Source organism: Clostridioides sp. ES-S-0108-01 (genome assembly GCF_020662285.1).
GTDB lineage: Bacteria > Bacillota > Clostridia > Peptostreptococcales > Peptostreptococcaceae > Clostridioides.
Genome location: NZ_JADGMN010000016.1, coordinates 1 through 57,671, shown reverse-complemented (window position 1 = coordinate 57,671; position 57,671 = coordinate 1). Strand labels below are relative to the sequence as shown.

Annotated in this window: 53 protein-coding genes and 1 rRNA gene (1 of these 54 running past the window's edge); 43 read left to right on the top strand and 11 right to left on the bottom strand. The window is 28.0% G+C overall.

The window, feature by feature from the left end; genetic code table 11:
• Positions 1-238: the end of an HAD family hydrolase gene (locus IR152_RS14420; RefSeq protein WP_227452636.1), read on the top strand. 551 nt of this gene lie to the left of the window's left edge; the window shows 238 of its 789 coding nt (coding positions 552-789); its start codon lies off the left edge, out of view; its stop codon occupies positions 236-238.
• A gap of 238 nt (positions 239-476) precedes the next feature.
• Here the strand turns inward: IR152_RS14420 and IR152_RS14415 are convergent, their stop codons facing one another.
• Together IR152_RS14415 and IR152_RS14410 are read right to left on the bottom strand one after the other, a co-directional pair.
• The gene (locus tag IR152_RS14415; RefSeq protein ID WP_227452635.1) at positions 477-1,682 is read right to left on the bottom strand and encodes an IS256 family transposase; all 1,206 of its coding nucleotides are present in this window, start codon (positions 1,680-1,682) and stop codon (positions 477-479) included.
• Positions 1,683-1,854: 172 nt separating this feature from the next.
• Entirely contained in the window at positions 1,855-2,325 is a 471-nt protein-coding gene (locus IR152_RS14410; protein WP_227452634.1) for a DUF4358 domain-containing protein, read from the bottom strand.
• A gap of 144 nt (positions 2,326-2,469) precedes the next feature.
• On the opposite strand from IR152_RS14410, the gene tnpA reads away from it, so the two are divergent.
• The 13 genes from tnpA (at position 2,470) to ptsP (ending at position 14,033) form a co-directional block, all read left to right on the top strand.
• Positions 2,470-2,871 carry an IS200/IS605 family transposase gene (gene tnpA, locus IR152_RS14405; RefSeq protein ID WP_227452633.1) on the top strand — a complete coding sequence of 134 codons (402 nt, stop codon included), beginning with the start codon at positions 2,470-2,472 and terminating at the stop codon, positions 2,869-2,871.
• 17 nt (positions 2,872-2,888) lie between these two features.
• Positions 2,889-3,242 carry a hypothetical protein gene (locus tag IR152_RS14400; protein ID WP_227452632.1) on the top strand — a complete coding sequence of 118 codons (354 nt, stop codon included), beginning with the start codon at positions 2,889-2,891 and terminating at the stop codon, positions 3,240-3,242.
• Positions 3,208-3,525 (top strand): hypothetical protein, encoded by a 318-nt coding sequence (locus IR152_RS14395; RefSeq protein ID WP_227452631.1) that lies wholly within the window; start codon positions 3,208-3,210, stop codon positions 3,523-3,525. The genes IR152_RS14400 and IR152_RS14395 overlap by 35 nt, the downstream gene beginning before the upstream one ends.
• Positions 3,526-3,554: 29 nt before the next feature.
• Positions 3,555-3,725, top strand: a complete 171-nt coding sequence (locus IR152_RS14390) for a hypothetical protein (protein ID WP_227452630.1) — start codon at positions 3,555-3,557, stop codon at positions 3,723-3,725.
• Positions 3,719-4,219 carry a hypothetical protein gene (locus tag IR152_RS14385; protein WP_227452629.1) on the top strand — a complete coding sequence of 167 codons (501 nt, stop codon included), beginning with the start codon at positions 3,719-3,721 and terminating at the stop codon, positions 4,217-4,219. Before IR152_RS14390 ends, IR152_RS14385 begins: the two co-directional genes overlap by 7 nt.
• A 283-nt stretch (positions 4,220-4,502) precedes the next feature.
• Positions 4,503-5,147 (top strand): undecaprenyl diphosphate synthase family protein, encoded by a 645-nt coding sequence (locus tag IR152_RS14380; RefSeq protein ID WP_227452628.1) that lies wholly within the window; start codon positions 4,503-4,505, stop codon positions 5,145-5,147.
• A gap of 123 nt (positions 5,148-5,270) precedes the next feature.
• Positions 5,271-6,095 (top strand): N-acetylmuramoyl-L-alanine amidase, encoded by an 825-nt coding sequence (locus IR152_RS14375; protein WP_227452627.1) that lies wholly within the window; start codon positions 5,271-5,273, stop codon positions 6,093-6,095.
• Positions 6,096-6,355: 260 nt separating this feature from the next.
• The gene (locus tag IR152_RS14370; protein WP_227452626.1) at positions 6,356-7,903 is read left to right on the top strand and encodes a putative bifunctional diguanylate cyclase/phosphodiesterase; all 1,548 of its coding nucleotides are present in this window, start codon (positions 6,356-6,358) and stop codon (positions 7,901-7,903) included.
• Positions 7,904-7,905: 2 nt separating this feature from the next.
• Complete coding sequence (locus IR152_RS14365; RefSeq protein WP_227452625.1) at positions 7,906-8,304, top strand: RrF2 family transcriptional regulator; 399 nt, start codon at positions 7,906-7,908, stop codon at positions 8,302-8,304.
• A 39-nt stretch (positions 8,305-8,343) separates the two neighbouring features.
• Positions 8,344-10,077, top strand: a complete 1,734-nt coding sequence (locus IR152_RS14360; RefSeq protein ID WP_227452624.1) for an Eco57I restriction-modification methylase domain-containing protein — start codon at positions 8,344-8,346, stop codon at positions 10,075-10,077.
• Positions 10,078-10,308: 231 nt separating this feature from the next.
• Complete coding sequence (locus IR152_RS14355; protein WP_227452623.1) at positions 10,309-11,520, top strand: patatin-like phospholipase family protein; 1,212 nt, start codon at positions 10,309-10,311, stop codon at positions 11,518-11,520.
• A 190-nt stretch (positions 11,521-11,710) separates the two neighbouring features.
• Positions 11,711-11,971: an HPr family phosphocarrier protein gene (locus tag IR152_RS14350; RefSeq protein WP_003422895.1), complete on the top strand. Its 261-nt coding sequence runs from the start codon at positions 11,711-11,713 to the stop codon at positions 11,969-11,971.
• A gap of 349 nt (positions 11,972-12,320) precedes the next feature.
• Entirely contained in the window at positions 12,321-14,033 is a 1,713-nt protein-coding gene (ptsP, locus tag IR152_RS14345) for a phosphoenolpyruvate--protein phosphotransferase (protein WP_227452622.1), read from the top strand.
• A 792-nt stretch (positions 14,034-14,825) separates the two neighbouring features.
• On the opposite strand, the gene IR152_RS14340 is transcribed toward ptsP, so the two are convergent.
• Complete coding sequence (locus IR152_RS14340; RefSeq protein WP_227452621.1) at positions 14,826-15,491, bottom strand: hypothetical protein; 666 nt, start codon at positions 15,489-15,491, stop codon at positions 14,826-14,828.
• Positions 15,492-15,834: 343 nt separating this feature from the next.
• Here IR152_RS14340 and IR152_RS14335 point away from each other — a divergent pair, with 343 nt between their 5' ends.
• The 16 genes from IR152_RS14335 (at position 15,835) to IR152_RS14260 (ending at position 36,149) form a co-directional block, all read left to right on the top strand.
• Positions 15,835-17,265 (top strand): DUF4116 domain-containing protein, encoded by a 1,431-nt coding sequence (locus IR152_RS14335; protein ID WP_227452620.1) that lies wholly within the window; start codon positions 15,835-15,837, stop codon positions 17,263-17,265.
• Between the two features lie 284 nt (positions 17,266-17,549).
• The gene (locus tag IR152_RS14330) at positions 17,550-18,155 is read left to right on the top strand and encodes an accessory gene regulator ArgB-like protein (RefSeq protein WP_227452619.1); all 606 of its coding nucleotides are present in this window, start codon (positions 17,550-17,552) and stop codon (positions 18,153-18,155) included.
• A gap of 3 nt (positions 18,156-18,158) precedes the next feature.
• A complete protein-coding gene (locus IR152_RS14325; protein ID WP_227452618.1) occupies positions 18,159-18,305 on the top strand; it encodes a cyclic lactone autoinducer peptide in 147 nt (48 codons plus the stop codon).
• A gap of 303 nt (positions 18,306-18,608) precedes the next feature.
• Complete coding sequence (gene scfB, locus IR152_RS14320; RefSeq protein WP_227452617.1) at positions 18,609-19,988, top strand: thioether cross-link-forming SCIFF peptide maturase; 1,380 nt, start codon at positions 18,609-18,611, stop codon at positions 19,986-19,988.
• Between the two features lie 26 nt (positions 19,989-20,014).
• Positions 20,015-20,512 carry a gamma carbonic anhydrase family protein gene (locus IR152_RS14315; RefSeq protein WP_227452616.1) on the top strand — a complete coding sequence of 166 codons (498 nt, stop codon included), beginning with the start codon at positions 20,015-20,017 and terminating at the stop codon, positions 20,510-20,512.
• Positions 20,513-20,809: 297 nt separating this feature from the next.
• The gene (locus IR152_RS14310; protein ID WP_227452615.1) at positions 20,810-22,474 is read left to right on the top strand and encodes an ABC1 kinase family protein; all 1,665 of its coding nucleotides are present in this window, start codon (positions 20,810-20,812) and stop codon (positions 22,472-22,474) included.
• A gap of 12 nt (positions 22,475-22,486) precedes the next feature.
• On the top strand, positions 22,487-24,937 hold the full coding sequence (gene recJ / locus IR152_RS14305; RefSeq protein WP_227452614.1) for a single-stranded-DNA-specific exonuclease RecJ: 2,451 nt from the start codon (positions 22,487-22,489) through the stop codon (positions 24,935-24,937).
• A gap of 12 nt (positions 24,938-24,949) precedes the next feature.
• The gene (locus IR152_RS14300) at positions 24,950-25,462 is read left to right on the top strand and encodes an adenine phosphoribosyltransferase (protein ID WP_227452613.1); all 513 of its coding nucleotides are present in this window, start codon (positions 24,950-24,952) and stop codon (positions 25,460-25,462) included.
• A 73-nt stretch (positions 25,463-25,535) separates the two neighbouring features.
• A complete protein-coding gene (locus IR152_RS14295) occupies positions 25,536-27,743 on the top strand; it encodes a RelA/SpoT family protein (protein ID WP_227452612.1) in 2,208 nt (735 codons plus the stop codon).
• Between the two features lie 24 nt (positions 27,744-27,767).
• Complete coding sequence (dtd, locus tag IR152_RS14290; RefSeq protein ID WP_022617351.1) at positions 27,768-28,217, top strand: D-aminoacyl-tRNA deacylase; 450 nt, start codon at positions 27,768-27,770, stop codon at positions 28,215-28,217.
• Between the two features lie 14 nt (positions 28,218-28,231).
• Positions 28,232-28,846, top strand: a complete 615-nt coding sequence (locus IR152_RS14285) for an MBL fold metallo-hydrolase (protein ID WP_227452611.1) — start codon at positions 28,232-28,234, stop codon at positions 28,844-28,846.
• A gap of 90 nt (positions 28,847-28,936) precedes the next feature.
• The gene (locus IR152_RS14280) at positions 28,937-30,496 is read left to right on the top strand and encodes a coproporphyrinogen III oxidase (protein ID WP_227452610.1); all 1,560 of its coding nucleotides are present in this window, start codon (positions 28,937-28,939) and stop codon (positions 30,494-30,496) included.
• Positions 30,486-31,748 carry a histidine--tRNA ligase gene (hisS, locus tag IR152_RS14275; protein ID WP_227452609.1) on the top strand — a complete coding sequence of 421 codons (1,263 nt, stop codon included), beginning with the start codon at positions 30,486-30,488 and terminating at the stop codon, positions 31,746-31,748. The genes IR152_RS14280 and hisS overlap by 11 nt, the downstream gene beginning before the upstream one ends.
• A 73-nt stretch (positions 31,749-31,821) precedes the next feature.
• Positions 31,822-33,609 carry an aspartate--tRNA ligase gene (gene aspS / locus IR152_RS14270; RefSeq protein ID WP_227452608.1) on the top strand — a complete coding sequence of 596 codons (1,788 nt, stop codon included), beginning with the start codon at positions 31,822-31,824 and terminating at the stop codon, positions 33,607-33,609.
• A gap of 487 nt (positions 33,610-34,096) precedes the next feature.
• Positions 34,097-35,329 (top strand): cytosine permease, encoded by a 1,233-nt coding sequence (locus IR152_RS14265; RefSeq protein WP_227452607.1) that lies wholly within the window; start codon positions 34,097-34,099, stop codon positions 35,327-35,329.
• 13 nt (positions 35,330-35,342) lie between these two features.
• A complete protein-coding gene (locus tag IR152_RS14260; protein WP_227452606.1) occupies positions 35,343-36,149 on the top strand; it encodes a nitrilase-related carbon-nitrogen hydrolase in 807 nt (268 codons plus the stop codon).
• 110 nt (positions 36,150-36,259) lie between these two features.
• Here the strand turns inward: IR152_RS14260 and IR152_RS14255 are convergent, their stop codons facing one another.
• The gene (locus IR152_RS14255) at positions 36,260-37,129 is read right to left on the bottom strand and encodes a LysR family transcriptional regulator (protein ID WP_227452605.1); all 870 of its coding nucleotides are present in this window, start codon (positions 37,127-37,129) and stop codon (positions 36,260-36,262) included.
• Positions 37,130-37,302: 173 nt separating this feature from the next.
• Here IR152_RS14255 and IR152_RS14250 point away from each other — a divergent pair, with 173 nt between their 5' ends.
• Together IR152_RS14250 and IR152_RS14245 are read left to right on the top strand one after the other, a co-directional pair.
• Positions 37,303-38,364 carry a DUF917 domain-containing protein gene (locus IR152_RS14250; RefSeq protein ID WP_227452604.1) on the top strand — a complete coding sequence of 354 codons (1,062 nt, stop codon included), beginning with the start codon at positions 37,303-37,305 and terminating at the stop codon, positions 38,362-38,364.
• 188 nt (positions 38,365-38,552) lie between these two features.
• Positions 38,553-39,488, top strand: a complete 936-nt coding sequence (locus IR152_RS14245; RefSeq protein WP_227452603.1) for a DUF1177 domain-containing protein — start codon at positions 38,553-38,555, stop codon at positions 39,486-39,488.
• A 136-nt stretch (positions 39,489-39,624) separates the two neighbouring features.
• Here IR152_RS14245 and IR152_RS14240 read toward each other — a convergent pair whose 3' ends face one another.
• The 4 genes from IR152_RS14240 to IR152_RS14225 all read right to left on the bottom strand — a co-directional run bounded on the left by IR152_RS14240 (position 39,625) and on the right by IR152_RS14225 (position 44,876).
• The gene (locus tag IR152_RS14240) at positions 39,625-39,894 is read right to left on the bottom strand and encodes a hypothetical protein (RefSeq protein ID WP_227452602.1); all 270 of its coding nucleotides are present in this window, start codon (positions 39,892-39,894) and stop codon (positions 39,625-39,627) included.
• A 2-nt stretch (positions 39,895-39,896) separates the two neighbouring features.
• Complete coding sequence (nhaC, locus tag IR152_RS14235; RefSeq protein ID WP_227452601.1) at positions 39,897-41,339, bottom strand: Na+/H+ antiporter NhaC; 1,443 nt, start codon at positions 41,337-41,339, stop codon at positions 39,897-39,899.
• A gap of 24 nt (positions 41,340-41,363) precedes the next feature.
• Positions 41,364-42,530 (bottom strand): MalY/PatB family protein, encoded by a 1,167-nt coding sequence (locus tag IR152_RS14230; RefSeq protein WP_227452600.1) that lies wholly within the window; start codon positions 42,528-42,530, stop codon positions 41,364-41,366.
• A gap of 225 nt (positions 42,531-42,755) precedes the next feature.
• Positions 42,756-44,876, bottom strand: a complete 2,121-nt coding sequence (locus IR152_RS14225; RefSeq protein WP_227452599.1) for a sigma-54 interaction domain-containing protein — start codon at positions 44,874-44,876, stop codon at positions 42,756-42,758.
• A gap of 266 nt (positions 44,877-45,142) precedes the next feature.
• On the opposite strand from IR152_RS14225, the gene IR152_RS14220 reads away from it, so the two are divergent.
• Together IR152_RS14220 and IR152_RS14215 are read left to right on the top strand one after the other, a co-directional pair.
• On the top strand, positions 45,143-45,436 hold the full coding sequence (locus IR152_RS14220; RefSeq protein ID WP_227452598.1) for a metal-sensitive transcriptional regulator: 294 nt from the start codon (positions 45,143-45,145) through the stop codon (positions 45,434-45,436).
• A 14-nt stretch (positions 45,437-45,450) separates the two neighbouring features.
• Positions 45,451-45,891 carry a SoxR reducing system RseC family protein gene (locus IR152_RS14215; RefSeq protein WP_227452597.1) on the top strand — a complete coding sequence of 147 codons (441 nt, stop codon included), beginning with the start codon at positions 45,451-45,453 and terminating at the stop codon, positions 45,889-45,891.
• An 84-nt stretch (positions 45,892-45,975) separates the two neighbouring features.
• Here IR152_RS14215 and IR152_RS14210 read toward each other — a convergent pair whose 3' ends face one another.
• Positions 45,976-46,449, bottom strand: a complete 474-nt coding sequence (locus tag IR152_RS14210; protein ID WP_227452596.1) for a threonine/serine exporter family protein — start codon at positions 46,447-46,449, stop codon at positions 45,976-45,978.
• Positions 46,449-47,237: a threonine/serine exporter family protein gene (locus tag IR152_RS14205; RefSeq protein ID WP_227452595.1), complete on the bottom strand. Its 789-nt coding sequence runs from the start codon at positions 47,235-47,237 to the stop codon at positions 46,449-46,451. Before IR152_RS14205 ends, IR152_RS14210 begins: the two co-directional genes overlap by 1 nt.
• 327 nt (positions 47,238-47,564) lie before the next feature.
• On the opposite strand from IR152_RS14205, the gene glyA reads away from it, so the two are divergent.
• The 8 genes from glyA (at position 47,565) to IR152_RS14170 (ending at position 55,668) form a co-directional block, all read left to right on the top strand.
• Positions 47,565-48,809, top strand: coding sequence for a serine hydroxymethyltransferase (glyA, locus tag IR152_RS14200; RefSeq protein WP_227452594.1), 1,245 nt, complete (start codon positions 47,565-47,567; stop codon positions 48,807-48,809).
• Between the two features lie 318 nt (positions 48,810-49,127).
• Positions 49,128-50,225, top strand: coding sequence for an MGDG synthase family glycosyltransferase (locus tag IR152_RS14195; protein ID WP_227452593.1), 1,098 nt, complete (start codon positions 49,128-49,130; stop codon positions 50,223-50,225).
• Positions 50,216-50,914, top strand: a complete 699-nt coding sequence (locus IR152_RS14190; RefSeq protein ID WP_227452592.1) for a polysaccharide deacetylase family protein — start codon at positions 50,216-50,218, stop codon at positions 50,912-50,914. The genes IR152_RS14195 and IR152_RS14190 overlap by 10 nt, the downstream gene beginning before the upstream one ends.
• 2 nt (positions 50,915-50,916) lie before the next feature.
• Positions 50,917-51,981 carry a lysylphosphatidylglycerol synthase transmembrane domain-containing protein gene (locus IR152_RS14185; RefSeq protein WP_227452591.1) on the top strand — a complete coding sequence of 355 codons (1,065 nt, stop codon included), beginning with the start codon at positions 50,917-50,919 and terminating at the stop codon, positions 51,979-51,981.
• Between the two features lie 182 nt (positions 51,982-52,163).
• A complete protein-coding gene (locus IR152_RS14180) occupies positions 52,164-52,742 on the top strand; it encodes a response regulator transcription factor (protein ID WP_413927507.1) in 579 nt (192 codons plus the stop codon).
• 27 nt (positions 52,743-52,769) lie between these two features.
• Positions 52,770-52,868: a winged helix-turn-helix domain-containing protein gene (locus IR152_RS20495; protein WP_413927506.1), complete on the top strand. Its 99-nt coding sequence runs from the start codon at positions 52,770-52,772 to the stop codon at positions 52,866-52,868.
• Entirely contained in the window at positions 52,861-54,183 is a 1,323-nt protein-coding gene (locus IR152_RS14175; RefSeq protein WP_227452590.1) for a sensor histidine kinase, read from the top strand. The genes IR152_RS20495 and IR152_RS14175 overlap by 8 nt, the downstream gene beginning before the upstream one ends.
• Positions 54,184-54,294: 111 nt before the next feature.
• Positions 54,295-55,668, top strand: a complete 1,374-nt coding sequence (locus tag IR152_RS14170; RefSeq protein WP_227452589.1) for a hypothetical protein — start codon at positions 54,295-54,297, stop codon at positions 55,666-55,668.
• 357 nt (positions 55,669-56,025) lie between these two features.
• On the opposite strand, the gene pdaA is transcribed toward IR152_RS14170, so the two are convergent.
• Positions 56,026-56,964, bottom strand: a complete 939-nt coding sequence (gene pdaA / locus IR152_RS14165; RefSeq protein WP_227452588.1) for a delta-lactam-biosynthetic de-N-acetylase — start codon at positions 56,962-56,964, stop codon at positions 56,026-56,028.
• A gap of 345 nt (positions 56,965-57,309) precedes the next feature.
• On the opposite strand from pdaA, the gene IR152_RS14160 reads away from it, so the two are divergent.
• Positions 57,310-57,671: ribosomal RNA gene (locus IR152_RS14160) — 16S ribosomal RNA — on the top strand; the annotation flags it as partial.

The following is a 57,671-nucleotide window of genomic DNA, read 5'->3' as shown; positions in this document are numbered from 1 at the left end:
AGGTGCAAATAAAGGAAGTGCTATAAGAAAAGTACAAAAAATGTTAGATATAAAATATGAAGAAACTATGGTATTTGGTGACCAATTAAATGACTTAGAAATGATGAAGAGTGCTTATCATAGTTATGCTATGGAAAATGCAAATGAGCATTTGAAACAAATTGCTAGGTTCAGAGCAAAAAGAAATACTGAAAATGGCGTTGTAGATAAGATAAAAGAGGTCATAAAAATTGGATAGCCATCTGTCCAGATAAAAAAGATTATTTTGAAGAACCTTCAAAAAAGAGACTGTAAATTAATTTGTGCTTTTAAAGATAATTTCTACTTTATAGCAACAATTATTTATTTACTATTAATATTTCCCAATATATGAATTTTATTCTAATAAATTGTAAAAAATATATACTGGGATATTTCTAAATATTTTTGGAAACCATATATATTATGGCAAATTTTTAGAATGTGATTTTTTAAAATTATATTCTATTATCAAAGAATATAGATAACTGATTATATATACTATCCCAGTTTCTATATCTCATAGTCCATTTTTTCATCACATTTTCACTTGCTAAGAACAATATTTTTAATAGTGAATCGTCTGATGGAAAAGTGGACTTTGTTTTTGTGACTTTTCTAAACTGTCTATTAAGTTCTTCAATTATATTTGTAGTGTACATTATAGTCCTTATTTCTTCAGGAAAACTAAAAAATGGTGCTATAACATCCCAGTTATTTCTCCAAATTTTAATTGCCGAAGGATACTGTTTACCCCATTTTTCATCTATTTTATCTAAAGCCGATGAGGCTTCTTGTTCATTAACTGCTTTATATACAGATTTAAAATCACTTATTAATGCTTTTGAATCTTTGTATGAAACATATTTAAAAGTATTTTTTATCTGATGGATTATACATTTTTGTATTATAGAATTAGGATAACTTGCGGCTATCGCCTCTTTGAAGCCATTTAATCCATCAACACTAAAAATTAGTACATCTTTAACACCTCTATTTTTTAAATCGGTTAAAACACTATACCAAAACTTTGAAGTTTCGTTTTCACCTATCCATATTCCTAAAATATCTTTGAAACCATCCTTATTTACTCCTAGAACTACATATGCAGCTTTATTTTTTATTTTTCCATCATCTCTTACTTTGTAATGAATTGCATCCATAAATACAAAAGGATAAACTTGTTCAAGAGGTCTATTTTGCCACTCTTTAGCTCTTTGAATTATAACATTTGTTATATTACTTACTTGATCAGCTGAAATTTCTATACCGTATAAATCTAATATCTGGTCATGTATATCTCTTGTTGACATACCTCTTGCATAAAGTGATATTATTTTTTCTTCGATTCCTGAAATATCTCTAATATTTTTAGGAACGACTACTGGGTTAAAGTCATTATCTCTGTCTCTTGGAACGTCTAGTTGTAAATCTCCAAATTGTGATTTTACAGTTTTTTTGCTATATCCATTTCTTCTATTAGTTGTATTCTTGTTATGGCTGTCGCCCTTTTCATAACCTAGCTCTAATGCCATTTCTTGTTCTAACATCTCTTGTAGTATATCTTTGAACATATCTCTTAAATAGCTACTTATATCTCCAGATTTTATAAATTCTCCATCTGATATAATTTCTTTGACTAATTGTTTTCTTAAAGTATTCATAAAAAATCTCCTTTACGACATTTGATTATATTTAAATCATTGCCATAAAGAAGATTTTTATTAACCTTGAAGCACAAATTATTTTACATTACCTCAAAATCAATGTAATTTTGATAAATAAATTTATTTATATAAAATTACATTGATATTTAATAAACTCCGTTAAAGGTATTTATTTTTTTATTATGCTTAGTATTTTGTCTTCTATTTGAAATGCATTTTCAGCTGAAATTAAATAAACATACTTGCCTGATTTCTCAACTATAGTATTATTTGCTATTTCAGAATTGCTTTTTTCTCCATGTCCTTCTCCAAAAGATGCTTGTATCATGTCTTTTTTATAATTTTCTAGAGTTTTATAGATTTTATCTACATCGTCAGTTTTTATAACGATAATATCTTCTAGAGATAATTTTTCAGAAGAATTAATTACAAAACCTTGAATGATGTCTTCCTCCACATCATTGAAATAGTTAAATTTCTTTGCATCAAAGATTTTTGATTCTTTTATAAGTAAATCAGCAGATTTTAATGCCCTTTCAATTCTTGATGTAGAAACGTTTTTGTAATCACCACTTGAAGAACAACCAACCATTCCTAATGATAAGATTATCGAAAAAAACAATATTAAAATTTTTTTCATGATAAACCTCCAAGTTTTTTTAATTCTGTCTTAAATTAGTTTACAACATAGTGCAGAAAGCCCACTCCTTTAGGTGTGGGATGGATAGCACAAATAGTGTATAAAAGGTATTGACACATACACATATAATGTTAATATAAATATATGGAAAATAAATATAGAAGAACTCAAACAACTGTTAGTCTAATTAATTATCATTTTGTATTCTGTCCTAGATATAGAAGAAAAGTATTTAATATAGAAGGTTTAGAAGATAGATTTAAAACATTGGTTAAAAATAAGTGTAAGGAGATGGATATTGAAATTATTGCAATAGAATGTGATAAAGACCATACACATATGTTTTTAAATAGTCTTCCAACTTTAAGTCCTTCTGATATAATGCAAAATATAAAAGGTTATACAAGTAAAATATTAAGAGAAGAATTTATTGAATTATCAAAAATGCCTAGTTTATGGACTAGAAGTTATTTTGTATCTACAGCAGAAAATGTATGTAGTGAAACTATTAAAAAATATGTAGAAAATCAGAAAACAAGATATTAGAAAGTGAGGTGAATATTATGTCAAATTATATATTAACATTACAATTAAAGACAGAAAAGTTTCAAGAAGATATTATATGTAATACTTTTGATAAATATAGAAAAGTATATAATTCATGTTTATCAGAACTATTTAAAAGATATAACCACATGATAGAATCTAAGGAGTATCGAGCAAATTGTAAATATAAGGGTAAAGATAGAAATAAAATATTTAATGATATTACTAAGAAATATAATTTGACAGAGTATTCACTTCATAATTTTGTTAAATCTATTTGTAAATATTATAAATTACATTCTGCTATATCTCAGAAAATAGCCACAAGATGTTTTAATGCTTTTAGTAAGTATATATATCATCAAAGCTAAACGGGTTAATTATATTAGATATAATGAATTAATATCAATAGAAGGGAAGCAAAATTCAACTGGAATTAGTTATAAAGATGGTGTTATTAAATTTAATAAGATGGCTATTCCAGTAATAATAAAGAATAACGACAACTATGCTCAAAGAGCAATTCAAAACAAAATAAAATATTGTAGAATACTTAAAAAAGAAATTAAGGGTAAAATTAAATGGTATGTACAATTAGTCTTAGAAGGAGTTCCACCTAAAAAAACAACCACTCAAGGAAAAATAAAAATATAGATAGGCAATTAAAATTAATTCAACGTAAAATGGATAGAAGTAAACGTGCAACTAATCCTAATAAATTCAATGATAATGGTACTATAAAACAAGGAAATAGAGATAAGTGGATATTTAGTAATCACTATATTAAATTAAAAACACTAAGAAAAGAGCTATATAGAAAGCAAACTGAAATAAGCAAGACCATTATGTGTTAATTAACAAATTATTAAATTTAGGTAATAAGTTTTATGTTGAAACTATGAGTTATAAAAGACTTCAAACTAGAGCAAAGGATACTACTATTAATGAAAAGACTGGTAGAATCAATAAGAAGAAACGTTTTGGAAAATCATTAGCAAATAAAGCACCATCAATGTTTTTGACTATGTTAGACAATAAGTTAAAATATAATGGTGAAAAACTATATAAAATAGATACTGCTAAATGTAGAGCTAGTCAATATAATCACTTTTCAGATGAGTACAATAAGAAGGAATTAAAAGAGAGATGGAATAAGGATGTGGATATTCAAAGAGATTGCTATTCTGCATTTTTAATAATGAATGTTAATGAAGATTTAAAATCAATCAACAGAGAATTATGTATTGACACATATGATAACTTTAAAGTATTACATGATAAAGAAATAAGTAGATTAAAGAAATTAAAATTAAATGGTTATAAATTAATATCTAGTATGGGGATATAAAAACTATATAGGTTGAGAAACGAGCCTAATATTAACGTTAATGGTGTCAACAGATACTTTGTTAATAAAAGTCTTAGGGAATATGATTAGTGATAATATGTTGTAGGTTATGATTTATTGTAACTGAGAGTATTATAGAAATTCATGTAGTACCTAAGAACCCCATGCCTTTAGGCGTGGGAGTTTCAGTACATAATTATATAAAAATAAATGTATTTAATGTTACAGTTTTGATTAATAATGTAATATTTTGATAATAATACCTATTAAGAGGTGATTAGAAATGAGAATACCAAAACATGTAGGAATTATACCAGATGGAAACAGAAGATGGGCAAGTCAGAATGGTATGACAAAAGATAAAGGATATGAAAGCGGAATAGACCCTGGATTAGAATCTTATAGATTATGTAGAGATTTAGGTTGTGAAGAAGTAACTTTTTATGGATTTACAACTGATAATACAAGACGTCCATCAGTGCAGACAAAAGCTTTTACAAAAGCATGTATTGATGCTGCAAATATATTAATAGATGAAGGTGCGGCTTTACTCGTTGTTGGAAATACAAAATCTCCAATGTTCCCAGAGGAATTATTACCATATACTAATAGAATTAAAGCTAAAGAAGGTCAAATAAAAGCAAATCTTCTGGTAAATTATGGATGGTATTGGGACTTAAATAATATATCAGGAGTAGAAAATGTAAATAAAAATAATATACAGGATTACATACAGTCATTTGATGTATCTAGACTAGATTTGATAATCAGATGGGGGGGAAGAAGGAGATTAAGTGGTTTCCTTCCTGTACAATCAATTTATGCAGACTTTTATGTTATAGAGAATTATTGGCCAGATTTTAAAAGTGATGATATAAAAGATGCATTTAGTTGGTATGATACACAAGATGTCACTTTAGGCGGATAATTAAAAAGCTTCTGATTTAAGGTTGTAGAGTGTTTTAAATTATTGAAAAAAAAACTTCTTGATGGTAAAATAACACTAATAATATGTGAAAGTGTAAAAATTTATACCAAGAAGGGTGAAGAAATGTCAAGAGGCAATAATAACAATAATTCAAGGAACAAATCTAAAAATACTAGCCATCCGAATAGAAAAAAGCGAAAATTAAATAAGAAAAAGTTAGCAGTGTTGATTTGCTTTACAGCGTTATTTTTATTTATGGCATTTAAGGCTACTCAAGGTGTAGTAGCTTTGGTAAAAGGTATGGATAAAAGTAATAAGACTAGCCAACAACAAAATGTTAACTCAGAACAATTTGACCTTGGAAATGAAGATGAAAATAAAAATAAAAAATATACTGTATTTGTAGACCCAGGTCATGGGGGAAATGATAAAGGGACTCAAAGTAAAACTAGTAATAGATATGAAAAAGACCTAAATCTGCAGATTTCCAAAAAATTAGCAAATAAATTATCTAAACAAAAGGATATTCAAGTAGTAGTATCTAGAACTGATGATACGTATATATCGTTAAATGATAGAGTTGATTTAGCAAATAATAGTTCTGCTGATGTGCTTGTTTCCATTCATTTAAATGCAGAGGAAAATGGCAATACAGCAACAGGGATAGAAACTTGGTATAGGAATAAAGCTACAGATGGTTCAAAAGAACTTGCACAGACAGTACAAAGCACTATAGCATCTTATGTTAAAGTTAGGGATAGGGGCATAGTTGAAAATAACTTTGAAGTGCTTAGAGAATCAAGTATGCCTGCCATATTGGTAGAGTGTGGTTTTTTAACAACACCTTCAGAGGAACAAAAAATAATAAATGAAAGGTATCAAGAACAACTTGCAGAAGGAATTGTTCAAGGTATACTTTCATACTTAGATTCTAAAGGGAATAAATAGGTTAACTTTATTTTATTATGTTGAAAATGTTGTTTGAGTTTAGAAACTATGAAATTAGAAATTATTTTATCTATATCTAATTTCATAGTTTTTTTTGCAAAAAATAGATATTTATAAAATTTAATAAAATAAATTTAGTATAATATAATGCAGTTCTTTATATGTGATTTTAACTTACATTGATTTGCTATCAATTGTGCTTTATAATTAATATATAAAAAGTTTAAATGTGAGATAACTTAAAAAATAGGGGAATTTATATGAATAAAAATAGTATGACAAAAATTTACAGTTTAAATAAAATAATTTTTATCATAATTGGAATTTTGGGAATAGTTTTACTTACAAGGCATATTGGAACAGACATTAAAGTTTTAATTTTAATTTTATTGACCTTATTTAGTATAAATGTATTTATTTCATATCTTAAAATTAAGCTATATGAGGGTAAAATTAATTTAGAATTAATAAATAATCCAGATAAGCTTATAAATATTACTAAAGATGAGAATTTTCTAAAACATATTCAAAATTATATCATCAGCAATAAGAGAGAAAACTGTGTTATGGCTTGTTTTGATTTATGTAGACTCAAACTTATAAATGATATATATGGTTATGAGCTAGGGGATGAAGTATTAAATAATATTTCAAGTAACTTAAAAAATTATTTTAGAGAAGAGGCTATTTATGGAAAGTTAAAAAGTGATGTTTTTATATTAATAATAAAGCTTGAAGATAGAGAACAGAAGATTCCTTACTTAGTAAATCTTATTAAGAATAAAATTGTGACATTAAGTCAGATTGACAGTTTTAAAATGGATATAAATATTGAGGCTTCTATTGGAATTTATAGATTTAATAATGATGAAATTAGTATAAAAAAAGCTATGGATAATGCTGATATGGCAAGGATTAAATCAAAAGGGCTAAAGCATATAGAGTATGTAGAATTTGATAATGAGATGAAAGAAGAAATACAATCAATTATGAAAATAGAGCGAGATTTATTTTTAGCTATTAAAAATAAAGAGTTTGTAATTCACTATCAACCCAAAGTCAATTCAAATACAAATAAAATTATAGGTTCAGAGGCATTAATAAGATGGGTACATCCATCCTTAGGTATGGTTGGACCAAATAAGTTTATACCTATAGCTGAAAGAAATGGTCTGATAAATAATATTGGTAGGTGGCTAATTCAAGAAGTTTTTGTTACTATTGATAAGTGGATTGCAGAAGGCATAAATGTCCTACCAGTTTCAATAAATCTTTCTAGAGTAGAACTATATAAAAATGATTTAGTTGATTTTTTTAAACTGATGTTTAATACATATAATGTTCCTAAAGAGCTTATAGAATTAGAAATTACAGAAACAACAGCCCTAAGAGATGTAAACTTTATAAGTGAAAGACTTTATGAGATTAAATCTTTAGGTATGAATATTTCATTAGATGATTTTGGTGTAGGTAATTCAAATTTTATCAATCTTAAGGGGATACCACTAGATGTTATAAAAATTGATAGGTCACTTATATTAGATATAGTTACAAATACAAAAACAAAATTTATGGTAAAAGCAATTATTAATCTTTCACATGATTTAAACTTAACTGTTATATGTGAAGGGGTAGAGGATATGAATCAGGTTAACGTTTTAAATGAAATGGGCTGTAATTTCATACAAGGCTATGTGTTTTTTAAACCTTTAGATAAGATTAGTTATAAAAGACTTCTTATTGATAGAAATTATATGAATCTGGAGGATACTCTTTTAGATAAACGCATGGCAGTTGAGGAGGAATAAGGATGATTTCAGAAGATGTAGATTATTCAATAAGAATCATAAGAGCTATATTTAATAATGGAGAGGATAATCCAATAGATGCTAAAATGATATTAAAAAATGAAGATATACCAATGTTAACACTATATAGATTGCTTAGAAAGCTTTGTGCAAATAACATTCTTACTTTTAATAAAGAAGATGGCAAGAAATACATGTTAAATGTATCATTGGATACAATAAGTCTAAGAACTATTGTAGAAGTAATTGATGGAAAAATATATATAAACAAATGTACGAGATATGTATCTAATTGCGATAATTGCTTAAAAGGTTGTAAATTAAATCGCGAATTACTAGAAATAGAAAAAGAAATTTATAAACTTTTATCGAGAAAATCTATAAGACAAATACTAGAATAAAAAATTTTCAGCTATGATAATAATTGGAGGTTTTCGGTTATGGATGATATATCTCAAGATAATTTTCTACTATCTAAAGAGTATGAGAATAGTTTAGATGTAGATACTAAAAAAGCAAGTGGAATATATTATACTCCTAAAATCATTGTAGATTATATTGTAAAGAAAACTTTAAAAAATCACGATATAATTAAAAATCCATATCCACGAATACTCGATATTTCCTGTGGGTGCGGAAATTTTCTTTTAGAAGTATACGATATTTTATACGATTTATTTGAGGAAAATATATATGAATTAAAAAAGAAATATGATGAAAATTATTGGACTATTGATAACATACACCGTCATATATTAAACTATTGTATATATGGTGCTGATATTGATGAAAAAGCCATAAGTATATTAAAAGATAGCTTAAGGAATAAAAAGGTAATAAACGATTTAGATGAATCTGATATAAAGATTAATCTATTTTGTTGTGATAGTCTTAAAAAGAAATGGCGATATAAGTTCGATTACATAGTTGGTAATCCACCATATATTGGTCATAAAAAACTTGAAAAGAAATATAAAAAATTTCTCCTAGAAAAATATAGTGAAGTTTATAAGGATAAAGCTGACTTATATTTTTGTTTTTATAAAAAGATTATAGATATCTTAAAACAAGGAGGAACTGGTAGTGTTATAACTCCAAGATATTTCTTAGAAAGTCTATCGGGTAAAGATTTGAGAGAATATATTAAATCAAATGTCAATGTTAAAGAAATAGTAGATTTTTTAGGTGCAAATATATTTAAAAATATAGGTGTATCTAGTTGTATCTTCACTTTTGATAAGAAAAAATCAAAAGATACGCATATAGATGTATTTAAAATCAAAAGTGAGGATATATGCGTAAATAAATTTGAAACACTAGAAGAACTTCTAAACAGTAGCAAATTTGAGCATTTTAATATAAATCAGAGTTTGCTATCTGACGAATGGATACTTGTAAATAAAGATGATGAAATTTTTTATAATAAGATACAAGAAAAATGTAAATATAGTTTGGAAGATATAGCAATAAGTTTTCAAGGAATAATCACAGGATGTGACAAAGCATTTATTTTAAGTAAAGATGATGTAAAATTGAATCTTGTAGATGATAAATTTTTAAAGTGTTGGATAAAAAGTAAAAATATAAATAAGTATGTAGTAGATAAAAGTGATTATAGGCTGATATACTCAAATGATATAGATAATGAGAATACAAATAAAAAGATACTAGATGAGATTATAGGGATGTATAAGACAAGGTTAGAAAACAGAAGAGAATGTAAAAGTGGAATAAGGAAATGGTATGAACTTCAATGGGGTAGAGAAAAGCTTTTCTTTGAAAGAAAAAAGATAATGTATCCTTATAAATCAAATGAAAATAGATTTGCTATAGATTATGATAACAATTTTTCAAGTGCAGATGTATATTCTTTTTTCATAAAAGAAGAGTATTTAAACAAATTTTCGTATGAATATCTAGTTGGAATTTTAAATTCCAGTATTTATGATAAATACTTTAAAATAACTGCTAAAAAAATGAGTAAAAATATATATGATTACTATCCTAATAAAGTTATGAAGATAAGGATTTTTAGAGATAATAATTATGAAGAAATAGAGAATTTATCAAAGCAAATAATATCAATTTTATTAGATGAGTCTATGGATAAAGGAAAAGTAGAAAAATTGCAGATAAAAATAGATGACTTAATAATGGATTCTTTGGGTATATAAGCACCTGTAAATACAAAAAAATTACAAGGTATTAATTATTTATTTAAATTTAGAAATAAAAAGTTAGCCATATAAAAAATATTAAAAATATATACTTTTTAATATTTTTTTGATAAAATAAAAATGAATTTGTGCAATTTTATTTTTCTCCAATAACTAAAAATAGTTTTTTGAATTAATATTTGCTGAGGAATAAAAATCAGAAAAGTTTTTGATATAGTAGGTGATAATATGAAAGGATTAGTTTTAGAAGGTGGAGGAACAAAAGGAGCCTACCAAATAGGGGCATATAAAGCTTTAAGAGAGCTTGGGATAGAGTTTCAAGGAGTAACTGGCACATCAATTGGTGCTTTAAATGGAGCATATATAATTCAAAATGATATTGAAGTAATGGAAGATATTTGGTTAAATTATGATTATACTCATTTTATGAATATTGATAGAGAAGCCTATGAGAGATTTAAAAATGTAGATTTGACTACTAAAAATATCAATGTAGTGTTTGAACTTATAAATAAAGCTAGAAAAAATGAAGGTATAGATATAAGCCCTTTAAGACAACTAATGGAAACAACATTAAATGAAGACATAATAAGGAAATCAAAAAAAGACTTTGGACTTGTTACTGTTTGGTGGGATAAAAAGATTAATCCATATCCATTGTATATTGAAGATATACCGAAAGGAAGACTGATTGATTATTTAATCGCTAGTTCCAGCTTGCCTATTTTTCAAACGAATATGATGGATGATAAATTGTATCTTGATGGAATGTTTTGTGATAACATGCCAATAGGGCTTTTAGAAGACAAAGGTTATGAAGATGTTGTTGTAATTAGGCTGCTTGATGATTTTATTGGTAAAATGAATCTAAGTAGACACCAGAATATAAATGTAAAAACTATAATACCGTCAGAGTATCTAGGAGGTTCTCTTAATAAAGATAGAGATAATGTAGAAAAAAATATTCGATTGGGTTATTTAGATACTATGAAAGCATATGAAAGATGCACTGGGATTAAGTATTATTTTGATGTAGAATATAAGTACAATGAAGAATATTGCTTTGATAAGTTTAGAAGTATGAGCAATGAAACAATAGAATATATTTGTAATTTATTGAATATAAAAAGAGATACTTCACTTAGAACTGTTATGGAAAGTGTAATACCAAAGCTTGGTGAGGTGCTTGGATTGCCAAAGGACTTTTCATATAGAGATTTATTTTACTGCATATATGAAAAAAAACTTGAAGAAAATAGTATAAACAGGATAAAATTATATGATTTTAACAAGGTTATAGATGCTGTAAATACAAATATTGATTCTAATAAAAATTTAGCTTCTAATTTTGAAATTAGACCTAAAATTAGTATTAAAAAGAACAAAAACACAAAATTATTGACAAATTGTATTATAAAAGACATAAAAAATCAAAGTTAAATAAAAAACAAAAAAAATTTGTAATTATACTCGAAAAAAGTGTATATTAGTAGTATAATGTTTTTGTAGCACTAGTGGGAACAAAAAATGACCATAGGACAAAAAAGTACCACTAAGTACCATTAAAGTAAAAAATAGGAAAACAATTTTAAAAAATATAAAATGTAAAGTTTATAGGAGGATTTAAAAAATGGAAAAAGTAGTTAGTATCAAAAATGCAAGTGGATTACATGCTAGACCAGCAGGAATGTTTGTTAAAAAGGCAGCTGAATTTAAATCAACAGTAGAGGTTGTAGCAAAAGACAAAACTGTAAACGCAAAATCAATAATGGGAATAATGAGTTTAGGTTTAGCTCAAGGAGAAGAATTAAAGTTAGTTGTAAATGGAGAAGATGAAGAAGTAGCTTTAGCTGCAATGGTTGAATTAGTTGAAAGTGGATTTGGAGAATAGATATAATAATTTTTAAAAATTTGATATTTATAATCTAATTATTACTTAAAGTAACAAAGAAGTATTAAACGTATATAGACCAACATTTGTAGATATTTAATTTCTTTGTTACTTTCATGTTTATTTAATCAGAAGATTAAGACTATTGTTAATTGGGTATGAAAATACAAATATTTTAGAAGATGAAATAAGATATTTTTAATCATAAATTCAGAGTAAAAATATACTAACAAGTAGTTTATAAAATTTTATAAAAAATTATTAGGGAAATAAAACTATAAAAATATAAAGTATTTATATAAATTTATAGAGTTTATACGTCAGATGATATTTTTTAGGAGGTAGGGTTATGGCTTATAAAGGAATAGGTGCTTCTCCTGGTGTTGCTTTAGGGAAAGCGTTAGTAGTTGAGCATAGTGAATTAGTAATTGAAAAAAAATCTATAGATAATATTGAAGTGGAAATTGCTAAATTAGAAAATGCAGTTGCAGTTTCTAAAGAAGAATTAATAAAGGTTAAGGAAAAGGCTTCTGAAGAATTAGGAGCAGAAGAGGCAGAAATATTTGAAGCGCATTTATTAGTTTTAGAAGACCCAGAGTTAATTGGTTCTGCAATAGATAAAATTAAAACTGAAAGTGTAAATGCAGAGTATGCTTTAAATGAAATAAAAGAGATGTTTGTTAGCATGTTTGAGTCTATGGACAATGAGTATATGAAAGAAAGAGCGGCAGATATAAAAGATGTTACAAATAGGATACTTAGACATATATTAGGAATTAAAGTTGTTGATTTATCTGCTTTAAGTGAAGAAGTTGTACTAATAGCACATGATTTAACTCCATCGGATACAGCAACTATGAATAAAAAAATGGTTTTAGGATTTTTAACTGATATAGGTGGAAGAACTTCTCATACTGCTATCATGTCTAGAACTTTAGAAATAGCTGCAATCGTTGGATTAAATGATATAACTTCAAAAGTTAAGGATGGAGACTTTGTAGTTTTCAATGGGGATACTGGTGAAGTAATCGTTAATCCTGATGAAGAGACTATAAATAAATATACTGAGTTAAAGGCTAAGTATGAAGATGAGAGAAAAGCGTTACAGCTATTAAAAGGAAAGCCATCTGTAACTTTAGATGGAAAACATGTAGAATTAGCTGGTAACATAGGAACACCTAATGATATAGAAGGTCTAATAAAGAATGATGCTGAAGGTGTTGGTCTTTATAGAACAGAATTTTTATACATGGATAGAGATTCTTTCCCAACAGAAGAAATACAATATGAAGCATACAAGGCTGTATTAGAAGGAATGGATGGAAAGCCTATAGTTATAAGAACGTTGGATATAGGTGGAGATAAAGAATTAAGTTATTTAAGTATGGAACCTGAAATGAATCCATTCTTAGGTTACAGAGCAATAAGACTTTGCCTAGATAGAAAAGATATATTTAAGACTCAATTGAGAGCTTTATATAGAGCTAGTGTTCATGGAAGATTAAGAATCATGTTCCCAATGATTTCATCTTTAGAAGAGTTATTACAAGCTAAAGAAGTTGTAAAAGAAGTTTTAGCAGAACTTGATTCTGAAGGTGTGGTTTATGCTAAAGATGTAGAAATTGGTATGATGATAGAAGTTCCATCTGCTGCTGTAATATCTGATGTATTGGCTAAACATGTAGATTTCTTCTCTATAGGAACTAATGATTTAATTCAATACACTTGTGCAGTTGATAGAATGAATCAAAAGATAAGTTATCTTTACAATCAATTTAATCCAGCTGTTTTAAGACTTATAAAGACTGTTATAGACAATGCACATAAAGAAGGAAAATGGGCAGGTATGTGTGGAGAATCTGCTGGAGACCAAAAAATGATACCAATACTTTTAGGTATGGGATTAGACGAGTTCTCTATGTCTCCAATATCAATACTTCCTGCTAGAAAGTTAATAACTTCAGTTAAAGAGTCAGATATGAAAAAATTAGCTGATGATGTACTTAATATGGGTACTGCTGAAGAAATAAAAAGCTATATAGAAAAGACTTTTAATATATAATTAATATTATATAGTTACTAAAATTCATTTTTCTAAATAACAAAATTATATTTTACGAATTAAAAAGGATATGTTTCAAAATAAAAATTTGAAGCATCTCTTTTTTATAAAAGATTACTAAGAATTACTTAATCTGTGTAATAGTCGTTTTGTGAAAAAGCAAAACTACATTGTGACTATAGTAGATATGGATGTTATTAGCAATAAAAGTACTATTAAAATGAAGATTCATTCTTAAATGGTATCAAAAGTAGTTGTGATGGAGTAACATAATAATTTTGTGATGTAATAGTAAAAATTAAAAAAATATGGTATTGAAAAATAATTAAAAGTATTTAATAATAGAATTAGGGAAGAATAAGTTTATAAGTAAAAACAATTGATTAGTAGTTAATAAAATAAATGTGATATCCAAATAAATCCTAAATCTAATTTGAGTTTTAATATAGATAGTCTAAAGTTTGATTATTAAAGATTTAATTGTAAGTTGTTACAGTTGATGATATTGATTAGAGATTAAAGTTTAGAGTAGAAAGTTACCTTAAATTTAAAAATGCAAGATAACCCAATCTAAAAATTATAACCACTCGATAGGTTTAAGGATTTATTTGTTTATTATAAATAGGAGGGTGTCTCAAAATGAACTTTTTAGTTTATGAGGCACTCTCTTTTATATAGAATTAAATATATTTTATTATTTCAACAATGAAAAAGAAGCTTATCTCTATTTTGAGACAGCCTCTTTGTATACTATTATTAATTTAATTAATAATATAATTTAAAATTATAATACTAGTTAAGATTTCCTGCTTTATTAGTAAATAATTCTTTAATAGCATTGTTTCTGGAAACTAAATCACTATCAGAGTTGTTTGTTTTTTTCATAATCACTGAATAACGTTTTTTATTTATAAAAAATATTAAAATCTTATCATCATCAAAATTGTATTCTTTATATCTATCAATAGACTCATAACCTAGATTTAGAATGTTTTTATCTTTTATACTATCTACATCTAAAATATATGATGGGTCAGCCTTTAGTAATATATTAATTAAACATTTTTCTTCACCAGCACAGAATAACTCCATCTTACTTGATATAGATTTAGACTGCTCTGAAGTTATTTTTGCAGGAATAAGGTTGTCATTATCATCTCTTAGAAGATAACCATGTGTGTCTTGTTGATATACTAAATTAACTTTTTTCTTAGGAACACTAATCATTTTATCTAAATGTACATAATGATGATTTTCAACAAAACCTTTATTTAATATTTCAACAAAGTTATTAATTTTACCTAGGCAAAAAGATTCTATAGATTCTTTACAGAATTTATTTGTAAATGGTATTATGTTTACGTTTTCCTCGTCTGTATTCCATGCTATAGCATAATCCAACGAATATACTTCTTCCTCTATATCTGCAAAATTATATTGTACTATGTTTCCTTTCAAAATTACTCGACCTCCATCTTATAATATATTTAATATACTTTATAAAACTTATATTATATTTAAATAATATCATAAATTGGATAAATATGATATAGTAAATAAGAAAAAATTTGAAAAAAATCACTATAAATGAGTAATAAATATAAATAGTGTATACTAATGGGATGAGAAATGTCCACTATTAACTTTATTACCCCACATATATAAGATAAAATTATTAATATAAAATATAATCTATCGACAATGAATAGACTTTTAAAGAAACTTAATATAAAATTAATTAAATAAGTGCTTAAAAACGATTTACTTTAATGATAGAATCATATTAAAGGAGGATAATTTTATGGATATAAAGAATAAAATTAAATCTATATTTTTACCAGAAAAAAATGACTATTTAGATGATGAAGAATTTGAGTATGATATAGAAAATAATGAGGAAGATTTAAAGGAAGATAACAAAGTACATTTAAATGATTTAAGCAGAGTAAAATATGATTACAGAGAGTTAAAAGACATAGAAAACCAAACAGAAGAGATGTGTCTGCTAGCAGTAAAGCAGGATGGTACTATAATTGAGTTTGTAAAGGACAAGACTTATAGAGTATGTATGGAAGCCGTTAAACAGACGTATAAAGCTCTTAAGTATATAACAAATCAAAATGAGAATATTTGTATAGAAGCAGTCAAACAGAACTACAGAGCTTTGTATTACATAAATAATAAGACAGAAAATGTATTAATTGAGGCTATAAAAAATGCATCAACTTACGATGTTATGGAAGTTTTTAAATTTGTAGAAGAGCAGACAGAAGATGTATGTATAGCATTTATAGAAAGGGCATCAAAAAATGATGTTGCAGAGATACTAAAAGGAATAAAAGAGCAAACTCTAACTATATGTTTAGAAGCTGTAAAAAAAGACGGAAAATCTTTAGCTTATGTCAAAGAACAAAGTAATAGTATATGTTTAGAAGCTGTAAAGGAAAACTATAGTGCATTATCTTGTGTAAAAGAGCAAACAGAAGAAATATGTATAGAAGCAGTAAAACAGAATGATTTTGCATTGTATTATGTAAATGAGCAGACAGAAAAAATATGTATAGAAGCAGTAAAAAGAAGTTATATGGCTCTACAGTATGTAAATAAGCAAACAGAAGAAATTTGCTTGGAAGCAGTAAGAAATGATGGAAGAGCATTACAGTATGTAAAAGAGCAAACAGAAGAAATTTGCTTGGAGTCAGTTAGACAAAATGGAAAAGTATTGCAATATGTAAAAAAACAGACTGAAGATATATGTATAGAAGCAATAAAAGGTTCATTTGAAGATCTTGAAATAAAAGAAATCTTAAGCTATGTAAAGATACCAACGGAAAGAATATTTGTAGAAGCAGTAAAGCAAAATGGAAAAATTCTTAAATATATAGAAAATCAGACAGAATTAATATGCCTAGAGGCAGTAAGAGAAAATTATAATGCTCTACAATATGTAAAAGAACAAACAGAAGAAGTTTGTCTAGAAGCAGTTAATCAAAGTTATGAAGCTCTTAAATATGTGAAAGAACAAACAGAAGAAGTTTGTTTAAAAGCAGTAAAACAAGATTATAGAATGTTGAAATATGTAAATAACCAAACAGAAAAAATATGTTTAGAAGCAGTAAAGCAAAATTATAGATCTTTAGAATTTGTTGATAATCAAACAGAAAAAGTTTGCCTGGAAGCAGTGAAACAGAATAGAAAAGCACTACAGTATGTAAAACAAAAACAAAGTTAAAAAGGTAAAAATATATAGAAAAATATATGTAAATAAATGAAAATTGATATTTTGTAATAAATAAAGACACATGGCTTATAGTAATAAGTTATGTGTCTTTATGCATATAAAGCTTAATAAAACTGTTTTATTATAATTTTTTTGTTATATAAATAATAAATAGAAAATTATATAAGTCTATTTTTGACCAGTTTTACAATTTTAACAACTAGTTTTGTAAAATATATTGAATTTTCTCAAAAAAGTAGGTACTCTATATATGTAAAATTTTTTGGGAGGTAAAAATGTTTAAGAGATATGCTGATAAAATGACATCTACTTTAATTTGTAATAAGATAATAGATAATAATGAATCTAAAGTCTATTCTTATGGCTTTGAAATATTGATAGCTTTCATAATTAATATAACCACCATACTGTTTATAGGTTTTTTATTTGGTAAATTTACATATGTATTGTTTTTTTTAATGTGTTATTGTCCAATAAGACAATTTTCAGGAGGGTATCATGCAGACAATTATTTTAGATGTCTATTGACTTTTGTTTTTATAATTTTATCTACAATATTAATTATAGAAAATCTAAATATAGACTTATTTAAAAATATTATTATGGTTATTGCTAGTATTAGTTGGGTTGGAATTTGTGTTCTATGCCCAATAGAACATAGGAACAATCCTATAAGTGATAGAGAGAAGTTGGTTTACAAAAAAATTGCTATACTTATATCTACAGTAGTGTCATTAATGACAATTTTAAGTTTTTCTTTGAGTATATTTGTAGATTATTTCATATATAGCGTATTTGCTATGTTTTGGATTTTTATGATGTTAGTATTAGGTAAGCTAAAAGCTAAAAATATAAGTAGAATATGTATGAGGGAGAATTAAGTTATGAAGAAATTTATTGTAAAATTTATGAAGTTTGCTAGTTCATTGGCACTTAGTACTGCTATCTTGACAGCTAATAGTACTTGCCCATGGATTATACATCAGCCTAAGGTACCTAAAGAAATCAGTAATTTAAAGAGGATAAATTAAACAAAAGCACTTATTTATACAAAATTATTATAAAAAAGAAATTATTATATTTTAATAAGGTTAAAATCATATAAAATCAGGTACAAAATTTATTTTATTTATTTTATAGGAGCCTAATAGCTATTTGATAATATATTAGTGCGCCAATTTAGGGGGATATAGTGTATTCAATGAAATGACTTACGGGGAGTAAGTCATTTTTGTATTTTATGTATTTTAGGTAAACTTGTGATATAATGAAGGGTAAAGTTTAATTAAAACAATAAAAAACTTTAGCATAGATAGTAATTTAGGAGGTAGAGTATGAGTATGATACATAAATTTTCTATGAATGGATATAATATCGTTTTAGATGTGAATGGTGGAGCTGTTCATGTGTTAGATGATGTTGCATACGACTTATTAGATTTTTATAAAGAAAAAAGTAAAGAAGAAATATTAGAGATATTAAAATCAAAGTATCAAGAAGAAAAAATAAATGAAGCATATGAAGAAATATCAAATTTGGAAAAAGAAGGTCTTTTATATACAGAAGATACATATCAATATCATCCAAGTTTTGTACATAGAGAGCCTGTAGTAAAAGCCTTATGTTTAAATGTAGCCCATGATTGTAATTTAAAATGTAAATACTGTTTTGCAGCTCAAGGTGATTTTGGAGGAGAAAAAGAACTTATGAGTTTTGAAGTAGGTAAGGCAGCAATTGACTATTTGATTGCTAATTCAGGAAGTAGAAAGAACCTAGAGATAGATTTCTTTGGGGGAGAACCTTTGATGAATTTTGAAGTTGTAAAACAATTGGTTGATTATGGAAGAAGTATTGAAAAAGATTATAATAAAAATATAAGATTTACAATAACTACAAATGGTGTACTGTTAAATGATGAGATTATAGATTATATAAATGAAAATATGCATAATGTAGTTTTAAGTTTAGATGGAAGAAAAGAAGTTAATGATAATATGAGACCAACTTTAAATGATAGAGGAAGTTATGATATTACATTACCACGATTTAAGAAACTTGTAGAAAAAAGAGCAAAAGACAAGTATTATTATATAAGAGGTACTTTTACAAGAGATAATTTAGATTTTTCTAAAGATGTTATGCATTTTGCAGATTTAGGATTTAAATTAACATCTGTAGAGCCAGTCGTTGGAGATGAAAGTAATCCATATGCACTTAGAGAAGAAGATTTACCTAAGATATTTGAAGAGTACGAAAAATTTGCTGTAGAGTATGCAGATAGACAATTACAAGGAGATGGATTTAAGTTTTTCCATTTTATGATAGATTTAAATCAAGGTCCATGTGTAATAAAAAGAATAACTGGATGTGGGGCTGGAAATGAGTATCTTTCTGTAACACCAAATGGAGATATATATCCATGCCATCAATTTGTTGGAAATGAAGAATTTAAAATGGCAAATATATTTGATGAAAAAATTGTACTTCCAGAAAACTTAAAAAATATGTTTAGAGAAGCTCATGTATATACTAAAGAAGAATGTAAACAATGTTGGAATAAGTTTTACTGTTCAGGTGGATGTCATGCAAATGCGATAAACTTTAATAATGACATATCAAAACCATATGAATTAGGCTGTGAAATGCAAAGAAAACGTACAGAGTGTTCTATAATGATACAAGCTAAGTTGATGTTAGAAGGAGCAACCAACTAAATTTATATTTTAAAGGAGTTGTTTATATGATTAGAGAGTATTTAGAAGATAAGCCTTTAATTGATGAAAGTGTATTTGTAGCAAAATCAGCAGATATAATTGGAAATGTTAAAATAGGCAAAGATTCAAGTGTATGGTATAATGCAGTAGTTAGAGGTGATGAAGGTCCAATAATTATTGGAGAAAATACTAATATACAAGATTGTTCTATAGTGCATGGAGATATAGAAACTATAATTGGTAATAATGTAACAGTTGGACATAGGTCGATAGTTCATGGTTGTAAAATTAGTGATAATGTGTTAATTGGTATGGGTTCAATAATATTGGATAATGCTGAAATAGGAGAATATACTCTGATAGGAGCAGGTACATTGATTACTTCTAATAAGAAGTTTCCACCAGGCGTTTTGATAATGGGTTCTCCTGGAAAAGTTGTTAGAGAACTTACAGAAGAAGATAAAAGATATATTGATGAATCCTATAAATGGTATATAGAAGCAGCACAAAATCAAAAATATTAAATTAAAGAGTGGTTGTTTCAAAACATATTTAAATCTGTTTTGAGACAACCACTAATTTATTTTATTAGATTTTGTTGATATTTTACTTTTTAAAGAGTATTTGATTAAGCTAGATATAAAATGTCAAAAATAAAAATCAACTGTGTTAAATAATTTTAATAAAATTGCTAGTATATGTGATAAAATTAAATATTAAAGAGGATATAAGATATTAGAATATCAATTGGTGAAATGATGTCATATATGATAAATTAAGGTGTAAGTTTTTGGGTATACCTATCTTAGGAGTGAAAAGATTTGAGAATAAGTTATAGAAATTTAAAGCGATATAGAGAAATCGGATATGTTTTAATAAAGTATGGTTTTAGTTTTATTGTAGAAAGACTAAATATAGAAGGAATTGCCTATAAAATACCACCATTTGACCCACCAGAAGAAATAAAAAATATGACAACTGGTGAGAGAATGAAAAGAGTTTTAGAAGAACTAGGGCCTACATATATAAAAATAGGACAGATATTAAGTACAAGAAAAGATTTATTAGACCAAGATATAATTGATGAGATATCAAAACTTAGAGATGATGTAGAAAAATTTGACTCAAATATAGCTATTGAGATATTTGAAGAAGAAGTGGGTTTAAGTATAGAAGAAATATTCTTAGAATTTAAAGAAGAACCAATAGCAGCAGCTTCAATTGGTCAAGTTTATGAGGGTGTACTTAGAACTGGAGAAGAAGTAATTGTAAAAATTCAAAGGCCCAATATAGAGAAAATAATAAAATCTGATTTAGAAATTCTTAGAACAATTGCAAATACTTTAAAGGATTTAAAAAAGGATTTTAATTTAGATTTAGTACAAATGATTGAAGAATTTCAAACTCAATTAATGAGGGAACTTGATTACACATTTGAAGCTATAAATGCAACTAAATTTTCTAGGATATTTAAAAATAGTGATGAAGTATATATACCTAAAATTTACTCAGAATATAATACTAAGAAAATTTTAGTAATGGAGAAAGTTAATGGTACAAAGTTAAGTGATGTAGAAAAAATAAAGAGGCTAGGTTATAACACAAAAACTATTGTTGAAATAGGAGTTAGGTCTTTTTTTACACAGGTATTATCTCATGGCTTTTTTCATGCAGACCCACATCCAGGTAATATATTCGTAGTTGCTAAAAATAAGATAGCATATATAGATTTCGGAATGATTGGAATTATTGATAATAAAACTTTAAATCAATTAAATGAAATTGCATTAGCAGGTGTAGAAAAGAATGTTGACAAAATAATATATCTATTGATAGAAATGGATGCATTAAATGGAGAGGCTGATATTAAAGGGCTTAGACAGGATTTACTTTATCTAATACATTACTACTATGATATTTCTATAGAAAAAATAAATGTAACAGATATATTAAATGAACTATTTAGATTTTTTAGACAGTACAAAATAGTCATGCCTGTACAACTTGTCACTCTTGCCAAGACGGTCATAACATTAGAAGGGACAAGTAGAACTTTAAACACAGATTTTTCTTTTAGTTCTATGGGAAAAGAGTTTATGAAACATCATTATAAGAGTAAATTTAATCCTAAAAATGTTATTTTAAGTTCAAGACAAAATGTAGAAGAAATATTACTGGATATAAAAACTATTCCAAAGCAATTAAAAGCAATTTTAAAAAATATAGAAAGAAATAACATAAAAATGCAAATTGAAGATGTTAAAATGACAAGATTAGAAAATTGTATACTAGAGTTAACATCTCAAATATCTCTGAGTTTGGTGTTGGCATCGATTATAGTAGGTTCTTCTCTTATAATTGCATCTCCAAATATAGAAAATAATATATGGATAAAGTTTACTGCTATAGCAGGTTTCTTTATTTCTTTTATAATAGGGCTTTGCTTAGTTATAAGGAGTGTTAGGTCAAAATACAAAAAAGATTAGGGGGAATTAAATTTGAAAAAATGGATATTGAAATATAAAGGTAAGATAGAGGAAAGTGAATTTAGCAAAAAACTTAATATTTCCCCGGAAATCTGCCAAATTTTAAAAAATAGAGGTATATGCACTGAAAAAGATTCAGAAATATTTATGAATCCATCATTAGAGTATTTAAGAGACCCTTTTTTGATGAAAGATATGCAAAAAGCTGTTGATAGAATAAAGTTGGCTATTGAGAAGAACGAAAAAATTTGGATTTATGGGGATTATGATGTTGATGGTGTGTCATCTACTTCTATTTTGTGTATATATTTTAAGAGTATAGGTTATCATGTTGATTACTATATTCCTAATAGATTAGAAGAAGGATATGGTATAAATGAGGAGGCTATTAAGCTTATAAGCTCTAGGGGATGTGACTTGATTATAAGTGTTGACTGTGGAATTACATCAGTATCTGAGGTCAATATAGCGAATGATTTAGGCATAGATGTTATAATCACAGACCATCATGAATGTCAGAATGAAATTCCATCAGCTTTTGCAGTAATAAATCCAAAACAAGAAGATTGTAACTATCCATTTGATTCACTATGTGGATGTGGTGTAGCATTTAAAATGATTCAAGCGTTGACTCCAAAAGAAGAATTTAAAACTAGTATGTATGATTATTTAGAAATAGTAACCTTGGCAACTATTTGTGATATTGTTCCACTTATAGATGAAAATAGAATAATTGTAAAAAATGGTTTAAAATCAATGGAAGAAGGCAAAAATATTGGATTAAGAGAACTTATAAAAGTTTGTGGTGTAGAAAGTGATAAAATAGGTTCTTCTCATATAGGTTTTGCAATAGGTCCTAGAATAAATGCTTCAGGTCGATTGGGATATTCTTACTTAGGAGTAGAGTTGTTTACTACTCAATCGCAAGAAGAGGCGGTAGAAATAGCTAATATATTAGAAGAAAAGAATAATGAAAGACAGATGATAGAGGCTAAGATGTATCATGAAGCTGAAGAAATCTTAAAGTCTAATAGTAGATATAATGATGATAAAGTTTTGGTTTTAGCCAAAGAAGGTTGGCAACATGGAATAATAGGAATTGTAGCATCAAAGCTAACCGAAAAATACTACAAACCGACGATTCTTTTAGGGATAGAACATGGAGAAGCTACTGGTTCAGCAAGGTCAATAAAAGGATTTAATATATTTGAAGCTCTTGTAAAGTGCAAAGACTTAATGAACAAATTTGGTGGTCATGAACAAGCAGCAGGGCTATCTTTAAACTCAGACAATGTTGAAGTTTTGGCTGATGAAATAAATAAGTTTGCAGATTATAATTTGACTGAAGATGATATGATAGAGAATATAAATGTTGAATTTGAATTACAAGAAAAGGTGATAAATTTAAATCTTGTAGAAGAATTACATAAGTTAGAACCTTTTGGATTAAATAATCCAAATCCTAGATTTATAGTTAGGAATTATATTTTAAAAGATTTAAGAATTATAGGTAAAAATCAACAGCATCTGAAATTAAGTATAGAAAAAGAAAAAAGCTATGAATGTATAGGATTCAATATGGGTCATTTAAAATCATTGTATGAAGTAGGAGACAAAGTAGATGTATTGTTCCAATTAGATGAAAATAACTATATGGGAAATAGGAAAGTACAATTTTTACTTAAAGATATAAGATTAGCTCGACCTAAAAATGCAAGTAATGACAAACTTTCACTAAAATTAATGTCAAAAATAATACCAAAAGATACACAAAACTTGTATAATATATCTGTATCTGACTTTGAATTATTTGATGGAAATACTGATATAAATATATTTGATTATTTTGAAAAAGGTACATTAATAATATCTAATTCTATAAATGGATTTTATAGAGCAGTGTCAGATATATCACTTATAGATTTAGATTTTAAGATAAATTACAATATTATTGAAGATATTAGCAAAAACACTGATAAATTAGAACTTATATTTTCTCCTAATATTGATAAAATAGACTTAAAAAGATATAATAATATTATTCTTTATGATTATTTATACAATAAAGGCGAATATTCGTATATATATGAGAATAAAAGAGAAGAAAGTGAAATTATAAAATATTATAATAAAACAGACCTATTATATTTAAAGAATGTAGTTAGTAATATAGTTCCATCAAGAGATGAATTTATAACAATTTATAAACAAGCACTCATAAAAAAAGAAATTGATTTGGATATGGTAAATATAAGGGGAACTTTTAATGTAATTCCATTAAAGTTTTTTACGATATTGAATGTATTTAGAGAATTAAAGTTACTTGATTTTAATTTAAATTATGAAAAAAATTCTGTACTCATAAGAATATTGCCAAAACCACAGAAAAAATTAGACTTAAATAAGAGTTTAATACTCAATAATCTAAAAAATTTAGAAAAACAATACAATAGCAGTTATTAGGAGGCGTTTCCCATGGATTTAAAAAACTTTATAAGGAATATTGATGATTTCCCAAAGCCAGGTATAGATTTTAAAGATGTTACAACTCTATTTAAAGATGGAGAGGCATTTAAATATGCAGTAGATTCTATAGTTGAAGAACTTAAAAATAAAGGTGTAGATTTAGTAATAGGACCAGAAGCGAGAGGGTTTTTGATGGGTACACCTGTAGCATATGCTTTAGGAGTAGGATTTGTTCCAATTAGAAAACCTGGAAAATTACCAGGAGAAGTTGAGAGTTATGAGTATGGCTTAGAGTATGGTACAGATACTTTAGAAATACATAAAGATGCAATTAAAAAAGGTCAAAAAGTGGCAATAGTAGACGATTTATTGGCTACTGGTGGAACTATGGAAGCTGCTGCTAAGCTTGTGGAAAAACTAGGTGGAGAAGTAGTTTCTATGCAATTTTTGATTGAACTAGAATTCTTAAAAGGGAGAAAAAAGTTATCTAACTATGATGTCAATTCTCTTATAAAATACTAGTATTTTTACAATAGTTGGTATAGCACCAACTATTTTCATATATATTAAAATTTTATACAAAATAGGTGGTTATATGCATGATAAAGAATTACAAGAAATAATTGAAAAAATAAAAGTTTATGCACCTAATGCAAATTTTGAAATGGTTGAAAAAGCCTATAATCTTGCAAAAAAAGCGCATGAAGGACAATATAGAAAATCTGGAGAGCCATATCTAATTCATCCATTAGCAGTAGCGAATATTTTAATAGAGATGGAATTAGATATTGAAACTATAACAGCTGGTTTACTTCATGATGTTGTAGAAGATACGGAATATACCTATGAAGACATAACAAAAGAATTTGGCAAAGAAGTGGCGGATTTAGTTGATGGAGTGACAAAACTTGGTCAAATAAAATATCGTTCAAAAGAAGAAACTCAATCTGAAAACTTAAGAAAAATGTTTTTGGCAATGGCAAAAGATATAAGGGTTATACTTATAAAACTTGCCGATAGATTGCACAATATGAGAACATTAAAATACATGCCCCCAGAAAAAGCAAAATATAAGGCAAAAGAGACTCTTGAAATCTATGGAGGTATAGCACACAGATTAGGTATTTCCAAGATAAAGTGGGAACTAGAAGACAGAGCATTAAGATTTATGGACCCAGAAGGGTATTATGATTTAGTGAATAGAGTGTCAATGAAGAGAAGTCAAAGAGAGGATTATATACAAGGGATTGTTGAACTTCTTAAAGATAAGTTTAAAGATTTAAGTATACCATGTGATGTATATGGTAGACCAAAGCATTTTTACAGTATTTATAGAAAGATGCAAAAAAAACATAAGACTTTTGAAGAGATTTTTGATTTAACAGCTGTAAGGATATTAGTTGATAATGTAAAGGATTGTTATGCAGTGCTTGGTATAGTTCATACATTATGGAGACCTATTCCAGGTAGATTTAAAGATTATATAGCAATGCCAAAACCAAATATGTACCAATCACTGCATACTACTGTTGTAGGTCCTGATGGAGAACCTTTAGAGATACAAATAAGGACTCATGAGATGCATAATATAGCTGAAAATGGTATTGCAGCCCATTGGAAGTATAAAGAAGGTATCTCTAGTAAAGAATCTAAGGTCGAAGAAAAACTTCAGTGGTTGAGACAGATGATGGAGTGGGAAAAAGATTTAAAAGACCCACAAGAGTTTATGGATGCACTTAAAGAAGATGTATTTAATAGTCAGGTTTATGTATTTACTCCAAAAGGAGATGTAATTGAATTACCAGCAGAATCAACACCTATAGATTTTGCATATAGAGTTCATACAAATGTAGGTAATAAATGTGTAGGAGCTAAAATTGATGGAAGAATAGTTCCTATTGATTATAAGCTTCAAAATGGTAATATTGTCGAGGTGCTTACATCATCTAACTCTAATGGACCAAGTAGAGATTGGCTTAATATAGTGAAGACCCCAAACGCAAAAAGTAGAATTAGACAATTTTTCAAAAAGGAAAGAAGAGAAGAAAATGTCGACCGTGGAAATACAATATTAGAAAGAGAATTTAAGAAGCATGATATACCACAAAAAGACCCTCTTGTCGAAAAATATATGGCATTAGTTGCTAAGAAATTTAATCAACCAAGTGTTGAGGATTTAGTTGCTACTGTAGGTTATGGTGGTATAATGTCATCTCAAGTTGTATCTAAAGTAAAAGACTTATATTTAAAAGAGATTAAAAAAGCTAAAAAAGAACAACAGACACAAGAGGAAGATTTGAATAAACACAATATAAGTGAAACAGAATACAGTAAAAGAAGAAAGAAAAATGCATCACAAGGGATTATAGTAAAAGGGCTTGACAATATCTTAGTAAGATTTGCTAAATGTTGTAATCCTCTTCCAGGAGATGAAATTGTAGGATATATTACTAAGGGTAGGGGAGTAGCCATACACAGAGCTGATTGCCCAAATGCAAATAATAATGGAGATTTCTTTCAGAATAGATTGGTGGAAGTTTCATGGAGTTCAGCAGGAAAAGGTAAGTTTGAAGCAGAGATTCAAATAAAAGCTATTGACAGAAGAGGAATTGTTAATGAAATAACTCATATTGTTGCAATGGATAAACTTAGTTTAAATGGAATAAATGCAAGAAAAGGTAAGGATAGTATTGTAAGTATAAACTTACTTGTAGAAGTTAATGACACAGAGGAATTAAAAATTCTAATGAAAAAATTAAAAGCAATTCCTGGTGTAGAAAGTATTTATAGAATGACAAATTAGAGTTAAAATAATAGGGAGGAAGCCATGAGAGCAGTAGTGCAGAGAGTATCTTCATCTAAAGTTACAGTAGATGAAAACACGATAGGTCAAATAAATAAGGGGTTACTAGTATTGTTAGGAGTGACTCATGATGATAAATCAAGTGATGTAGATTATATGATTGACAAAATATTGAATCTGAGAATTTTTGAAGATGAAAATGACAAGATGAATTTATCTCTAATGGATATAGGTGGAGAGCTTTTAGTAGTATCTCAATTTACTTTATACGGAGATTGCAGAAAAGGAAGAAGACCTGGATTTAGTAATGCAGCTAGACCAGAACTTGCAAATAGTCTTTATGAAGAGTTTGTAAAAAAGGCAAAAGATAAAGGCGTAACAGTTGGGACAGGTCAATTTGCAGCTCATATGATGGTAGAATTAACTAACGATGGTCCAGTAACAATACTATTAGACTCAAGTAAATCTTTTTAAGGGGGAAAACTTTAATGATTATAAAAAAATTTGTAGATACTTATTTTGGAGTAAATACTTATGTATTAGGTGATGAAAAGACTAAAAAATGTGCAGTTATAGACCCAGGTGGAAGTTTAGTAGATACATTAAGTTTTGTAAAAGAAAATGAATTAAATATCGAATATATAATCCTTACTCATGGGCATGGAGACCATATAGGATATGTTAAAGATATTAAAGAAAAAACTGGTGCTAAGGTAATTGCACATATTGATGAAAAAGAATTATTAAATGATAAAAATAAAAATTTAAGCTATACAATGAGATGTGGAGCACAGGAGTTTGATGCAGATATATATGTAAATGATAAAGACAAGCTTGAACTTGGTGAATTAAAAATGACTTTCTTGCATACTCCAGGGCATACACAAGGATGTATGTGTATAAGAGTTGAAGATGAATTGTTCACAGGAGATACTTTATTTGCTGGAAGCATTGGTAGAACTGACTTGTATAGTGGAGATTTTCATCAAATGGAAAAATCACTTAAGAAATTATGTAAATATGAAGATGCTATTAGAGTATATCCTGGACATGGGCCAGCTAGTACTCTAGGGGTTGAAAAGAAGACAAATCCTTATATGTAATTTTATAGTAGTATTAAATAATGTATCAAATATTTAATAACTGTATTAGAGAAGGGGTTCTTCTACTGTTAAATAGAAGGAGTTAAGTTGATGTTATATGTTTTTTTAAAAGGACACGATTATAAGTATGAAGTAGCAGAACTTATAAAATTGTTTACTAATGAATTTAAGTTTACTGACTCTGATAAATGTAGTAATAATATGGAGTCAATGTATTTAATAAATAGATTGATTTATGAAAATGGTGTATTGTCTTCAAGTACTGAGTGTTGTGAAGATGGAAACTTAAAGTATGAATCAATACAAAATATAGAAAATATGAATCTTGCATTTTTAAATGGATTTGATAATAGCAAATCAATTGAAGGTTTTTTGAATAAGTTAGATAATGAAAGTAAGAGAAACTTTAAAAAGTTATGTAAAGAAAGTATCAAAAAAAGCATGTTTATAGTGCTTAAACAAATGTTTAATTCTTATGTTCCATGGGGAATTTTGACTGGTATTAGACCAGTCAAAATTGTCCACAATCTAATGGATAAAAAGTTAGATGATAATAGCATAAGAACCATTCTAAAAGATAATTATTTTATAATAGATGAGAAAATAGATTTAGCTCTGGAAATCGCCAAAAAAGAGCGAGTATTTATGTATCCTATAGATAAAAATAAAATTTCTCTTTATGTAAGTATTCCATTTTGTCCAACTAGATGTGTATATTGTTCATTTCCTTCAAATTCATTAAAGCAATTTGGGCATTTAAAAAGAGAATATGTTTATAAATTGATTGAAGAAATTAGGGGTTTTGCCAAGCTTATCAAGGATACTAACAAAGAAATTGAAACTTTATATATTGGTGGAGGAACTCCTACTACATTGGATGAGGAAGAGTTGGACTTGCTTATAAATTCATTATTTAATGAATTAGATTTAACTAAAATTAAGGAATTTACTGTAGAAGCAGGTAGACCAGATACTATTACAGAGCAAAAACTAAAAGTATTGAAAAAACACAATGTAAGTAGAATTAGTATAAATCCTCAAACTATGAATGATGAGACTTTAGTTAAAATTGGTAGAGAACATAAAGTTTCTGATTTAGTAGACTGTTTTAATATGGCCCGTAGAATGGGATTTGATAATATAAACATGGATATAATTTTAGGTCTTATAGATGAGGACTTAGATATGGTGAAGAATACATTAGAAGAAATAAAAAAACTTTCTCCAGAAAGTCTTACAGTTCATACATTAGCTATAAAGAGAGCCTCCAACTTAAATATAAATATGGATATGTATAAAGAACACCTAACACAGTATGAAGAAATGGTAAAAATGATAGATTTATCAATGAAATACGCAAAAGATATGGGATTAAATCCATATTATATGTACAGACAAAAACATATGTTAGGAAATTTAGAGAATATAGGTTATGCTAAAGAAGGATATGAGTGCATTTATAATATACAGATTATGGAAGAAAAACAAAGTAACTATGCATTAGGTGCAGGTGCTATATCGAAATTTGTTTATGTAGATGAAGATAGAATTGAAAGAGTAGAAAATGTAAAAAATGTTGAACAGTACATTGAAAGAGTAGATGAAATGATAAAAAGGAAGAAAGAAGAGGTATATAAAAATGTTGACTAAAGCTCCTAGAGGAACTAAAGACATAACTCCAAAAGAGGCTTATAAATGGCGTTATGTAGAAAATAAATTTAGAGAAATATGTGCTTTATATGGATATGAAGAAATGGTAACACCTATATTTGAACATACAGAACTTTTTAAGAGAAGTGTTGGAGATACTACAGACATAGTTCAAAAAGAAATGTATTCTTTTAAAGATAAAGGTGATAGAGAAATCACTCTAAAGCCAGAAGGTACAGCTGGTGCAGTTAGAGCATTTATTGAGAATAAACTATACGCAGATACTCAACCAACTAAACTATTTTATGTTACACCTTGTTTTAGATATGAGAGACCACAAGCTGGTAGACAAAGACAATTTCATCAATTTGGTATAGAGGCACTTGGAAGTGATACACCTTCAATGGATGCTGAAATAATAGCATTAGCCGTTCAATTTTTTAATGAAGTTGGTTTAACTGACTTAGTGGTAAGTATAAATTCAGTTGGTTGCCCAGTTTGTAGAAAAAAATATAATAATTTATTAAAAGAATATCTTGATTCAAAAGCAAGTGTGTTATGTGAAACTTGTAATGAGAGAAAAGAAAAAAATCCAATGAGAGTTATAGATTGTAAAAATACTACATGTAAAGAAAACATTAAGGATATACCATTTATAGCAGACCACTTATGTGATGATTGTAAAACTCATTTTATGAAATTACAAGAATACTTAAAAGAGATGGATATAAACTTTGTAATTGACAAGACAATTGTTAGAGGCTTAGATTACTATAGAAAAACTGCTTTTGAAATTATATCTAATGATATAGGTGCACAAAGTACTGTATGTGGTGGAGGCAGATATGATGGTCTTGTTGAGCAACTAGGAGGTCCAAAAGGGATAAGCGGAATTGGATTTGCATTAGGTGTCGAAAGACTTTTACTTACGCTTGAAAGCAATGGAATTGAAATAGAAAATCCACAGTCTACAGATATATTTATAGTAACAATAGGTGAAGAAGCAAATACAAAAAGCTTTAAACTATTAAAAGAACTGAGAAAAAATCATATAAGTGCAGATAAAGACCATATAGAAAGAAGTGTCAAGGCGCAATTTAAATATTCAGATAAAATAAATTCAAAATTTACAATAGTAATTGGCGATGATGAACTTAAAAACGACACTGCAACATTAAAAAACATGAAAACATCAGAGCAAACTACTGTAAAATTAAGTACATTAGTTGAAGAATTAAAGCAAAAGCTGTAAAATAAGAAAGTATGATGTTTTGTGTATTAGATAAATATATAGCATTAAAATTAAATAAAATGGAGGTAGTATCTTGGAAACTTTAAAGGGTTTAAAGAGAACTCACTACTGTGGAGAGTTGAGAGAAAAAAACATAAATGAAGAAGTTGTACTTATGGGATGGGTACAGAAAAAAAGAAATTTAGGTGGTCTTGTATTTGTTGACTTAAGAGATACAAGTGGCTTATGTCAAATAGTTTTTGATACAGATGTAGATAAAGAAGCTTTTGAAAAAGCTGAAAAATTAGGGTCTGAATTTGTAATAGCTGTAAAAGGAAAAGTATGTGAAAGACAATCTAAAAACCCTAATATGCCAACTGGAGATATAGAAATATTTGCAACTGAACTTAGACTTTTAAACAAGTCAGAAACTCCACCTATTTATATAAAAGATGATGATGATGTTTCTGAAGCACTAAGATTAAAATATAGATACTTAGATTTAAGAAAACCATCTATGCAAAGAAATTTAAAATTAAGACATAAAGTAATGAATATTACAAGAAATTACTTATCAAACAATAGATTCTGCGAAATAGAAACACCATTTTTAATAGCTCCAACACCAGAAGGAGCAAGAGATTATCTTGTACCAAGTAGGGTTAACCCAGGAAAATTTTATGCATTACCACAATCACCACAATTATATAAACAATTATTGATGGTAAGTGGTATGGATAGATATTTCCAAATAGTTAAATGTTTTAGAGATGAAGATTTAAGAGCGGATAGACAACCAGAGTTTACACAAATAGACTGTGAAATGTCTTTTGTTGAGCAAGAAGATGTTATGAGCATGATTGAAGGTTTGCTTGAAGTGATATTTAAAGAAGTTTTAGATGTAGAGTTGACACTTCCGCTTCCTAAGATGACTTATGCAGAAGCTATGTCTAGATATGGTTCAGATAAACCAGATACTAGATTTGGATATGAATTAACAGACATATCTGATGTTGTTTGTAATTGTGGGTTTAAAGTGTTTGCTGATGCTACACAACCAGGAAAAAGTGTTAGGGGTATAAATGTAAAAGGAAAAGCTGATGATTTTACTAGAAAACAAATATCATCACTAGAAGAACATGCTAAGACATATAGAGCAAAAGGTCTTGCTTGGATGAAAGTAGGACAAGAGGAAGTAACTTCTCCAATAGCAAAATTCTTTAATGAAGAAGAAATGAATGCTATACTTACAAGAATGAATGCTGAAGTAGGAGATTTACTTTTATTTGTAGCTGATAAAAACTCAATAGTATTTGATGCTTTAGGGCAAGTTAGACTTGAAGTAGCAAATAGACTTAATCTACTAGATAAAAACGTCTATAATTTATTGTGGGTAACAGAATTCCCAGTTTTTGAGGAAGATGAAGAAACAGGTACGTTCTCAGCAATGCACCATCCATTTACATCACCTATGGATGAAGATTTAGATAAGCTAGAAGAAGGTGACAAGGCATCTTTGAGAGCTAAAGCTTATGATATTGTATTGAATGGTTATGAAATAGGTGGAGGCAGTGTTAGAATATCAAATTCTGATGTTCAATCAAAAATGTTTAAAGCACTTGGTTTTACAGAAGAAAGAGCTAATGAAAAGTTTGGTTATTTACTAGAAGCATTCAAATATGGGACTCCTCCTCATGCTGGACTAGCTTTTGGTCTTGATAGACTTGTTATGTTACTTGCAGGAGCCGATAATATAAGGGAGGTTATTGCTTTCCCTAAAAATCAAAATGCTGTTTGCCCTATGACAAATGCTCCAACATTAGCAGAAGTTGAGCAATTAGAAGAATTAAGTATAAAGGTCGATATAAAAGACAACGAATAATATGTAATTATTAAGAAGTTAAAATATAAAAAGTCTGGGTATAAAGTGTATTTATATTCAGATTTTTTTGTTTATTAAGACTGTCTTTATTTTTGCTCTTCTAGCCATATTTTAATATATTATCCTTATATTCTTGTCTAATATAATGAAAATACTATATTTAAGAATTTTATTATATATTAGTTTTTAAACATTATAATCGTTATAAAACTAGTTTTTAAAACAATTATAATGTTTTAATTAAAAGGTGTATATGTAAAAAATTTGGAATAAATCTAATATATGTTTTAATAGGTTAAATTAAAATAATAATTTTAGACTATTTATCTATCTATAACTTAAATTATATCAAATTGATAACAAACTAGATATTATACTTTTTTGTAGAGTAGAATTATAATTATATAAAGAAAAAATTCTACTAACAGTGAAAAAAAAGTAGAAAAAAGTAGAAATTGTTCTTTTATAAAGAAAGGGAGGGATAATATTGCAAGAGAGAGAAGAATTAGTTTTAAATCCAGTTCCAAAAGAGGAAAGAGTTGGATGGTTAGCCCCATTATTTAATATGCTTGGTTCTAACATAGCTATATCTGAACTAATGGTTGGAGGTACTTTAATTTTAGGAATGACTCTTTCTAATATGATTATTACATCAATTATAGGGAACTTAATATTAGTTGCAATCATTATGATACAAGGTTATATAGGTTACAAAGAGGGACTAAATACATACGTATTAGCTAAGGGGGCATTTGGAGAGATAGGAGGAAAGTATCTTATATCTCTATTACTTGGTATAACTAGTTTTGGATGGTTTGGTGTACAGGCAGGGGTTGCAGGATTATCAGTACAAAAGATATTCCCAAGTGTAAATCTAACACTAGTTACGGTTATACTTGGATTATTGATGGTAGTTTTTGCATTGTATGGTTTTAAAGCTATGGCTAAGTTTAATTACTTAGTTATACCACCACTTATAATATTAATGGTATGGGGAGTTTTTAAAGCTTTTTCCACTTATGGGGTCGAAGCTATTTACAACTATACTCCTCAAACAACAATGAGTATGGTTGAAGGTCTTAATATTGTAGTAGGTCTTATTATAGTTGGTGCAATTATATCACCTGACCAGTTAAGATATACGAGACGAGTAAAAGATATTTGGATTATTGGTTTTTTAGGTCTAGGGATTATTTCATTATTCCAGCAAGTTGCAGCTGGTGTAATGTCTATGGGAGCACCTACTTGGGATATAACCGAAGTATTGGCTAATTTAGGTTTTGGATGGGTAGCATTTGTCATTTTAATACTTGCATCTTGGTCAACTAATGTATCAAATGCTTATTCAGGTGGATTAGCACTAAAAACTATTTTTCCGAATGTAAAAAGAAATATTTTGACTTTAGCTGCAGGTCTAATAGGTACAATAATAGCAGCTACTGGTATAATATTTAAATTTCAATCATTTTTATCTTTCTTGGGAATCGCAGTTCCAGCCATAGCAGGAATTATGTGGTGTGAGTATTATTTTATACAAGGAAGAACTTATAAGCATAGAGATGGAATAAATTGGATTGCAGTAATAAGTTGGTTAATAGGTTTTGCAGCATCATATTATAGTTCAAAAATAAATTTCTTAATACCACCAATAAATGGAATTGTAGTGAGTATGATTATTTATTATATATCAATGAAATGCTTTGGAATCAAAAATAAATAAAGGGGGCAATGATATGGGTCGTAAGGTGAAAATAGGTATAATTCAACAACACAGTGTACTTGGAGATGTTAAAAAAAATATAGAAAAAGCAGTAGAGATGATAGATGATTTAGGAAAACAAGGGGCAGATATAATTTGTTTACCAGAATTATTTGCTACAGGATATAATTTAGAGTCTTTAGGTGGAGTTAAAACATTAGAATTAATAAGAGAGCATAACAAATACATAGAAGAATCAATGTCAGAAGCCGCTAAAAGAAATAATGTATACCTGATATCTCCGTATGGAACTTTAGAAAAAGGGTCTACACATGTTTATAATTCAGCAGTTATATTTGATAGAAAAGGTAAGATTATGGGAGAATACTGTAAAAATCACCTATGGTCATTAGAAGCAGTATACTTTAAAGTAGGGGAAAAAGTAGAGGTATATGATGCTGATTTTGGTAGATTTGGTGTAATGATATGTTATGATGCAGGTTTTCCAGAAGTATCTAGAGAATTGACATTAAAAGGTTCTGAAATAATATTTATACCATCTGCATGGAGAATACAGGATGAAGATATGTGGGATTTAAATGTATCTCAAAGAGCCTTAGAGAATACTATATACACAGTAGGTGTAAACTTAGTAAGTAATGATTCTAATTTAATACTGTTTGGGAAGAGTAAAATATGCAATCCTAGAGGCACTGTAATAACTCAATTAGATACATATAGAGAAAAATATGTCTTATCAGAGATTGATTTAGATGAACTAAAAAAGTATAGGGAAGATATCCCATATTTGAAAGACAGAAAAATCAGCTATAACATATAATTCTATGCTATAATACAAGTTTAATATAAAATAACAAGAAGAGGATGTATCAACATCAAGACTAAATTTATTGTAGTTGATATATCCTCTTTAATATTATCAGCTTTGATTTAAATATTTTTAAAATAGTTGATAAGAAAGTTTTTGAACAACAACACGGCTTTAGATTCATAGTTTTCACTGAACCATGAAAGATTTAAATATCTTTTAAATTCAATGTCTTTGATATGTAACAATTTAATTTCAGGGTCTTGAGATAATCCCCATGATTTTCCACATATAAACCCAACTCCTTGAAGTGATTTTATAAGAGCATAAATTGTATATGGTGAATCAGATTCAAATGCTATTTTGGGTTTGAAATTAGCTGATTCACATAGAATATCTATCACCTCTCTATAATTTTCACCCTTCGTTATAACTATAAAGTTTTCATCTGAAACTTCACTTAGATATACTTCATCCTTTAAGGATAAAGGGTGGTTTATTGAAACTCCTAATAATATTTCCTCGCATGTTAAAGTTATACTATTTTCTGATTTTAGTTTTGTAAATGAAGAAGATATGTACAAATCAAAATCACTTTTTTTATAAGATGATGGCAAAGTATGTGACACATTAAAAGTAATATTAGAGTATAGTTTTCTAAAATTACTCAAAAGTGGTGGTAGCACATTAGCCGCTGCAGGAGATAATATCTTTACTTCTCCTGTATTTTCTAAAGAAGTATCTTGTAATTCCTTTTTTGAACTTTCTACTAAATCTAAAATGATATCTACTCTTTTTAGAAACAATCTTCCATACTCATTTAAAACAATGTATCTCCCTTTTCTATCAAACAACTGAACTCCAAGTTCTTTTTCTAAGGACGAGATAGTTTTACTTAAAGCTGGTTGTGCTATATTTAATTTTTGTGATGCTTTTGTTATATGCTCCATTCTAGCGACAGTTTGAAAATACTTAAGATGCAATAAATCCATAATATAAAATACACCTCTTTTAATATAACCTAAGTTATATAGACTTGATAATTAATTATATATTATACATTATAATACAAAACTTGTATAATATATAATTAATTATCAAAAAGTTATTTAAATAGTTATTAATAAACTTTGCATAATCTAACTAATATAAGGAGATATTTAATATGAAGTTGACTAAGGAAATATTGGAGTATGCTCTAATAGGAGGTACAATTTTAGGTGGAGGAGGTGGAGGTGCAAGGGAAAGTGGAAGAGAGCTTGGAGAATGTGCTTTGGAATATGGATTTCCAGAGCTAATAAGTGTAGATAAATTACATGATGATGCAATTATTTTAAATGTATCAGCAGTAGGAGCTCCAGCTGCACCACTTAAGTATGCCGATAGCAATGATTATATAAATACAGTAAAAATTTTTGTTGATAAATTAGGATTAAATGTACAAGGTATTATTACAAATGAAAATGGAGGATGCGCAACGATTAATGGATGGCTTCAGTCTTCTGTACTTAAAATACCACTAATAGATGCTCCTTGTAATGGAAGAGCTCATCCAACAGGGCTTATGGGAAGTCTTGGATTGCATAGAGATAGAACATATAAGTCTTATCAAGCTGTGTCTGGAGGAAATCCAGAACTTGATAATCATGTAGAGGGGCTTGTAGAGGGGTCTTTAGATAAGACTTCGGGAATTGTTAGACAATGTGCTGTAGCTGCAGAAGGATTAGTAGCAGTGGCTAGAAATCCTGTAAAAGCTTCTATTGTAAAAGAAAATGCTGCGATAGGAGGCATAAGTCATGCTATAGATTTGGGAAGAGTATTTTACTTAGGTTTAGCAATATCAAAAGATGAGGCAATAAATAAAGTTGTGGAATTTTTGGATGGAGAGATAGTATCAGAAGGGGTAATAGAAGTTTTAGAGTTGGAAACTACAGGTGGGTTTGATGTAGGTAAATTGACTGTAAACGGTTGCGAGGTAACTTTTTGGAATGAATATATGACAATAGAAAAAGATAATAGTAGAATTGCAACGTTTCCAGATTTAATTATGACTTTCGATAAAAATACGAACATGCCTGTTACATCAGCAGAAATTAGAGAAGGACAAGAGATAATTTTAATAAAAACTTCTAAAGAAAATTTAAAGCTTTCAACAACGATGAAACAGGAAGAACTGCTAAAAGATGTAGAGGATATATTAGATAAAGAGATAATTGCATTTAATTAATGTATATAGTAGTTTAATTGCTTGAAGCATTAGAATTAATTAAATTTAAAAAAGTAGAGAACCTATAAACATGTACTTAGTAAAAAATTTATAAAATATAAATAAAAAAATAATAAAATGTTTGTACCAATATAAATATTACAGGAAAATTACAAACAAAAGAAACTAAAATTGGATGGTGAGCAAATATGATGTTGAAACAAATTTTAGAAGTTTATGATATTGTTGATAGTGCAGAAGTTGATGGGGAATGTGTAAAAAAATATTTAGAAAGTTATGGCGGAAAAGATATATTAGTAAAAACTTTGAGTACAGAAAAAGGTTCTACTGATTTAGTAAAGTTCACAATACCTGGTAAAAATGGAAAATCCTCAGGAGGAACGGCTAAGACACTAGGTGTGTTAGGAAGATTAGGAGGGATTGGAGCCAGACCTGAAATGATAGGTATGGTTTCAGATGCTGACGGTGCTTTAGTAGCAATAGCAGTTGGAGCAAAACTATTAGATATGCAAAATAAGATGGATTTTCTTGAGGGAGATGTAGTAGTTTCAACTCATATATGTCCAGATGCACCTACTAAAGAACATAAGCCAGTTCCGTTTATGGATTCTCCAATTGATATGAAGACCATGAATGAAAACGAAGTTGATTTAAACTGTGATGCCATATTATCAATAGATACAACTAAAGGAAATAGAGTGATAAATACAAGAGGATTTGCTATATCACCTACAATAAAAGAAGGATATATACTAAAAACAAGCAATGATTTATTAGATATAATGCAGACCACTACAGGAAAACTTCCTTATGTGTTTCCTGTGTCAATACAAGATATAACTCCATATGGAAATGATTTATATCATATAAATAGTATTCTTCAGCCATCTGTAGCTACAAAAGCACCTGTAGTAGGTGTAGCTATAACAACTGAAACGACAGTTGCAGGTTGTGCAACTGGAGCAAGTAACTATTCTGATTTAGAAAGTGCAGGTAGATTTGTTGTTGAAGTAGCAAAGAACTATGGTAATGGAAAGTGCGAGTTTTATGATGAGTCTGAATGGAGTATTTTGATGAAGAGGTATGGAAGCTTAAACAAGTTCCAAACTTTTGGTAAAGAATAAGGTTGTACTTTATTAATGTTTTAGAATAGTCAATATGACTTAGATTTTTAAATAAATTTGTAGAACAATAAAGAGAACTTTTAATGTACAGAGAAATCTCTTTATTGTTCTATAATATTGTATTTAATAATTATTTCTATTTTGATAACTTAATTCTAGGATTTATTACTATGGATATTACCAACATACAAACACTTAAAATCCAATGCCTAATTCCAAATTTAGATATTAATAAATTCAATCCTGCTATAGTAAATAAGCAATATTTCATTATAATTAAAAGTATGTTTATAGAAATTCCTTTCATAGAAAGTATTCTAAATCCAATGAGAGACATTCTAAGTCCTATAAATGCCAACAATATACCTGTAATATCTTGAATTAAGTAATAGTATTCAAATTTCATATTCAATCAACTCTTCTCTTAACAGTGTCAAATATCTCTAACTCTTCAATTTCATCATCTGTATATGTAAGCATAGTAAATCCAGTTACACCATAAATAAATGAAATTATAGGAGTAATCCAACTTAAGAAACAATATGGAATAAATTCTAGTGGGCTTACACCAAGAGTCTGAGCACAGAAAACAGCATTTGAATTCCATGGTATTAATGGACCACCAAGTGTAGCTGTATCTTCTATAATTCTAGATAGATTTTGTGGTTTTAATTTAAATTCTTTATATATTGGAGACATTAAAGTTCCGACAAATACAGAAGTAAACATCATTGATGAACTAAATGCATTTGCAAAGTAACTTACTATAAAAGTAGACCCAACCAATTTAGTTCTTGATTTTCCTATTTTAGTTATAAGAGGTTGAAGTAGTACTTCTAAGAAGCCGGTTTTTTGGAGAATACCAGCAATAACGAAAACTACAAATACTAGTAAAACGGTTTCAGCCATACTCATTATTCCACCACGATTTAATAGTTTGTCAGCATACACAAATCCAGTATCTATAGTAAATCCTGATAACATGTAATTCAAAACATCACCTATTTTTTCTCCTTCTTGAAATACAGCTATAATAAGTCCCATGATAGCTGAGCTTAGTATAGATATAATAGGTGGTTTTTGTAATAATAAAAGCAATAATAAAAATAATATTGGAATCATTGCTACTAAACCAATATGAAAGTTTGAATTTAATACATCTTTGATTTGATTTATTTGAACATAGTCGATAGTATTATTTGAATACTTGAATCCGATTACTGTATACAGAACTATACATATTGCATATGCAGGTCCTGTTGTGTAAACCATGTGCTTCATATGTGTAATTACGTCTGTCTTACAAACTGCTGCAGCTAAGTTTGTAGAATCTGATAGAGGTGACATCTTATCTCCAAAGAAAGCACCAGAAATGACTGCACCAGCTGTTAAACCAAGAGGAATACCCATGCTAGTACCAATACTCATCATTGCTATACCAGAAGTTCCAAGAGTACCCCAAGATGTACCAGTAGCAACAGAAGTCAGTGAACAGACTATTAATGTTGTAAGTAGAAAATATTTAGGTGTTATTATTGTTAGACCACTATATACTACTGTTGGTATTGTACCAGCAGCTATCCAAGCTGCTATTAGTACACCAACAGAAAGTATAATTAAATTTGATTGAAAGGCATCTTTACCAACTTCAAATCCAAAAGCTTCTATTTCATCATTAGTATAACCAAGCTTCATAGCTGCAGGAACTACTATAAGCCATGAAAGTAAAAACATTGTAGTTATAGAAGCATTAAATACAACTATACCAACTGATGTTAAAGCTATTATTGCAAGCATTACTAACAAGGAATATCTAAATGAAGGTATTTTTCTTTCTGTATCCATTTTCATAGTACAAATTCTCCTTAAATATTTTTAGTTAATTGCATTTTTTATTCTTATAAGAGCTTCTTCAAGCATACTTCTTGGACAAGCTAAGTTTATTCTTTGATACCCACTCCCTCCAATGCCAAAACTGTTTCCTTGATTTAAAGCAACCTTCCCCTTTTTTACAAGTATACTTTCTAGTTCTTCATCACTTAATCCAAGTGCACTAAAGTCTACCCATAATAAATAAGTACCTTCTGGTTTTCTAACTTTAAGTTTTGGCATATTTTCATTTATATATTTTATAGCAAAATCTATGTTAGATTCTAAATATTCCAAAAATGATTCTAACCAAGGTTCACCATTATTATATGAAGCTTCTGTTGCAACTAAGCTAAAGCAATTATTTCTCTTTATATCAATTCTAGTAAAGGCATCGTCTAACAATTTATAGTCTTTTTCATCTGGTAGTACTACATATGATGATTGCAGACCAGCTATATTAAAAGTTTTAGTTGGAGCCATACAAGTAATTGTATTTTTTTCAAATTCTTTAGAAATAGATGCCATAGGAATGTGTTTATGTTTTTTTAATATAATGTCACTGTGTATTTCATCAGATATTATTTTTACATTATGCTTAAGGCAAATATCTCCTAGTTTTTTTAATTCATCTTTTGTCCATACTCTACCAACTGGATTGTGGGGATTACAAAGTATGAATAATTTTACATCTTTAATTTTGTTTTCAATGTCTTCATAATTCATTACATAGTTTCCATCTTCTAGTTTTTGTAATGGGCTTATAACCAATTCTCTACTATTATTTTTTACAACACTATTAAAAGGGCTGTAAACTGGTTCTTGTATCATTATTTTATCGTTTTCTTTTGTAAGTTCGTTTATTAAAAGACTTATGGCTGGTATTACACCTGGACTATAAATTAACCACTCACTTTTTATTTTCCAATTATGTCTTCTATCTAGCCAATTCACTATAGATTCATTGTAAGAATCTGGTCTTGTTGTATAGCCATAAATCTCTTGTTCCAGTCTATTTCTTAAGGAATCAATTATACAAGGTGCGGCTTTAAAATCCATGTCAGCTACCCACATAGGAAGCAAATCATTAGTTCCATACTTTTTTTCCATCTCTGACCATTTAGATGAAAAATTATTGCTTCTATCAACAATTTCGTTAAAATTATAATTCATTATAAAAACCTCCAGTAATTTTAAATTTTATGTTAATAATATTAAGCAAACAACATGCCAAGATTGATAATAAAAAATATTTATCCATAAGTTAATATGTAATACTAAGTAATTCCAGAGTATAGATAAGATAAAAATATTAACTATATTTAGAAGTTTGTGGAAAAGGTTATTTCTAATAAATTTTCAGATATATGAAAATGTAATTAAATAGGTTTAAATGGTTCAACTGTTTAACTTGTTAGACCTATTTATATTTTTTAGAAATTCAACTCCTTTTGGTGTTATAATTGAGCCACCACGACCAACAAGTATGTCAACAAGTCCAAAGTCTTGTAATTCTAGAAGTATATTTCTAATCTGTTGTTCCGTCAAAAATCTATTTTCCTCTAAAGCTATTTTATATAAGCTTTTTCTGCCAATTCTTTCTTTTAAATCATAAGCTTTTTTTAAATTATCCAATATAAATATGTATTCATCTAGAGACCTTTTAAAATTATAGTCGTGTTTTATAAAGTTTTTTTCTTTGTTAATGTTGAATTGGTACTTTCCTATATTATCAGTCACTTTATTACAGATAGTTCTGCTATAATTTGAATCTATGGTATCCAATATGTACTCAGGCAAATCACATATTTCTATAATATCTTTTCCCAAGTAACAGAAGTATTCTCCTAAGTTTCTTAATTCTCTTACATTTCCTTCCCATTTATACATTTTAAAGATTTCTTTTACTTCTTCACTTAGACTAAAATTACATGGAATATCATATTTTAATGAGCCAAAAATTTCAAATATATCAACAGGTCTTTCTCTAAGAGGATGTATTTTAAGAGGAAGAACATTCAACCTAAAATATAAATCTCTTCTAAACATATTTCTAGATACAAGTTCCTTTAAATTTCTATTAGTAGCTGCAATTATTCTTACATCAATATCAATGACATTATTAGAACCAATACGTCTTACTTGTTTTTCTTGTATGACTCTCAGTAATTTAGATTGAGAGTTTAAATCCATTTCTCCAATTTCATCTAAAAATATAGTTCCATTGTTAGCTAATTCAAATAAACCAATTTTTCCACCTTTTTTAGCACCAGTAAAAGCACCTTCATCGTAGCCAAATAATTCACTTTGCAGTAGATTTTCTTGAAAAGTACTACAATTTACTGCTACAAAAGGTCCATCTTTTCTCCTAGAAGCACTATGAATGGATTGAGCAAATAATTCTTTACCAGTACCACTTTCACCAATTATCAAAATAGATGAGTTTGATTGAGCCATTTTATTAGCAATTTTTTTTGTATTAATAGTTTGTATACTAGAACCTAATATGTCATCAAATGTATATTTACTGATATTACCAGAGTTTACCAATTGTGCTCTTAACTTAGCTTGCTTTTTTTCTAATTGAGAGAACCTTGTCATCTTTAGTATAAATCCATCAAATACATTTAATTGTATGTGTTTAATCTCTAAATTTATATCAATATGATTTATTTTAATCAATTTCTCAAAAAATGGAGTTTTATTGGTCAATATGTTTTGGAAATTGATGTCCTTTATACAATCACCAATGAATGAGTCAATCATTTCATTTGCATTTATAGATAAAATTTTTCTAGCCATATGGTTATAGAATTGAATTATCCCATAATTATTTGTGCATATAATTCCATCATCAATTATAGATAATAATAAATCAAACTGTCTTTCAAATTTATTTGCATCTAATAATAATTCGCCTGTACTATAACTTGTAGGAATTATTTTCTCAACGTATTTTTTTATTAAGTCATCCTTTATTAGATGTTTTAGTTTAGTTTTTGTAGCAATTTCAACAATACAACTTAAATCTATTATTCTGTATTTTAAGTCTATAACTTCACAATTTTTAAATTTAGGTAATATTTTTTCACCAGGAGTCAGGATTACAGCATCTGTGGGAGTAAATTCAATCTCTGGATAGCAAGGCAAGATATTGATATTATCTATTCCTAGTCTATGTATTAAAGAAATTGTTTCTATTGCCATATCCTTACTTAAGTTATATACATAAATAATTTTATCTTTTTCTAATTTAGATATCATATCAATACTGTTCTTTTCAAATGTTAACTTAGGAACAATAATTTGAGCATCATAGTGAGATAATTTTACTATTTCATCATACTTTAAATAAGCAGATAGGAGTATCAGTTTTTCTTTAAAAAACTTTAAATTTCCCTCTTCAAATGAGTATAAGTTTATTTTTAGATTATCACCTAAGAATTGTCTTATTTGGTTTTCATAAATTTCTCCAGCATCTTTTTTTAAACTTACAATAGCTAATTCCATTTGTTTCATTTTGACCTCTCATATAAATTTGACTTATTTTAGATTATATAACAATTAAATTGAATTAAATAATATTATTTAATTGTTATTATAAATTTATTATAGACTACACATTGAAGTAAAAGAAATAGCTAAAATTATTCCTTTTATTTTTGTTTTTTGTATCTATTTGGTATAATAGTATTAGAGCATATAATAATTTAGGCAAAGTTTTTAAACAAGTTGGTAAGTATAGCATATTTGTATAAGACATTATTAGAGTATGAGGTGAATTTATGGAAGAGAGAAAACTAGCACAAAACAATGAGATAGAAGCTCTCATAAAAAGATTAAAGAGAATAGAAGGTCAAGTTAAGGGTATACAAAAGATGGTAGAACAAGAACGTTATTGTGTTGATATATTGGTTCAAATATCTGCTATAAGGTCTGCTATAAACAGAGTAGGCACAATTATCTTGGAGAATCATATAAAAGGATGTGTAGCAGAAAGTATCAAGCATGATGATGGTGAGCAAACTGAAGAGATGATAAAAGAACTTATGGATACTATAAATAAATTTACAAAATAAGGAGGCGGTTAGTTATGAATCAACAAGGATTTATTATGGAAATTGTTGATGATAAAACTGCAAAATTAAAAATGCAAAGACATTCAGCTTGTGCTGCTTGTGGAAAATGTGCTACTACAAATTCAGCAGAGTCAAAAGAAATATTAGTAGAAGTAGATAACACAATTGGTGCAAAAGTTGGTGACCATGTAGAAGTGAGTATGGATAATATGAATGTATTAAAAGCAGCTGTAATGGCCTATATAATACCTCTTATAGCACTTCTTGTTGGAACAATAGGGACTTATTATATATTGGGGGCAATTGGGATGACAACTGGGGTTGAAGCCGTAAGTGGACTAGTTGGAATTTGCCTTACAATGCTTTGTTATTTGTACTTAAAGAAGAATGACAAAAAATTCAGAGATAGTAGAGAGTTTATACCAGTAATAACAAGAATATTAATTGACCTTTAAAATAATTAAAAATAGCAATGTACCTTTTGGATAAATACTCAATGTGTATTTGCAAAGTTTTAGTACATTGCTATTTTTATATTTTTATTTTGATTTTCTGTAAGGAATAAAGTTTTTTCTGATTTTTAAAAGGTTCAATGTTCTTACAAGAGAAGTTACAACTAATACACCAAGTGATATTGCAGCACTTAGAAATAGTGCATCTGTACCTTTTGACATAGCCAGAGAATAATTCTTCTGAATCAAAGATAACATTGTATTGTATAGTCCAATTCCTGGTATTAGAGGAAGAATACCTGGAATTACGAACACAATAGCTGGTTGCTTTAGTTTTCTAGCCAAAGTCTCACTACATGCAGAAACCAAAGCAGCAGCTATAAAACCTGCCAAAACTGCATTTGTGGTAAAATTAAATAAATAAACATACACAATCCAACCAACTCCTCCAGTTATTCCAGCTGGAAGAAGTAGATAAAGTGGGGCATTAAAGAAAACAGCAAATCCAGCAGTTGCAATGCCTGAAAATAAAAAATGTAAAATCATCGACATATCAGTCATTAGAAAGGACCTCCAATTCTATACCATGTATCAAGAACAAAACCAACTCCAGAAGCAATTGCAATAATAATCATAGAAGCATCAAAAGCACGAGAAATTCCTGATATTAAATTACCTGAAATTAAATCTCTAATGGCTTTTATAAAAGCAACTCCTGGGAGTAGTGGCATTATGGCACCAACTATAAGCATTTTAGGGTCGTCTAAAATGCCGATTTCAACTAGTAGAACTCCTGAAAGTGCAATTAAAAAAGAAGATACTAAACAGGAAAACGCAGATATAGCACTTATCTTCATCGTTTTATCATAAGTAATTGCAGCAAAGATTGCTATTATAAACGTAAGTATAAAATTTAATACATAATTCCCTCCAAGCAAACAAGCAAAACAAGCAGATGCAATTCCTGTACAAGAGTAAAATAACCATAAAGGATAAGGTTTTACATCTTGGATTTCATAAAGACGTGCAATGGCATTATCAATATCATACTCTTTGTCACTAACAAATTCTCGAGAAAAACTGTTTAATAAAGAAATCTTATTTAAGTTTATACCTCTTGATTGAATCGTTTTCATAAACGAAAAGCCATCAAATTTTTCATCTGAAATAATTATTACTGTAGGAGTTGTAAAAATATTTACATGATAAAATCCTCTTGACCTGCATATTCTAAGGACACTGTCTTCAACCCTAGATGTTTCAGCTCCATTTTTTATCATAAGTTCCCCTACAAACAGAGCTAATTTTAGAATATTTTTCTTATATTCAAGTTCCTCATTTTGATTCATAAATTCACCTCCAAATTAAAAAACGTAATATTGAAATTATATCAAATTTTTAAGTAATATTCCTTAATATATATATAAATATATTATCTTTTTTTTATTTCAAAATAGTCACATTTAAATTATATCCAATTAAAAGAATTAGACAATATTATTTATTATATTTTAACTTAAAAATAAAGAAAATAACTATATTAAATATGGAAAAATAGGAAAACACTTGACTATTAGTTAGTAAAGGACTATAATAATAAATTATCATATTGATAAAAACGAAAATTATGAAATATCTGTAAAAATAAAATTTGAATAATAACTAGGAGGAGTAATATGTTTGAGAACTTGAAAAAAGCAGATCCTGAGATTTATGAAAGTATGAAAAGAGAGTTAAAAAGACAGCAAAGAAATATTGAATTAATAGCATCTGAAAATATAGTATCAGTTCCAGTAATGGAAACTATGGGAAGTCATCTTACAAATAAGTATGCAGAAGGTTACTCAGGCAAAAGATATTATGGTGGATGTGAATATATAGATGAAGTTGAAACTCTTGCAATAGATAGAATCAAAAAAATATTTAAAGCAGAACATGCTAATGTTCAACCTCACTCTGGAGCAAATGCAAATATTGGCGTATATTTTGCTATGCTAAAACCAGGTGATGTTGTTATGGGAATGAATTTATCTCAAGGTGGGCATTTAACTCATGGTGCTCCAGTTAATATTTCTGGTCAATATTATAAATTTTATGAATATGGTATAGATAAAGACAGTGGACTTATAGATTTTGATGAAGTTAGAAAGATAGCACATGAAGTAAAACCTAAAATGATAGTTGCAGGAGCAAGCGCGTATCCTAGAGAGATAGATTTTAAAAAGTTTAGAGAGATAGCTGATGAGGTTGGAGCATTGCTTATGGTAGATATGGCTCATATAGCAGGTCTTGTGGCTGCTGGTCTTCACCAAAATCCATGTGAAGTGGCTGATTTTGTTACAACAACAACTCACAAAACTTTAAGAGGACCTCGTGGAGGTGTTATTCTTTGTAAAGAAAAATATGCTAAAGCTATAGACAAAGCAATATTCCCTGGGACTCAAGGTGGACCTCTTGAGCATATAATTGCATCTAAAGCAGTTTGTTTTAAAGAAGCTTTAAGTGAGGAGTTTAAAAAGTATCAAATACAAGTTGCTAAAAATGCAAAAGCTTTAGCTGAAGAACTTATTAAAAGAGATTTTAAATTGATTTCTGGGGGTACAGATAATCATTTAATACTATTAGATTTAACTAATAAAAACATAACTGGTAAAGCAGCAGAAAAAAGATTGGATGATGCTTATATAACAGCTAATAAAAATACAATTCCATTTGACCCAAATGGTGCTCTTGTTACAAGTGGAATAAGACTTGGTACTCCAGCTGTAACTACTAGAGGTATGAAAGAAGAAGATATGGCGGTAATTGCTGAGGCTATAGACCTATGTTTAACTTATGATGAAGAATCTAAGGCTAGAACATTGGTTGTTGGTTTAACTGAAAAGTATCCTTTATATGAAGAATATAATATTATGGATTAATTATAAAGAATAATTAAGTAAAATGTATTTAAATAATTACAATGATTGTGTATGTATTTGAATATATATAGATATAAAGAAGGTGTCTCAAAATGAACTTTTTAGTTCATGAGGCACTCTTTTTTGTATGAAATCAAATATATTTTCATCATTTCAATAATGAAAAATATGCTTATCTTGAGACAGAGCCTTTGTGTTTTTTAATTAAAACTTTAAGATTTCTTAAGAATTATACTAGGTTTTTCTAAAGATTTAAAGTCTATACTTATAAATATAGTAATTAGAGGAAAAGAAAGACTTTAATGAGGAGGGAATCTTATGAAAGTATTAATTCTTACAGGAAAATTTGGTATGGGTCATTACTCAGCCTCAAATTCTTTAAGTGAAGATATAAAAGCAAAATTTAACAATTCAGAAATAATAATTAAAGATATATTTGAATACATTATGCCTAACTATTCAGAGAAAATGTACAAGACATTTTCTATTCTTGTAAATCGGGGAAGTAGTCTTTATAATTTGTTTTATAAATGTACTGAAAATGGAAAGAAAGATATAAAATTTACTTTTTCAGATTATTTTTTAACTAAATTAGATAATTTACTTAATGAAGTACAACCAACAGTAGTTATTTCAACTTTTCCATTCTGTTCTCAACTAGTATCAAGATATAAGGAAAAGTACAATTCAAATCTTCCTTTGATAACATGTATAACAGATATAAGTAGTCACTCAGAATGGATTAGTAAAAATACAGATTGTTATTTAGTAGCTAGTAAATCTACTAAGGAAGAACTTGTTTTTAAGGGAATAGATGAAACTAAGGTTAAAGTTAATGGTATTCCAGTAAAAAAAGAATTTAAAAGAATAGGACATATAAATCATTCAACTAAAAAAAATATTCTCATAATGGGTGGAGGATTAGGATTACTACCTAAATCAGAACAATTTTACAGAGAGTTAAATGATTTAGAAGGAGTAAAAACTACTGTAATAACTGGTAATAATAAAAAAATGTACTATAAACTATGTGGTAGATATGAAAATATAGAGGTAGTAGGTTACACTAATGAAGTATATAAATATATGAAAAATGCTAACCTTATTATTTCTAAACCAGGTGGAATAACACTATTTGAGACTATTTATTCAGAACTTCCAATATTAGCATTTAATCCATTTTTACAACAAGAAATGGATAATGCTGGTTTTATATTAAATAATGAGATTGGGAGAATACTTGGTAAAAATAAAAAATACTATGTAGATGAGATAAAAGATTTAATTTATGATGATGCTACTCTCAAAGAAATGAGTGGCAATATGAAAGAATTAAAAAAACAGTTTGATAATAATACCTTAGAAAATATTTTATTTTCATTTGATGAACAAGGAGCGTGTAGAGAATGTATGTAGTAGGTTTAATTATATTTGTTGCATTGATTTTTTTAGCCCATTCAATTATACCTACATACTATAATAAACTATTAAATAAAGAGGTATTAAAGAATATGACTGGAGAAAATGAAATTGCACTTACATTTGATGATGGACCAGATAAGAGATATACAGAAAAATTACTAGATGTGCTGAAAGAAAATAATATACAAGCCATGTTTTTTGTGGTTGCAAAGAATGCTGAAAAAGAGCCTGAAATTATAAAAAGAATGTTAAGAGAAAATCACATAGTCGGTTTACATTCATTGGAACATAAAAATGCATGGCTTTACAGTTACAATTATGTTAAAAAAGATTTTATGGAAAGTGTAAATATAATAAAAAATTTAGGTGTAGATATAAACTATTATCGTCCACCGTGGGGGCATACTAATATATTTTCAAACTACTTTGTTAAAAAATATAATCTAAAAATGACCTTATGGGATGTAATGGCAGAAGATTGGAGTAAAGATAGTACTGTAGAGATTATTATAAACAAGTTGATGAGTAGAACAAAAGAAAATTCTATAATTTGCCTGCATGATGCGGGTGAAAATTCAGGAGGTGCAGTAGATGCACCTGAACGTACTATTGAAGCTTTGAAAATAGCCATTCCAAAACTTAAAGATAGTGGTTTTAAATTTGTAACACCAGAAAGGATGTAGTTATGATAAGTAAAACTGAAAAGAAAAATAAATGCCTAGGTAGTGTAGCTTTTTTAGTTTTACTAATGGGCATAACAGGATATTTTGTTTTTAGAGGACAATCAATTGAATCATTAATAGAATCATTAAAAGGTGCAAGTCCTATGTTTATACTAATTGGATTTGCGATGATGATTATATATGTTGCTTGTGAAGGTATAAATATATATTTAGGTATAAAAGCGTTAAAGCAAAAAACAACTATTTTAAAATGTATGGGATATGCTTTTATTGGATTCTATTTTAGTTCAATTACACCTTCAGCATCAGGAGGTCAACCAGCACAAGTTTATTATATGAAAAAAGACGATATAAATATTTCTTATTCTTCACTTATACTATTAGTTATTGTTGTTATTCATCAAGTAGTTATATTGGCATATAGCGGAATAATGTTCATTATGGAGCGTGAATTTATACTAAACAACGTAAGTGGAATGAATATTTTACTAATATATGGTGTAATAACGAATTTTGCTCTTGTAATTGGAGTAATTGCAATTATATTTTCAAAAAAATTGGTAAATAATTTTATAATATCAATAACAAACTTATTAGGTAAGCTAAGAGTAATAAAAGATGTTGAAGGAGCTAGAAAAGTTATAACTTCTCAAATTGAAGAGTATATAAAAGGAGCTCAATATATAAAGCAGAATCCAAAGCTTGTAATACAAATTTTAGGCATAACCATTATACAAATAACAGCTATGTTTTTAGTACCGTTCTTTGTATACAAAGCTTTCCATCTGTCAACATATACTGTATTTGAGATATTAGCAATACAATCACTACTTAATATTGCTGTTTCATCACTACCATTACCAGGAGCTGTTGGGGCTTCTGAAAATAGTTTTATGACATTATTTAAGATATTTTTCCCAGGCAATTTACTAGTGCCAGCGATGTTACTTAGTAGAGGAATAAGTTTTTATGCATTTGTAGCTATAAGTGGATTGATATGTATTGTAGTACATGTAAAATCTTCTGAAAGAGTAAAATCAGTAAAAAAAGTTGCTTATATAAGATAATATTATGTAGATTATTTTTATTAATATATCAATTTGTGTATACATTTTAATTGAATTTTAAATATGTTTACAAGTGTAGAAAGTATTAAAATGTATGACATTGCTAAGCTTTTGCTAATAAAGTATAATATTTTATATAGTTTGAAATATTTAAGAAATATAGCAAAAAAAGGAGCTTAGCGATGAATAAAGAGATTCCAAAAAAAATTTTAGTAGCTGATGATAATCCTGAGATTAGGGAAATCGTAGAAATACTTTTAACTGGTGAAGGTTATGAAGTTATTATGGCAACGAACGGAGAGGAAGCTGTAAACTTAGTAGATAGTACGATTGATTTAATTATTTTGGATGTTGTTATGCCTGTAAAGACTGGGTTTGTTGCATGTAATGAAATTAGAGAAAAAACGACAGCTCCAATATTATTTTTGACTGCAAAAACTCAAGATTCTGATAAGGTTATTGGATTTTCAGCAGGAGGAGATGACTATTTATCAAAGCCTTTTTCATATTCTGAATTAATTTCAAGAGTTAAGTCACTACTTAGACGTTATTATATATATCAGGGAAAGGAAAAGGAAAGAGAGGTAAACATATTAAAAACAAAAGAATTATGTGTAAATTTAGATACTCAAGACGTTACACTAAATGGGGAAGCTGTGTTTTTGACAACTATAGAATATAGTATATTAGTTCTTATGTTGAAAAATAGAAAAAAAGTTTTTTCATCTGAAAATTTATATGAAACTATTTGGGATGAGTAGTATTTTTATACAGCAAATAATACAATAATGGTTCATATTAGAAATTTAAGAAAAAAATTAGAAAAAGACCAAAAAAATCCGCAATATATAAAAACTGCATGGGGAAAGGGGTATTATATTGATTAGCAAAATTAAGCCATCAAAGTTGGGAGTTATACTATTGATATATGTAGTAATCTCAGCTGCAGTGGCTTTCATTTTAAATATACCATTTTACTCTGCTGTTGAATCTATAGTAAAAGATGTATCAGAAGGAAAAGTGTATTTTAAAAAAGAAGTAGACCAACTTATGGATAATTTCCAAATTTATGTGAATGACAATGGTATAAGTTCAGATGATGGAGACGATATAGCAAAATGGAATGGTGATAATTGGTTTGTTTCTATGAAGATATATAAAGGAAATAAGGTTTTTTATGATACATTGTACTATCCTAATGAAGTGCCTGATAAGAGTGAGGAAAATGAATTTTATAGTAGCCCCATGGCTAGAAGTTATGAGATACAATTTTCTGATATTAAAACTAATATAATTGTAGTAGCTTTGTTTAGATTTAGATTTCAAAATTTTATAGAAGCAATTTCTATTACATTCATGGCGCTTACATTTATTATAACATTCTTACTATTGTTTAGTAGAAAGATAAAATATCTAAGAAAAATAGAAATGGGTATAAAGATAGTAGAGAGTGGTAGTTTAAAGTATAGAATTCCAGTAAAAGGTAATGATGAATTATCATCACTTGCATCTAGTATTAATGAGATGAGTCATACATTGGAGAATCAACTTATAAAAGAAAGAGAGATGAAGAATAAAAATAAAGATATAGTAACTTCAATATCACACGATGTTAGAACTCCATTAACATCAGTAATTTGTTATTTAGATTTAATTAAAGACCATAAATATAATAGTCCTGAACAATTGGAACAATACATAAAAAATGTAAGGTCTAAAGCATATCAAATAAAAGACTTAACAGATGACCTTTTTACCCATTTTGTTAATTCTGGAGAGGAAGTTTCAAAAGGGTATGAAAAAATAAATGCTAATGAATTTATTTTTCAATTGCTTTTAGATAGTTCATATACATTGGAGGAGAAGGGATTTCATATAACAATAGAGAATGAGCTTTATAACCAATATCATATTTATGTAGATGTTACACAATTTAGAAGAATATTTGATAATTTATGTTCTAATATAATAAAATATGCTAGGAGAGATAAGTCTGTATTATTTTTAATTAAAGTGGAAGATTCTAAATTATTAATTATACAAAAAAATAGAGTAAGCAACTTTTCTAAGAATGTAGAAAGTTTTGGAATTGGTATAAAGAATTGTGAGAAAATAGTTGCATATCACAATGGAAGTATAAATGTAAGTTCAGATGATAAAGAATTTTCTATTGAAATATCTATTCCAGTAAAAGAATCATAAAAATTTAAATTGTATATTGTGTAATTGACTATTGTGTACCTGTAAGCAAGTAACAAGTTTACTTACAAGACCATATAATATTATTATCTTAAAAAAAGGGGACATAATAATATGGTTTTGACAGGAGCACATTATATTTACATTCTATTTATGGTAATTATATTAATTACTATGATTATGAAAAAGGATACAATAGTACCATGTATATTAGGTGTTTTTTTTATGGGCTTGTTCTTTGAAAAAAATATTTTTGGTGCTATAACAGCAGTATTTAACTCTTTTATTATATCTTTAAATGAATTGGGACCAATTATTTTAATTATAGCTATTATGGTTGCTCTATCTAAAGCTTTAGAAGCTAATAATGCTATACAGTATATGGTAAGACCGTTTTCGAGGGTTATAAAAAATTCTAATACAGCATTTTTTGTAACTGGATTTGTTATGTTAGTTCTTTCTTGGTTTTTCTGGCCAACTCCAGCTGTCGCCTTAGTTGGAGCTGTATTTTTACCTGTTGCTATGAGAGCTGGATTACCAGCAATTGGTGTTGCAGTAGCATTAAATTTATTTGGTCATGGTCTTGCCTTGTCTACAGACTTTGTTATTCAAGGAGCTCCAAGTATAACAGCTGGGGCAGCAGGAGTTGCAGTATCATATGTTATAAATGATGGTATGATTTTGTTTTGGGTTATGGGAATAGTAACCATATCTATGGCATTTTATACATTGAAAAGAGACATTAACAAAGGCATGTTTAGAGAAGAACTAAAAGGTTTTGAAAGGGAAGAAGTAGAAGAGTTTAATGGAAAATCTAAAATAGCAACTATTTTAGTAGCTTTAGGATTTCTCGCTGATATAATTGCTATGTATGTGTTTGACCTAAAAGGAGGGGATGCATCAGCTCTTTTGGGTGGAACAGCAGTATTTTTAATAATCATTATAAATACTATAAATTTTGGTAAAGGTAGTTTTGAAAATGTATGTGAGAATATAATAGATGGTTTTGTATTTGGTATAAAAATATTTGGGGCAATTATACCAATAGCAGCATTTTTCTATATGGGTGAAGTTGCACCTTTGACAGGTGTATTTGGAAAAGTATTAGCACCAGGTTCACAAGGTTTATTATCTGATATAGGTATAGCTCTTTCTCAAACAATACCACTTAATAAATTTGCTGTATCAGGTATAGAAACTGTAGTAGGTGCAATAACTGGGCTTGATGGTTCTGGATTTTCTGGAATTTCATTAGTTGGTTCACTTGCCTCTGTATTTGGAACTGCTATCAATGCAAGTGTTGGTGCATTAGCTGCATTAGGACAAATCAGTGGTATATGGGTAGGTGGAGGATGTCTAGTTCCTTGGGGGCTTATTTCAGCAGCCGCAATTTGTGGAGTTAGTCCAATAGAATTGGCAAAGCGAAATTTTGTTCCAGTTATAACCGGGTTGGTTGTAACAACCATAGTAGCAATGTTTATTATTTAATAAATTAAATAAACCTTTAATTGTACAAATTAAAAATAGATGTGTAGCTATAATTTATCATAACGGTTTTATTAATTCTAAGCCATACATCTATTTTTATTGATATTTTTATTAGTATTATTTAATAGAATAATATTTTTTATTATATTATATATAATATCTAAAATACTATTATCTATTTAGTATATTGCCAAATTTCCTGATATTTTATTGCTTGCCCTACCAACATATATAAGGCATCACAAGTTCTTTTACCTATACTATTACCAAACAAAAACTCTAATTTTAATTTATTATTTTATCATCTATATTATATTAACTATACTAGTTTGTAGACTTTAGGTGTAATTCTAAATATTAATACTCTAAGAGTTCAAATTCATATCCTAGTTTTCTTGCATTTGATATAAAATCATTTAAAATTTCTGTACTAGTTTTGGAAACTGCATGTAGTAACAAGATAGAACCATCATGTAGATTATCCATTATTTTTTGTGTTGCCTCTTCATGTGATGGTTGTTTTTCAGTATCCCAATCTCTATATGCAAAACTCCAAAATACAGTCTTGTATCCTAAATTTTTAGTCATTGCCAAGCTTTTTTCTGAGTATTTTCCCATAGGAGGTCTAAAAAATTTAACCATATCTTTTCCAGTTACATCTTTATATAGTTTTTCAACATCATAGAATTCATCATTAAAGTTTTTTAAATTACTTGTTTTTGTTGGCATAGATGGATGAGTCTTACTGTGATTTCCAACTATATGCCCTTCAGAAACCATTCTTTTTACTAAATCGTTATTTTCTTTTATATATGGAGATGTAACAAAAAAAACCGCTTTAACTTGATTTTGTTTTAAAATATCGAGTATCTTTGAAGTGTATCCATTTTCATAGCCTTCATCAAATGTAAGATATAATGTTTTCTGACCATCCTTTGTAGGTCCATTGTATATAGCATCATAGTCAGAAAATTTAAATCCAATCTCAGTATTTACTTCTGGTGTTTTATGTTTATTGTTTGGTATATAAAACCAATCAAGAGCAGTGTTATCTAAAGAGGATACATCTAGTTTGTTATTATCATTATTATTAGTGTTTTTTGATGGTTTATCTGTTCCGTCTGAAACGACCACATTGGAAGTATCCTTATCACTATCTATTTTTTTAGTATCTTCTTGTAATTGTGTTTCATTATTTCGATTTGTGTTTTGCTTGCTTTGTGAATTTGAACATCCAACAATAAAAAAAATAGATATAAAAAGTAGTGTTAAAAAATATAATACCTTTCTAAACATTTTGAAGCTCCTTTCTGAATTAATAACAATTACATATAGTATTATTATAATTGTAAACTATTATTAATAATAGTTACATCTTTAAAAATAAAGTCACAATAGTATGATAAATTATGAATAATCAATAAATAAAAAAATAAAAAAATAAAAAAAGTAGTTGACCATACTGTGAGAAGGTGTTATTATAGTAAATGTGCTCAATAAGAAGTAACAAAATGATAAGCACAAAGAAGTTAATTGAATGAAATGAACTTTGAAAATTAAACAGTAGGTTAATTTATAAACAAGAAACAAACCATAAAGCCAGATATTTTGATAACAATAGTATCTGAGCCTGATAAACTTTTATTTGAGAGTTTGATCCTGGCTCAGGATGAACGCTGGCGGCGTGCCTAACACATGCAAGTTGAGCGATTTACTTAGGTAAAGAGCGGCGGACGGGTGAGTAACGCGTGGGTAACCTACCCTGTACACACGGATAACATACCGAAAGGTATGCTAATACGGGATAACATATTTGAGAGGCATCTCTTGAATATCAAAGGTGAGCCAGTACAGGATGGACCCGCGTCTGATTAGCTAGTTGGTAAGGTAACGGCTTACCAAGGCGACGATCAGTAGCCGACCTGAGAGGGTGATCGGCCACATTGGAACTGAGACACGGTCCAAACTCCTACGGGAGGCAGCAGTGGGGAATATTGCACAAT

What these genes read in the sequence shown, in the direction of transcription:
- IR152_RS14415 (WP_227452635.1), bottom strand. Translation starts at nt 1,682, where the DNA reads ATGAATACTTTAAGAAAACAATTAGTCAAAGAAATTATATCAGATGGA.
- IR152_RS14410 (WP_227452634.1), bottom strand. Translation starts at nt 2,325, where the DNA reads ATGAAAAAAATTTTAATATTGTTTTTTTCGATAATCTTATCATTAGGA.
- tnpA (WP_227452633.1), top strand. Translation starts at nt 2,470, where the DNA reads ATGGAAAATAAATATAGAAGAACTCAAACAACTGTTAGTCTAATTAAT.
- IR152_RS14400 (WP_227452632.1), top strand. Translation starts at nt 2,889, where the DNA reads ATGTCAAATTATATATTAACATTACAATTAAAGACAGAAAAGTTTCAA.
- IR152_RS14395 (WP_227452631.1), top strand. Translation starts at nt 3,208, where the DNA reads ATGCTTTTAGTAAGTATATATATCATCAAAGCTAAACGGGTTAATTAT.
- IR152_RS14390 (WP_227452630.1), top strand. Translation starts at nt 3,555, where the DNA reads ATGGATAGAAGTAAACGTGCAACTAATCCTAATAAATTCAATGATAAT.
- IR152_RS14380 (WP_227452628.1), top strand. Translation starts at nt 4,503, where the DNA reads ATGAGAATACCAAAACATGTAGGAATTATACCAGATGGAAACAGAAGA.
- IR152_RS14375 (WP_227452627.1), top strand. Translation starts at nt 5,271, where the DNA reads ATGTCAAGAGGCAATAATAACAATAATTCAAGGAACAAATCTAAAAAT.
- IR152_RS14370 (WP_227452626.1), top strand. Translation starts at nt 6,356, where the DNA reads ATGAATAAAAATAGTATGACAAAAATTTACAGTTTAAATAAAATAATT.
- IR152_RS14365 (WP_227452625.1), top strand. Translation starts at nt 7,906, where the DNA reads ATGATTTCAGAAGATGTAGATTATTCAATAAGAATCATAAGAGCTATA.
- IR152_RS14360 (WP_227452624.1), top strand. Translation starts at nt 8,344, where the DNA reads ATGGATGATATATCTCAAGATAATTTTCTACTATCTAAAGAGTATGAG.
- IR152_RS14355 (WP_227452623.1), top strand. Translation starts at nt 10,309, where the DNA reads ATGAAAGGATTAGTTTTAGAAGGTGGAGGAACAAAAGGAGCCTACCAA.
- IR152_RS14350 (WP_003422895.1), top strand. Translation starts at nt 11,711, where the DNA reads ATGGAAAAAGTAGTTAGTATCAAAAATGCAAGTGGATTACATGCTAGA.
- ptsP (WP_227452622.1), top strand. Translation starts at nt 12,321, where the DNA reads ATGGCTTATAAAGGAATAGGTGCTTCTCCTGGTGTTGCTTTAGGGAAA.
- IR152_RS14335 (WP_227452620.1), top strand. Translation starts at nt 15,835, where the DNA reads ATGGATATAAAGAATAAAATTAAATCTATATTTTTACCAGAAAAAAAT.
- IR152_RS14330 (WP_227452619.1), top strand. Translation starts at nt 17,550, where the DNA reads ATGTTTAAGAGATATGCTGATAAAATGACATCTACTTTAATTTGTAAT.
- IR152_RS14325 (WP_227452618.1), top strand. Translation starts at nt 18,159, where the DNA reads ATGAAGAAATTTATTGTAAAATTTATGAAGTTTGCTAGTTCATTGGCA.
- scfB (WP_227452617.1), top strand. Translation starts at nt 18,609, where the DNA reads ATGAGTATGATACATAAATTTTCTATGAATGGATATAATATCGTTTTA.
- IR152_RS14315 (WP_227452616.1), top strand. Translation starts at nt 20,015, where the DNA reads ATGATTAGAGAGTATTTAGAAGATAAGCCTTTAATTGATGAAAGTGTA.
- IR152_RS14300 (WP_227452613.1), top strand. Translation starts at nt 24,950, where the DNA reads ATGGATTTAAAAAACTTTATAAGGAATATTGATGATTTCCCAAAGCCA.
- IR152_RS14295 (WP_227452612.1), top strand. Translation starts at nt 25,536, where the DNA reads ATGCATGATAAAGAATTACAAGAAATAATTGAAAAAATAAAAGTTTAT.
- dtd (WP_022617351.1), top strand. Translation starts at nt 27,768, where the DNA reads ATGAGAGCAGTAGTGCAGAGAGTATCTTCATCTAAAGTTACAGTAGAT.
- IR152_RS14285 (WP_227452611.1), top strand. Translation starts at nt 28,232, where the DNA reads ATGATTATAAAAAAATTTGTAGATACTTATTTTGGAGTAAATACTTAT.
- IR152_RS14280 (WP_227452610.1), top strand. Translation starts at nt 28,937, where the DNA reads ATGTTATATGTTTTTTTAAAAGGACACGATTATAAGTATGAAGTAGCA.
- hisS (WP_227452609.1), top strand. Translation starts at nt 30,486, where the DNA reads ATGTTGACTAAAGCTCCTAGAGGAACTAAAGACATAACTCCAAAAGAG.
- IR152_RS14260 (WP_227452606.1), top strand. Translation starts at nt 35,343, where the DNA reads ATGGGTCGTAAGGTGAAAATAGGTATAATTCAACAACACAGTGTACTT.
- IR152_RS14255 (WP_227452605.1), bottom strand. Translation starts at nt 37,129, where the DNA reads ATGGATTTATTGCATCTTAAGTATTTTCAAACTGTCGCTAGAATGGAG.
- IR152_RS14250 (WP_227452604.1), top strand. Translation starts at nt 37,303, where the DNA reads ATGAAGTTGACTAAGGAAATATTGGAGTATGCTCTAATAGGAGGTACA.
- IR152_RS14245 (WP_227452603.1), top strand. Translation starts at nt 38,553, where the DNA reads ATGATGTTGAAACAAATTTTAGAAGTTTATGATATTGTTGATAGTGCA.
- IR152_RS14240 (WP_227452602.1), bottom strand. Translation starts at nt 39,894, where the DNA reads ATGAAATTTGAATACTATTACTTAATTCAAGATATTACAGGTATATTG.
- nhaC (WP_227452601.1), bottom strand. Translation starts at nt 41,339, where the DNA reads ATGAAAATGGATACAGAAAGAAAAATACCTTCATTTAGATATTCCTTG.
- IR152_RS14230 (WP_227452600.1), bottom strand. Translation starts at nt 42,530, where the DNA reads ATGAATTATAATTTTAACGAAATTGTTGATAGAAGCAATAATTTTTCA.
- IR152_RS14225 (WP_227452599.1), bottom strand. Translation starts at nt 44,876, where the DNA reads ATGAAACAAATGGAATTAGCTATTGTAAGTTTAAAAAAAGATGCTGGA.
- IR152_RS14220 (WP_227452598.1), top strand. Translation starts at nt 45,143, where the DNA reads ATGGAAGAGAGAAAACTAGCACAAAACAATGAGATAGAAGCTCTCATA.
- IR152_RS14215 (WP_227452597.1), top strand. Translation starts at nt 45,451, where the DNA reads ATGAATCAACAAGGATTTATTATGGAAATTGTTGATGATAAAACTGCA.
- IR152_RS14210 (WP_227452596.1), bottom strand. Translation starts at nt 46,449, where the DNA reads ATGACTGATATGTCGATGATTTTACATTTTTTATTTTCAGGCATTGCA.
- IR152_RS14205 (WP_227452595.1), bottom strand. Translation starts at nt 47,237, where the DNA reads ATGAATCAAAATGAGGAACTTGAATATAAGAAAAATATTCTAAAATTA.
- glyA (WP_227452594.1), top strand. Translation starts at nt 47,565, where the DNA reads ATGTTTGAGAACTTGAAAAAAGCAGATCCTGAGATTTATGAAAGTATG.
- IR152_RS14195 (WP_227452593.1), top strand. Translation starts at nt 49,128, where the DNA reads ATGAAAGTATTAATTCTTACAGGAAAATTTGGTATGGGTCATTACTCA.
- IR152_RS14190 (WP_227452592.1), top strand. Translation starts at nt 50,216, where the DNA reads ATGTATGTAGTAGGTTTAATTATATTTGTTGCATTGATTTTTTTAGCC.
- IR152_RS14185 (WP_227452591.1), top strand. Translation starts at nt 50,917, where the DNA reads ATGATAAGTAAAACTGAAAAGAAAAATAAATGCCTAGGTAGTGTAGCT.
- IR152_RS14180 (WP_413927507.1), top strand. Translation starts at nt 52,164, where the DNA reads ATGAATAAAGAGATTCCAAAAAAAATTTTAGTAGCTGATGATAATCCT.
- IR152_RS20495 (WP_413927506.1), top strand. Translation starts at nt 52,770, where the DNA reads ATGGTTCATATTAGAAATTTAAGAAAAAAATTAGAAAAAGACCAAAAA.
- IR152_RS14170 (WP_227452589.1), top strand. Translation starts at nt 54,295, where the DNA reads ATGGTTTTGACAGGAGCACATTATATTTACATTCTATTTATGGTAATT.
- pdaA (WP_227452588.1), bottom strand. Translation starts at nt 56,964, where the DNA reads ATGTTTAGAAAGGTATTATATTTTTTAACACTACTTTTTATATCTATT.